At 61.9% G+C, this 53,387-nt stretch carries 50 protein-coding genes (1 of these 50 cut by a window edge); 27 read left to right on the top strand and 23 right to left on the bottom strand.

Going from position 1 to position 53,387, the window contains the following annotated elements; genetic code table 11:
* Positions 1–167 precede the first annotated feature (167 nt).
* On the bottom strand, positions 168–1,523 hold the full coding sequence (gene pmbA / locus B7O88_RS00535; RefSeq protein ID WP_088273234.1) for a metalloprotease PmbA: 1,356 nt from the start codon (positions 1,521–1,523) through the stop codon (positions 168–170).
* Between the two features lie 136 nt (positions 1,524–1,659).
* Between pmbA and yjgA the strand changes: the two genes are divergently transcribed.
* The 3 genes from yjgA (at position 1,660) to egtB (ending at position 4,488) form a co-directional block, all read left to right on the top strand.
* Positions 1,660–2,190 (top strand): ribosome biogenesis factor YjgA, encoded by a 531-nt coding sequence (gene yjgA, locus B7O88_RS00530; protein ID WP_088273233.1) that lies wholly within the window; start codon positions 1,660–1,662, stop codon positions 2,188–2,190.
* Between the two features lie 109 nt (positions 2,191–2,299).
* Positions 2,300–3,280 carry an L-histidine N(alpha)-methyltransferase gene (gene egtD, locus B7O88_RS00525; protein WP_088273232.1) on the top strand — a complete coding sequence of 327 codons (981 nt, stop codon included), beginning with the start codon at positions 2,300–2,302 and terminating at the stop codon, positions 3,278–3,280.
* Positions 3,277–4,488, top strand: a complete 1,212-nt coding sequence (egtB, locus tag B7O88_RS00520; protein WP_088273231.1) for an ergothioneine biosynthesis protein EgtB — start codon at positions 3,277–3,279, stop codon at positions 4,486–4,488. Before egtD ends, egtB begins: the two co-directional genes overlap by 4 nt.
* Before the next feature lie 69 nt (positions 4,489–4,557).
* Here the strand turns inward: egtB and B7O88_RS00515 are convergent, their stop codons facing one another.
* The 8 genes from B7O88_RS00515 to bioB form a co-directional block, all read right to left on the bottom strand.
* Entirely contained in the window at positions 4,558–6,363 is a 1,806-nt protein-coding gene (locus B7O88_RS00515; protein WP_088273230.1) for a phenylacyl-CoA dehydrogenase, read from the bottom strand.
* A 196-nt stretch (positions 6,364–6,559) separates the two neighbouring features.
* On the bottom strand, positions 6,560–7,303 hold the full coding sequence (locus B7O88_RS00510; protein ID WP_088273229.1) for a putative metalloprotease CJM1_0395 family protein: 744 nt from the start codon (positions 7,301–7,303) through the stop codon (positions 6,560–6,562).
* A 33-nt stretch (positions 7,304–7,336) separates the two neighbouring features.
* Positions 7,337–7,645, bottom strand: a complete 309-nt coding sequence (locus B7O88_RS00505; protein ID WP_088273228.1) for a pyrroloquinoline quinone biosynthesis protein PqqE — start codon at positions 7,643–7,645, stop codon at positions 7,337–7,339.
* Between the two features lie 74 nt (positions 7,646–7,719).
* Positions 7,720–8,400, bottom strand: a complete 681-nt coding sequence (gene bioD / locus B7O88_RS00500; protein ID WP_088273227.1) for a dethiobiotin synthase — start codon at positions 8,398–8,400, stop codon at positions 7,720–7,722.
* 10 nt (positions 8,401–8,410) lie between these two features.
* Positions 8,411–9,205 carry a malonyl-ACP O-methyltransferase BioC gene (gene bioC / locus B7O88_RS00495; RefSeq protein ID WP_088273226.1) on the bottom strand — a complete coding sequence of 265 codons (795 nt, stop codon included), beginning with the start codon at positions 9,203–9,205 and terminating at the stop codon, positions 8,411–8,413.
* The gene (locus B7O88_RS00490) at positions 9,202–9,915 is read right to left on the bottom strand and encodes an alpha/beta fold hydrolase (protein ID WP_088273225.1); all 714 of its coding nucleotides are present in this window, start codon (positions 9,913–9,915) and stop codon (positions 9,202–9,204) included. The genes bioC and B7O88_RS00490 overlap by 4 nt, the downstream gene beginning before the upstream one ends.
* Positions 9,908–11,074: an 8-amino-7-oxononanoate synthase gene (gene bioF, locus B7O88_RS00485; protein WP_088273224.1), complete on the bottom strand. Its 1,167-nt coding sequence runs from the start codon at positions 11,072–11,074 to the stop codon at positions 9,908–9,910. Before bioF ends, B7O88_RS00490 begins: the two co-directional genes overlap by 8 nt.
* Before the next feature lie 87 nt (positions 11,075–11,161).
* On the bottom strand, positions 11,162–12,205 hold the full coding sequence (bioB, locus tag B7O88_RS00480) for a biotin synthase BioB (RefSeq protein WP_088273223.1): 1,044 nt from the start codon (positions 12,203–12,205) through the stop codon (positions 11,162–11,164).
* Positions 12,206–12,410: 205 nt separating this feature from the next.
* Here bioB and B7O88_RS00475 point away from each other — a divergent pair, with 205 nt between their 5' ends.
* The 9 genes from B7O88_RS00475 (at position 12,411) to yaaA (ending at position 25,423) form a co-directional block, all read left to right on the top strand.
* Positions 12,411–13,013, top strand: a complete 603-nt coding sequence (locus B7O88_RS00475; protein WP_228246679.1) for a ComF family protein — start codon at positions 12,411–12,413, stop codon at positions 13,011–13,013.
* A gap of 84 nt (positions 13,014–13,097) precedes the next feature.
* On the top strand, positions 13,098–14,075 hold the full coding sequence (locus tag B7O88_RS00470) for a serine/threonine protein kinase (protein WP_088273221.1): 978 nt from the start codon (positions 13,098–13,100) through the stop codon (positions 14,073–14,075).
* Positions 14,076–14,162: 87 nt separating this feature from the next.
* Entirely contained in the window at positions 14,163–15,965 is a 1,803-nt protein-coding gene (locus B7O88_RS00465; RefSeq protein WP_088273220.1) for an acyl-CoA dehydrogenase, read from the top strand.
* A 164-nt stretch (positions 15,966–16,129) separates the two neighbouring features.
* Positions 16,130–19,543 carry a mechanosensitive channel MscK gene (gene mscK, locus B7O88_RS00460; RefSeq protein WP_088273219.1) on the top strand — a complete coding sequence of 1,138 codons (3,414 nt, stop codon included), beginning with the start codon at positions 16,130–16,132 and terminating at the stop codon, positions 19,541–19,543.
* Between the two features lie 82 nt (positions 19,544–19,625).
* Positions 19,626–20,192, top strand: a complete 567-nt coding sequence (efpL, locus tag B7O88_RS00455; RefSeq protein ID WP_088273218.1) for an elongation factor P-like protein EfpL — start codon at positions 19,626–19,628, stop codon at positions 20,190–20,192.
* Between the two features lie 111 nt (positions 20,193–20,303).
* Complete coding sequence (locus B7O88_RS00450) at positions 20,304–20,960, top strand: alpha/beta hydrolase (protein ID WP_088273217.1); 657 nt, start codon at positions 20,304–20,306, stop codon at positions 20,958–20,960.
* Positions 20,961–21,079: 119 nt separating this feature from the next.
* Positions 21,080–22,612, top strand: a complete 1,533-nt coding sequence (rhlB, locus tag B7O88_RS00445) for an ATP-dependent RNA helicase RhlB (protein ID WP_088273216.1) — start codon at positions 21,080–21,082, stop codon at positions 22,610–22,612.
* A gap of 383 nt (positions 22,613–22,995) precedes the next feature.
* Complete coding sequence (locus tag B7O88_RS00440) at positions 22,996–24,378, top strand: PhoH family protein (protein WP_088273215.1); 1,383 nt, start codon at positions 22,996–22,998, stop codon at positions 24,376–24,378.
* 268 nt (positions 24,379–24,646) lie between these two features.
* A complete protein-coding gene (yaaA, locus tag B7O88_RS00435) occupies positions 24,647–25,423 on the top strand; it encodes a peroxide stress protein YaaA (RefSeq protein ID WP_088273214.1) in 777 nt (258 codons plus the stop codon).
* A gap of 16 nt (positions 25,424–25,439) precedes the next feature.
* On the opposite strand, the gene B7O88_RS00430 is transcribed toward yaaA, so the two are convergent.
* Together B7O88_RS00430 and B7O88_RS00425 are read right to left on the bottom strand one after the other, a co-directional pair.
* Positions 25,440–26,342 (bottom strand): alpha/beta fold hydrolase, encoded by a 903-nt coding sequence (locus B7O88_RS00430; protein ID WP_088273213.1) that lies wholly within the window; start codon positions 26,340–26,342, stop codon positions 25,440–25,442.
* 3 nt (positions 26,343–26,345) lie between these two features.
* Positions 26,346–27,119 carry a class II aldolase/adducin family protein gene (locus B7O88_RS00425; protein ID WP_088273212.1) on the bottom strand — a complete coding sequence of 258 codons (774 nt, stop codon included), beginning with the start codon at positions 27,117–27,119 and terminating at the stop codon, positions 26,346–26,348.
* A 165-nt stretch (positions 27,120–27,284) separates the two neighbouring features.
* On the opposite strand from B7O88_RS00425, the gene B7O88_RS00420 reads away from it, so the two are divergent.
* On the top strand, positions 27,285–28,001 hold the full coding sequence (locus B7O88_RS00420) for a Crp/Fnr family transcriptional regulator (RefSeq protein WP_088273211.1): 717 nt from the start codon (positions 27,285–27,287) through the stop codon (positions 27,999–28,001).
* A 3-nt stretch (positions 28,002–28,004) separates the two neighbouring features.
* Here B7O88_RS00420 and B7O88_RS00415 read toward each other — a convergent pair whose 3' ends face one another.
* Positions 28,005–28,457 carry a flavodoxin domain-containing protein gene (locus B7O88_RS00415; protein WP_088273210.1) on the bottom strand — a complete coding sequence of 151 codons (453 nt, stop codon included), beginning with the start codon at positions 28,455–28,457 and terminating at the stop codon, positions 28,005–28,007.
* Positions 28,458–28,599: 142 nt separating this feature from the next.
* Between B7O88_RS00415 and B7O88_RS00410 the strand changes: the two genes are divergently transcribed.
* On the top strand, positions 28,600–29,031 hold the full coding sequence (locus tag B7O88_RS00410) for a PAS domain-containing protein (protein WP_088273209.1): 432 nt from the start codon (positions 28,600–28,602) through the stop codon (positions 29,029–29,031).
* Positions 29,032–29,036: 5 nt separating this feature from the next.
* Here B7O88_RS00410 and B7O88_RS00405 read toward each other — a convergent pair whose 3' ends face one another.
* Positions 29,037–29,954, bottom strand: a complete 918-nt coding sequence (locus B7O88_RS00405; protein ID WP_160003117.1) for a MerR family transcriptional regulator — start codon at positions 29,952–29,954, stop codon at positions 29,037–29,039.
* A 198-nt stretch (positions 29,955–30,152) separates the two neighbouring features.
* Between B7O88_RS00405 and folM the strand changes: the two genes are divergently transcribed.
* The 6 genes from folM to B7O88_RS00375 all read left to right on the top strand — a co-directional run bounded on the left by folM (position 30,153) and on the right by B7O88_RS00375 (position 33,066).
* The gene (folM, locus tag B7O88_RS00400) at positions 30,153–30,866 is read left to right on the top strand and encodes a dihydromonapterin reductase (protein WP_088273207.1); all 714 of its coding nucleotides are present in this window, start codon (positions 30,153–30,155) and stop codon (positions 30,864–30,866) included.
* Positions 30,867–30,883: 17 nt separating this feature from the next.
* On the top strand, positions 30,884–31,447 hold the full coding sequence (gene folE / locus B7O88_RS00395) for a GTP cyclohydrolase I FolE (RefSeq protein ID WP_088273206.1): 564 nt from the start codon (positions 30,884–30,886) through the stop codon (positions 31,445–31,447).
* A 2-nt stretch (positions 31,448–31,449) separates the two neighbouring features.
* Positions 31,450–31,824, top strand: coding sequence for a dihydroneopterin triphosphate 2'-epimerase (folX, locus tag B7O88_RS00390; protein WP_088273205.1), 375 nt, complete (start codon positions 31,450–31,452; stop codon positions 31,822–31,824).
* A gap of 103 nt (positions 31,825–31,927) precedes the next feature.
* Complete coding sequence (locus B7O88_RS00385; RefSeq protein ID WP_088273204.1) at positions 31,928–32,230, top strand: DUF1244 domain-containing protein; 303 nt, start codon at positions 31,928–31,930, stop codon at positions 32,228–32,230.
* Complete coding sequence (locus B7O88_RS00380) at positions 32,227–32,568, top strand: HopJ type III effector protein (RefSeq protein WP_088273203.1); 342 nt, start codon at positions 32,227–32,229, stop codon at positions 32,566–32,568. The genes B7O88_RS00385 and B7O88_RS00380 overlap by 4 nt, the downstream gene beginning before the upstream one ends.
* Positions 32,569–32,571: 3 nt before the next feature.
* Positions 32,572–33,066 carry an RDD family protein gene (locus B7O88_RS00375; protein WP_088273202.1) on the top strand — a complete coding sequence of 165 codons (495 nt, stop codon included), beginning with the start codon at positions 32,572–32,574 and terminating at the stop codon, positions 33,064–33,066.
* A 97-nt stretch (positions 33,067–33,163) separates the two neighbouring features.
* Here B7O88_RS00375 and lptG read toward each other — a convergent pair whose 3' ends face one another.
* Positions 33,164–34,225, bottom strand: coding sequence for an LPS export ABC transporter permease LptG (gene lptG / locus B7O88_RS00370; RefSeq protein WP_088273201.1), 1,062 nt, complete (start codon positions 34,223–34,225; stop codon positions 33,164–33,166).
* Positions 34,212–35,315 (bottom strand): LPS export ABC transporter permease LptF, encoded by a 1,104-nt coding sequence (gene lptF, locus B7O88_RS00365; protein ID WP_088273200.1) that lies wholly within the window; start codon positions 35,313–35,315, stop codon positions 34,212–34,214. Before lptF ends, lptG begins: the two co-directional genes overlap by 14 nt.
* Before the next feature lie 151 nt (positions 35,316–35,466).
* Here lptF and B7O88_RS00360 point away from each other — a divergent pair, with 151 nt between their 5' ends.
* The 5 genes from B7O88_RS00360 to yejK all read left to right on the top strand — a co-directional run bounded on the left by B7O88_RS00360 (position 35,467) and on the right by yejK (position 42,158).
* Positions 35,467–36,960: a leucyl aminopeptidase gene (locus B7O88_RS00360; protein WP_088273199.1), complete on the top strand. Its 1,494-nt coding sequence runs from the start codon at positions 35,467–35,469 to the stop codon at positions 36,958–36,960.
* 96 nt (positions 36,961–37,056) lie between these two features.
* The gene (locus B7O88_RS00355; protein ID WP_088273198.1) at positions 37,057–37,488 is read left to right on the top strand and encodes a DNA polymerase III subunit chi; all 432 of its coding nucleotides are present in this window, start codon (positions 37,057–37,059) and stop codon (positions 37,486–37,488) included.
* 3 nt (positions 37,489–37,491) lie between these two features.
* On the top strand, positions 37,492–37,983 hold the full coding sequence (locus B7O88_RS00350; protein ID WP_088273197.1) for a hypothetical protein: 492 nt from the start codon (positions 37,492–37,494) through the stop codon (positions 37,981–37,983).
* 188 nt (positions 37,984–38,171) lie between these two features.
* Positions 38,172–41,090, top strand: a complete 2,919-nt coding sequence (locus B7O88_RS00345) for a valine--tRNA ligase (RefSeq protein WP_088273196.1) — start codon at positions 38,172–38,174, stop codon at positions 41,088–41,090.
* A 60-nt stretch (positions 41,091–41,150) separates the two neighbouring features.
* On the top strand, positions 41,151–42,158 hold the full coding sequence (gene yejK / locus B7O88_RS00340; RefSeq protein ID WP_088273195.1) for a nucleoid-associated protein YejK: 1,008 nt from the start codon (positions 41,151–41,153) through the stop codon (positions 42,156–42,158).
* A 17-nt stretch (positions 42,159–42,175) separates the two neighbouring features.
* Here yejK and B7O88_RS00335 read toward each other — a convergent pair whose 3' ends face one another.
* Positions 42,176–42,937, bottom strand: coding sequence for an ABC transporter permease (locus B7O88_RS00335; protein WP_088273194.1), 762 nt, complete (start codon positions 42,935–42,937; stop codon positions 42,176–42,178).
* Positions 42,934–43,893: an ABC transporter ATP-binding protein gene (locus B7O88_RS00330; RefSeq protein WP_200818388.1), complete on the bottom strand. Its 960-nt coding sequence runs from the start codon at positions 43,891–43,893 to the stop codon at positions 42,934–42,936. The genes B7O88_RS00335 and B7O88_RS00330 overlap by 4 nt, the downstream gene beginning before the upstream one ends.
* Positions 43,894–44,094: 201 nt before the next feature.
* Here B7O88_RS00330 and B7O88_RS00325 point away from each other — a divergent pair, with 201 nt between their 5' ends.
* On the top strand, positions 44,095–44,835 hold the full coding sequence (locus B7O88_RS00325) for a hypothetical protein (RefSeq protein ID WP_088273192.1): 741 nt from the start codon (positions 44,095–44,097) through the stop codon (positions 44,833–44,835).
* A gap of 67 nt (positions 44,836–44,902) precedes the next feature.
* Here B7O88_RS00325 and B7O88_RS00320 read toward each other — a convergent pair whose 3' ends face one another.
* Together B7O88_RS00320 and B7O88_RS00315 are read right to left on the bottom strand one after the other, a co-directional pair.
* Positions 44,903–45,838 carry a glutathione S-transferase family protein gene (locus tag B7O88_RS00320; protein WP_088273191.1) on the bottom strand — a complete coding sequence of 312 codons (936 nt, stop codon included), beginning with the start codon at positions 45,836–45,838 and terminating at the stop codon, positions 44,903–44,905.
* Between the two features lie 54 nt (positions 45,839–45,892).
* Positions 45,893–46,204 (bottom strand): GIY-YIG nuclease family protein, encoded by a 312-nt coding sequence (locus B7O88_RS00315; protein WP_088273190.1) that lies wholly within the window; start codon positions 46,202–46,204, stop codon positions 45,893–45,895.
* 31 nt (positions 46,205–46,235) lie between these two features.
* On the opposite strand from B7O88_RS00315, the gene B7O88_RS00310 reads away from it, so the two are divergent.
* Positions 46,236–46,718: an asparaginase domain-containing protein gene (locus tag B7O88_RS00310; protein WP_088273189.1), complete on the top strand. Its 483-nt coding sequence runs from the start codon at positions 46,236–46,238 to the stop codon at positions 46,716–46,718.
* Positions 46,719–46,913: 195 nt separating this feature from the next.
* On the opposite strand, the gene tldD is transcribed toward B7O88_RS00310, so the two are convergent.
* The 4 genes in view from tldD to rng are tightly spaced (at most 15 nt apart) and all read right to left on the bottom strand, a layout consistent with a single transcriptional unit that may run on beyond the window.
* Positions 46,914–48,356, bottom strand: coding sequence for a metalloprotease TldD (gene tldD, locus B7O88_RS00305; RefSeq protein WP_088273188.1), 1,443 nt, complete (start codon positions 48,354–48,356; stop codon positions 46,914–46,916).
* A complete protein-coding gene (locus B7O88_RS00300; protein WP_088273187.1) occupies positions 48,349–49,206 on the bottom strand; it encodes a carbon-nitrogen hydrolase family protein in 858 nt (285 codons plus the stop codon). Before B7O88_RS00300 ends, tldD begins: the two co-directional genes overlap by 8 nt.
* Complete coding sequence (locus B7O88_RS00295; RefSeq protein ID WP_088273186.1) at positions 49,206–53,099, bottom strand: YhdP family protein; 3,894 nt, start codon at positions 53,097–53,099, stop codon at positions 49,206–49,208. The genes B7O88_RS00300 and B7O88_RS00295 overlap by 1 nt, the downstream gene beginning before the upstream one ends.
* A 15-nt stretch (positions 53,100–53,114) precedes the next feature.
* On the bottom strand, positions 53,115–53,387 hold the end of the coding sequence (gene rng / locus B7O88_RS00290; protein WP_088273185.1) for a ribonuclease G. The gene runs 1,185 nt beyond the window's last position; only the last 273 of its 1,458 coding nucleotides appear in the window; its start codon lies beyond the right edge, outside the window; it ends in the stop codon at positions 53,115–53,117.

The following is a 53,387-nucleotide window of genomic DNA, read 5'->3' as shown; positions in this document are numbered from 1 at the left end:
CCGCAAGAGGGTGAATCCGGCGGCAGGGTAGTCAAGTGTTTTCTGCAAGCTTTCCGACCATTCGGCGCTTCAATCTAAACCCACGCAAGTCAAAACCGCGCGGGTTTTACTTGCCGCTTGAAGCTTACGGCTTGCAGCTGACGGCTTGCAGCTGACGGTAGGGGGCGCTACGCGCCCCCTACCGTCATCCCATCCACCAGCCAGCTGCCGGTCAGGTAGTTGCCACGACGCTCAACGTCGCTGCCGACGCAACGCAGGTTGGCATACATATCCTTCAGGTTGCCGGCGATGGTGATCTCGCTGACCGGGTACTGAATTTCGCCGTTCTCGACCCAGAAGCCGCCGGCACCGCGGGAATAGTCGCCGGTGACACCGTTCACGCCCTGCCCCATCAGTTCGGTCACCAGCAGGCCGGTGCCCATTTCCTTGAGCATTGCATCGAGATCGCCCGCGTTACTGGTGACCTGCAGGTTGTGCACACCGCCCGCGTTGGCGGTACTGGGCAGCCCGAGCTTGCGGCCAGAGTAGGTGCTGAGCAACCAGCTGACCAGTTGGCCGTCCTCGATGAAAGCCTGTTCGCGCGTTTGCAGACCATCGCCATCAAACGCGGCACTACCCATGCCCTGCTTAAGGTAAGGCGCTTCACGCATGGTCATCCAGGCAGGGAAAATCGGTTGTCCCAGCGCATCGAGCAAAAATGTGGATTGACGATAGACAGCTCCGCCGGAAATGGCACCGAACAGATGGCCAACCAGACCCGCCGCCTGATCGGCAGCAAACAGCACCGGCACCTTGGCGGTCTTGACCGTGCGGGGGTTGAGGCGCGCCAGCGTCCGCTCACCGGCTTTGCGCCCTACCGCCTGCTCGCTTGGCAATCGCCCCGGTACGCGATCGACGGCGTACCAGTAATCACGCTGCATGCCCTGCTCGGAAGAGGCGATCATGACCGCAGCACTGCTGTGACGACTGCTCAGAGCGCTGCCAATGAACCCATGGCTGTTGCCATACACCCGGCAGCCTTGCTGACTGCTGATCTGCGCACTGTCGGTTGTCAGCCGCGAATCAACCGCAAGTGCCGAGCGCTCCAGCTCCAGAGCCCGATCAATCGCCTGCTCTGCGGACAGCTCCCAGGGGTGAAACAGATCGAGATCCGGCAATTGGGTAGCCATCAACTCGGCATCGGCCAGACCGGAACAGGGGTCCTCGGATGCATGACGCGCAATCGCCAGTGCCGTCTCAACCGCCCGCCGGATGGCGTCGTCGGACGTATCGGAGGTACTGACCGAGCCCTTGCGCTGACCGGCGTACAGGGTAATGCCGAAGCCCTGGTCACGATTGAATTCGACCGTTTCGACTTCACCGCTGCGCACGCTCACCGACAGACCGGTACTCTGGCTGACCGCGACCTCGCTGGCGGTTGCCCCCTGACGTCGCGCCTCGTCGACAATAAAAGCCACCCGCTGCTCCAGCGTCTGCTGCAGGCTTGCGGGATTCTCGGCTACGCTGATGGTATTCGCGCTCATGTCACCTCCGGTTCAAGCAGCCATTGTAGCGAGGTTGCGCAACCGGAAACCACCACGGATTGGCCGCGGCCAGCGGGAAACGGGTATCATTGCCCCCCGGCAAAAGCTGACGCGACCATCTCCAGACAGGATCACCATGACCGAGTTTCACGACGACGAATCCCTCGAGCCCGTTGATGAGGGCAAGAGCAAGACCCAGATCAAACGCGAGATGGACGCCCTGCAGGAAATGGGCAAGCGCCTGCTGGCACTAAAACCCGACCAGTTGGCCAAGCTGGAGCTGACCGACAAGCTGCGCCTGGCGCTCGCCGAGGCCAGTCGGCACACCGCACGCGGCGCGCTGAAACGCCATATGAGCTATGTTGGCAAGCTGATGCGCGATCAGGATATTGAGCAAATTCAGACCTATCTGGATCTGTTTGACAGCAGCAGCGCAGCCCACAACCAGCACTTCCACCAGATCGAACGCTGGCGCGACCGGCTGTTGACCGGCCGTTCGGACGAGCTGGAGCTGTTTATGCTGGCCTACCCCGCCGCAGATCGTCAGCACCTGCGCCAACTGGCTCGCCAGGCGGCCAAGGAAGCCGAGCAGAACAAGCCGCCGACGGCAGCGCGCAAGCTGTTCAAGGCTATCCGTGTGCTGGCTGACGACGCCAAGGGGCTCTGATAAAGGCGCGGTACTGGATCACAGCCCGGGACCTGACTGGCCGGTCATTTTGGCGCTGAGCGCAACCCACTGCTAGGTTTTAACTTTGACCTGCAGAGGATGACGCCACGTGAGCTTTGCTCTTGACCTGCCCAGACTCGAGTCAACCCTGCGCCTTCCGGTTCAGGATGAGCGCCAACAACTTCTGCAGGGACTGCTGCAGCCAACCGCACGCATCGACTCAAAGTACTTCTACGATGAACGCGGCTGCGAGCTGTTCACCGACATCTGCCGCCTCGATGAGTATTACCCCACGCGCACCGAGGCGCTGATTTTCTCGGAAAACCGTGAGACGATCGCCGGCCACCTGCCAGACGACCCGCAATGGATCGATCTCGGCTGCGGCGACTGCAGCAAGACGCAGCAATGGCTGAACGCCGTCGACCCGGCGCGCGTGGTCGGTGTCGACATCGCCGGAGAGTTTCTGCACAGCTCGATAGCCGACGTTGCCCGGCAGCACCCTCAGCTCGAATGCGTTGGTGTGGTCAGCGACTTCACCCAGCACCTCGAGTTGCACGATTTGCTTGCTGAGCGCCCGGACAATCCTCCCGTGTTTTTCTACCCCGGCTCATCCATCGGCAATTTCGAGCCCCGCGCCGCCATGCGCTTTCTCAGCCGCATACGCGCCCATTGCAATAGCCACGGTCGCCTGCTGATTGGCGCCGACCTGATCAAGCCCCGCGCCGTTCTGGAGGCGGCCTACGATGATGCCAGCGGCGTTACTGCCGCGTTCAACCTGAATATCCTGAATGTCGTCAACCGGGAACTGGATGCCGACTTTCAGCCTGAACTGTTTGAACACCACGCCTGCTTTGACGACCAGCATCGCCGCATCGAAATGCGACTGGTCGCCCGGGAGCCGCACAGCGTGCGTCTTGCACGCCATACCCGCCGCAACTTTGAAGCCGGCGAGCACATCGTGACGGAGTATTCCCACAAATACAGTGTGGATGAGTTTCGCGCCCTGCTCACTGCCAGCGGTCTGCATTGCAGCCATTACTGGACCGACCCCAAAGGCTGGTTCGGCGTGTTTCTGGCGGAGCCGGCATGAACCGGCCAGCCAGCCTGACGACAATCAGCGAACTGGCGCTCGATTACGCCCGGATCCGGGCGCATTCTCTGGAGCTGATCCAGGGGCTGAGTCCTGAAGACTGTCAGCTGCAGTCCATGACCGATGCAAGCCCGCTGAAATGGCACCTGGCCCATACCACCTGGTTCTTTGAAACCTTCATTCTCGCCGCCTTGCCCGAACCGCCCCCGGTCATTGATCCAGCCTACAAGGTACTGTTCAACTCCTATTACGTGGGCATTGGCGAGCGTCATCTGCGCGCCGAACGCGGCCTGTTGTCGCGGCCGACTCTGGAAGAGGTGCTCCATTACCGCCAGCAGATTGATGAGCAGATGCAGCATCTGCTGAGCAGCCCCAGCCAGCGCACCAAACTTGCCGCACTGGTGACCCTGGGCCTGCAGCACGAACAGCAGCATCAGGAGCTGATGCTGACTGATCTGAAACACCATTTTTCCTGCAACCCGCTAATGCCTGCCTGGCGGACAAACGCGCCTGAGCAGCATTCCGCTATCGCCACTGAGCCTTACCCCTATCGGGAGTTCACCGGCGGCCTGTGCGATATCGGCGCATCCGACGCCAGCTTCAGCTATGACAACGAAGGCCCCTGCCACCGCGTCTGGCTGGAACCCTTCCTGCTGGGCGAGCGCAACGTCAGCAACGCCGACTTCATGGCCTTTATTACCGATGGCGGCTACCAGCGTCCGGAGCTATGGCTGTCCGATGGCTGGGACTGGGTCAACCAGCGACAGGCACGAGCCCCCTTGTACTGGCTGCAGACACCAGATGAACCGTGGCAAGCCTTCACCCTGGCCGGCCGGCGAGCACTCAACCTTGAGGCGCCGGTCTGCCATATCAACCTGTATGAAGCCGATGCCTACGCACGCTGGGCGGGCGCACGGCTGCCGACAGAGGCTGAATGGGAGCACGCGGCGCGTACCGCACCGGATCTTGCGGGCTTGTTTGGCCAGGTCTGGCAATGGACCAACAGTGCCTACCTGCCCTACCCCGGGTACCAGCCGGCGGCAGGTGCCGTTGGTGAGTACAACGGCAAATTCATGATCAACCAGATGGTCCTGCGCGGCAGTTCCTGTGCCACCCCGGCGGGCCACAGCAGACCCTCCTACCGCAACTTCTTCCCGCCCGCGGCGCAGTGGCAATTCAGCGGACTGCGCCTGGCGCGCAATCCCTGATCATCGGACATTAAAAAAGCCGCCCCGTTACCGGGGCGGCCTTGATACTGGCAACAACGTCAGGCTAGATCAGTAGCCCAGTGCGAAGTTGTCGGCATCCATTTCCATCAGGTTATCCGCACCGGACAGGATCGCCTCAACGTGAGTGCGAACGCGCGGCAGGATGCGCTGATAGTAGAAACGGGCGGTCTGCAGCTTGGCCTTGTAGAAGCCCTCTTCTGCGGTACCGGCGGCCAGTTTCTCGGCAGCAACACGTGCCATGTCGGCCCAGAAGTAGGCCAGGCAGGCGTAGCCGCTGTACATCAGATAGTCCACGGACGCGGCACCGACCATTTCGCGGTCTTTCATCGCGGCCATGCCGATCTTCATGGTCAGCTCGCCCCACTCCTTGTTCAGCGCAGCCAGCGGCGCGACGAACTCGGAGATGGCTTCGTTGCCCTCATTGTTCTGGCAGAACTTGTGCACGATCTTGGTGAAGCCTTTCAGCGCTTCGCCCTGGGTCATCAGAACTTTGCGACCCAGCAGGTCGAGGGCCTGAATGCCAGTGGTGCCTTCGTACAGCATGGAGATACGGGCGTCGCGCACGTTCTGCTCCATGCCCCACTCGGCGATAAAGCCGTGGCCACCGTAGATCTGCACACCGTGGTTGGCCGCTTCAAAACCGACTTCAGTCATGAACGCCTTGGCAATCGGCGTCAGGAACGCCAGCATGGCATCAGCCTGCTTCTTCTGCTCGGCATCCTGGCTGTTCTTCAGGATATCGACCTGCTTGGCAGTGAAGTAAACCATTGCGCGGTTACCTTCGGTAAACGCCTTCATGGTCAGCAGCATGCGACGCACGTCCGGGTGAACGATAATCGGATCAGCCGGCTTTTCCGGTGCCTTGTTGCCAGTCAGCGAACGCATCTGCAGACGCTCACGGGCATACTGGATACCGCCCTGGAAGGCGATTTCGCTGTGTGCCAGACCCTGCAGTGCAGTACCCAGACGCGCGGTGTTCATAAAGGTGAACATGGCGTTCAGGCCCTTGTTCGGCTCGCCGATCAGGTAACCGGTAGCACCGTCGAAGTTCATCACACAGGTAGCGTTACCGTGGATGCCCATCTTGTGCTCGAGCGAGCCACAGCTGACGGTGTTGCGCTCACCCTTCTCGCCATCGGCGTTCACCAGGAACTTCGGCACGATGAACAGGGAGATACCCTTGGTACCGGCCGGTGCGTCGGGCAGGCGGGCCAGCACGATGTGGATGATGTTCTCCGACATGTCGTGCTCGCCGGAGGAGATAAAGATCTTGGTGCCGGACACCTTGTAGGTGCCGTCAGCCTGCGGCTCGGCCTTGGTACGCAGCATGCCCAGGTCGGTACCGCAATGCGGCTCGGTCAGGCACATGGTGCCGGTCCACTCGCCGGAAACCAGCTTGGGCAGATAGGTGTGTTTCTGCTCGTCGGTCCCGTGTGTTTCCAGGGTGTTCATGCAGCCGTGCGACAGGCCGGGGTACATGCCCCAGGACCAGTTGGCCTGGCCCACCATTTCACTGATGGTCAGACCCAGCGACTCGGGCAGACCCTGACCGCCATGCTCAGCGCTGTGCGCCAGACTCGGCCAGCCACCCTCAACGTACTGCTGGTAGGCTTCCTTGAAGCCGGTGGGCGTGGTCACACCCTCGGGGCTCCAGGTACAGCCTTCGATGTCACCAACACGGTTCAGCGGCGCAATTACCTGCTCACAGAATTTGGCGCCCTCTTCCAGAATGGCGTTGACCATATCCGGCGTAGCATCTTCGCAGCCGGGCAGGCTCTGATAGTGCTCTTCATAACCCAGGAGTTCATCGCGGACGAAACGAATGTCACGCAGGGGAGCCTTGTAATCGGGCATGGTACTGGACCTCAAGTATTGATCAGTATGCACGGGCAGCCGAGGCTGCAGTTTTGAGCTGCCTGGCAGCTCGAATTCAAACAGACGTTTGAAACATACGTTTACGCCAAACCAATGTCAACCCCCGCATGAATGCACCGGTATCAGTCTGCGTGAGTATGAACAGAAAAAGGGTGGCCTGACTGGCAGGGCCGAATCAGGCGAGGGCGAGCAGACCGGCATTGGCCGGATCGGCAGCAACACCCCGATAGACAGACAGCCCCGCGCCTGCGCGGTCGTCTTCCACCGTTGCGTCACCGCTGGCCTGCTTACTCGCCGAGTCGGCCGACTCCTCTGCTCCGGCACTGTTACCGGCCAACGGATCGGATGCTGCCATCTCGGCGCGAGCCTGCGCTATCAGCTGTGCAGCCTGGGCCGCCACAGCACGATCCTGGGATGAAGGCTCGGCCGGCGCCAGCGCGGCTCTGCGCACCTGTTCCATCTTGTCGATGGTGGCCTGCGGGTCGCCCGGTACCGGAGCGGTATCAATGGACACCTCCCCACCGACCGCATACAGGCGGCCGTCCGGACCCCGTTCATAGCTCAGCGACATGGAGCCGGCGTACTGACCGCCAACCGCCATGTGCGCCTGCTCATGGGCGCGCACCTCGCGATCACGGGCGGCCAGCTCTCTGATTTCGTTCTGTTCGGCTTGCAGCAGCTGCGCCTCGGCCTTGGCGAGCTGGGACCGTTTGCTGCGCTCGGCCTCGGCCAGTTCGGTATCGCCGGATGCGTCAGGGGAAGCGGTACCCCCTGCCGCCTCGCTGGTTGGATCTACCGGTGCAAAACGGGTGTTGGGGTCGTCAGCAGGGACCTTGTCGCTGACCGCGATGGAACGCGCGGTCAGCGTGGTGAACGCGGAGGGAATATAGGTGCTTTGACTGCTGCCGACAGGGGTCATGGGGGCGCACCACGCTGTTGAGCCTGGTCAGGCTCAGGCAGTGACATCCAGCAAGGTGCCGAGCACTTCGTCGGCGGTGTCAATCACCGACGCCCCAGCCTCAGCCTGCTGGCGGCCCTGCTGCAGTTCCACCAGACTGTCGACGAGATTGACCGGACGTGCGGTTTCTACCGGCGTAGATGCCGCAGCCTGGCCCGTAGCCGGCTGCGCGGGCTGCGCAGTCGCAGCCACCGGATCAACCGGAAGGGCCGCACGGGCAATATCGGACGCCGCACCGCTGATGCGGTTCTGGCCCTGACGCACACTGGTCAGGCCAGCGGAAATCAAGTCAAGGGTAGCCATGGCATGGTCTCTGGGTAAATTGACACCTACATTCAAGCATAGACGCCCCCCCGCGCCCAGCACCGCTGGTCGTATCAGACCAGCGGAGACACATCCAGATACACAGACACAGCGGTCGCGTCGGCCGAATCCAGGCGCGGCACGACGCCCAGGCATGGTGCCTTGATCAACTGCTTGAGCGTCGCCAGATTTTCCTCGGGACGGCTCATTTGCGGATCCACATAGTTGGCCACCCAGCCAGCCAGCTCCAGTCCGTCAGCGGCAATGGCACGACAGCTCAGCAGCGCATGGTTGATGCAGCCCAGCCGCATACCGACCACCAGCACCACCGGCAGTTTGTGAGCAATGGCGACATCCGACAGCAGTTCGGTCTCATTAAGAGGAACACACCAGCCGCCGGCGCCTTCCACCAGGGTCAGCTCGGCACCTCGTTCGAATACCATGCCACAAGCCTGCGCCAACCCCTGGGCGGTCAGCGTCACCTGCTCCTCCTGCGCGGCAATATGTGGTGCAATAGCCGCTTCCAACGTCACAGGATTGATCAGCTCGTAGGCCAGCGGCGGGTTGCATTGGGCCTGCAGCGCGAGCGCGTCTTCGTTACGCAGCCCGTCAGGCGTGCGCTCGCAGCCTGCAGCCACCGGTTTGACGCCGGCGGTGGTCAGGCCTCGCTGACGCGCTGCGCACAGCAGACCGGCGGCGACCGTGGTCTTGCCAATTTCAGTATCGGTACCGGTAACGAAGTAACGTTTGCTCATGGGGGTTCCCTCAGGCCTGCTGGCCTTTATGCAGAATGATCTGGGCGACCTGATAGGTCGCTGGCAAACCCGCCGGCTGGCGGAAAGTTTCATAGGCTGCGGTCAGTGCCCGCAATCTGGCTCTCCCGGTCAGGCCTCCGGGACGGCCGGCATTCAGATTGTGGGCGCCGAGCGCCTTGAGTTCATGGGTAAGCCCGCTGAGCTGCGGGTAGTGCAGGACATGGGTTTCGACCTCGCAGCGCCAACGGGCAAAGCCCGCATCAGCCAGTATCTGCTGCAACTGCGCCAGCGGCATGAAGCGATTGACGTGCACGTAGCCATCGACTGCTTGCCAGGCGTCGCGCAGCTCCTGCAGCGTGCCTTCAACCAACGTGTTGAAAGCGATAAGACCACCCGGCTCCAGCACCCGCAGGGCCTCCTTCAGCGCCTGCGAGAGATCCGGGCACCATTGCAACGCAAGGCTGGAAAACAGCAACTGCCGAGAGTCTGCACGTAACGGCAACGCCTCCGCATCGGCAGCAATCCAGCTCGAGGATACCGGCCCCTGGGCGCGGGCATAGCGGAGCATGCCCTCGGCGATGTCCAGCCCCAGCACCGGCTGCCCGAAGCGGGCGTTCAGTGCACGGGTAAAGTATCCGGTTCCGCAGCCCAGATCGGCCAGACGCTCGACCTCCAGGCTCTCGGGCAAGCGCGCCAGCAGATTGCTGCCGACGCTACGCTGCAGCTCGGCGACCTGATCGTAGGTTGCCGCCGCCCGGCTGAACGAGGCGGCAACGGCCTGCTTGTCGATCACCTCGGCAGTCATTGCGCTTCCAGCCACTCGGCGATTTCACCCGCCAGCCAGAGAGGCGCTTCCAGCGGCAGGGCATGACTGCCCTGCGGCAGCATCCTCACCCGGGCATTGCCATTGAGCGCCAGCAGGTCCGATTCCACGGCCGCAGGCACCAGCGCGTCGTTACCACCGAGGCAGTGCAGTACCGGTTGCGCACAACGCTGCAGAGGGATGCGGTTATCAATAACGCCGAGCAGCGCCAGCTGGTTGAGACGTTGCAGCGGATCGGCATCGCTCCACTGCAACTGCTTGCTCAGTTCCCGGGCGTTCTCGCCACCTTGCGTTACCAGCAGGGAAAAGCGCTTGAGAATGCGCTCGGGTTGCTCGCGGGCATCAGCCAGGAAGGCCTTGAAGGTATCGACCGGCATCGCATGAGGCCAGCCATTGCGCGCCGCAAAGCAGGCATTGCTGGCGATGGTGATGACGCCAAAGAAGCGCTCCGGGAAGCGGCGCTGCAGCTGCACTGCCAGCATGCCGCCCAGCGACCAGCCGGCCAGCCAGCCAGCCGGCAAGGCCTCGGCCAGCGCCGTCAGGTCCGGCTCGAGGGTCGACATCTGCAGCCGCGGCGGCAACTCCGCCAGCTGCACAGTCAGGTCGGGCAGCCGCTCGTGCAACGCCTGCTGCAACGGCAGCAGGTTGCTGGCGGCCAGCGCCCAGCCGGGCAGTAACGTAAGGTTATTCATCGTTCAGTTCCTTGTGTGCCTGCCCGAGCGCATCGAGCAAGCGGTCAACCTGTTGTTCGGTATGCGCGGCGCTGAGGGTAACACGCAGTCTGGCGGTGCCCTGCGGTACGGTCGGCGGGCGAATGGCAGTCACAAGCAGGCCGCGCGCGCGCAGCGCAGCCGACAGCGCCAGCGCCCGCTCGCTGGTGCCCACCACTATCGGCTGAATCGGCGTCGGGCTATCCATCAGCTCAAGCCCGAGCGAGGTGACTCCAGCCCGAAAACGGCTGATCAGCGCCGCCAGTTGGTCACGGCGCCAGTGCTCTTCGCGCACCAGTTGCAGGCTGGTCAATGTGGCATGGGCAACGGCGGGTGGCTGGCTGGTGGTATAGATGTAGGGACGGGCAAACTGGATCAGGGTTTCGACCAGTTCTTCGCTGCCGGCAATAAAGGCGCCGGCAGTGCCAAACGCCTTGCCGAGGGTGCCGACCAGCACCGGCACCTGGTCGATCGACAAGCCGAAATATTCAACAATGCCGCCACCCTGGGCGCCGAGACAGCCAAAACCGTGGGCATCATCCACCATCATCCAGGCATTGGCGTCCGCTGCGACAGCGCACAGCGCGGGCAAGTCGGCCAGGTCACCGTCCATGCTGAACACGCCATCGGTCACCACCAGCGTATTGCCCTGAGCCTTGCTCAGCCGCCCGCGCAGGCTGCCGGCATCGTTATGCAGATACCGCGAGAAGCGCGCACCACTGAGCAGCCCGGCATCCAGCAAAGAGGCGTGATTGAGCCGATCTTCCAGCACGGTATCGCCCTGCCCCACCAGCGCCGTAACCGTACCCATATTGGCCATATAGCCGCTGGACAACAGCAAGGCCCGTGGCCGGCCGGTAAACTCGGCCAACGCCTCTTCCAGCGCATGATGGGCGCCGGAGTGACCGGTCACCAGGTGCGACGCACCTCCACCGGTACCCCACTGCCGCACACCCTCGACGAACGCCTCGTTTATTCGCGGATCATTGGCAAGACCCAGGTAGTCGTTGCTGCAGAAACTGAGCAACTGCTCACCATCGACCTGCACCTCCACCCCTTGTGGCGTTTGCAGCAGGGGACGCTGACGGTACAGATGCGCAGCGCGGCGCTCGGTGAGGCGTGCAGAAAGATCGAAAGACATAAAAAAGCTCCAAGCGGCAAGCAGCAAGCTTCAAGCCACATCAGCGCTCGCTTGAGGCTTGCAGCTTATGGCTTGAGGCTGCCGTCGTCAGACGGCCGAATAAAACAGCTTGCTGTCCCGCTGTTCGATCAGCGCCTGCTCAATCGCCGCCTGATGCACCTCGTCCGCGTGCTCCTGGCGCTCCTCCGGCTTGATGCCGAGACGGGCGAACAGCTGCATGTCCTTGTCGGCCTGCGGGTTACCGGTGGTCAGGAGCTTCTCTCCATAAAAGATGGAATTGGCGCCGGCCAAGAAGGCCAGCGATTGCATCTGCTCATTCATCTGCTCGCGGCCGGCAGACAAACGCACGTGAGATTTGGGCATCATGATGCGGGCAACGGCCAGCATGCGGATGAAGTCAAAGGGGTCAACATCCTTCTCGTCCGCCAGCGGGGTACCCTGCACCTTGACCAGCATATTGATCGGCACGCTCTCCGGGTGCTCCGGCAGGTTGGCCAGCTGGATCAGCAGACCCGCGCGATCCTGAAGCGACTCGCCCATCCCGAGAATGCCGCCCGAGCAGATTTTCATGCCGGAATCGCGCACGTGCGACAGGGTTTCCAGCCGGTCGGCGTAGGTCCGGGTGGTGATGATGTTGCCGTAGAACTCGGGTGAGGTATCGAGGTTGTGGTTGTAGTAGTCCAGCCCGGCTTCGGCCAGCGCCTGGGTTTGCTCCTTGCTCAGCTTGCCCAGGGTCATGCAGGTTTCCATGCCCAGCGCCTTGACGCCCTCGACCATCTTCAGCACATAGGGCATGTCCTTGGCAGACGGATGTTTCCAGGCCGCGCCCATGCAGAAGCGGGTGGAACCAATAGCCTTGGCATCAGCCGCTGCCTTGAGCACCTTCTCGACCTCCATCAGCTTTTCCTTGTCCAGACCGGTGTTGTAATGACCGGACTGCGGACAGTACTTGCAGTCTTCCGGACACGCGCCGGTCTTGATCGACAGCAGCGTGGAGACCTGCACCCGATTAGGGTCGAAATGCTGGCGATGCACGGTCTGTGCGTGAAACAGCAGATCGTTGAACGGCTGATTGAACAGCTCCAGCACTTCTGCCAGAGTCCAGTCGTGGCGGGTCACGGATGCAGTCATGGGGTCTTGTCCCTTCGAATTGGCAAGGGAACCGGGCGGGTTCCTAGTCTGCCGAGCATCATAACGACGGCACGGAGACTGTCAACCTTTTAAAAAGAAACAGGTTTACATCTGGATAAAAAACAATCTATCTACGCAATGCATACTCTGCCTTGGCAGCAACCCGCATCCGGACACGCAACTGTGCGGTGGCTGCGAGGCTGACTTGCCCTGGCAACAGGCCTGCTGCCAACGCTGTGCCCTGCCCTTGCCGCACCCGGCGCAGCAATGCGGGCGCTGCCTGAATGCCCCCCCGCCATTCAGTCACGCGCTGGCACCACTGATCTACCGCTTCCCGGTTGACAGCCTGATTCCCGCGTTCAAGTACCATGGCCAGACCAGCATTGGCCGCCTGCTCGGGCAGCTACTTGCCGAAGCGGCGGCGGATTGGCTGCAGCAAGACATTGCCCCCTGCCCCGACCTGCTGCTGCCAGTGCCCATGCACCGCAAGCGGCAGGCTCAGCGTGGCTACAATCAGGCCTGCGAGCTGGCGCGCGATATTGCCAGACGCACCCAACTCCGTTGTCGACCCGAGCTGCTGGAACGCACCCGGTCAACCCTGCCGCAGCAGGGCCTGGACGCCAAAGCACGGCGCCAGAATCTGCGCGGTGCGTTCAGCTGCCCAAGGCCTGAGCACCTGCAAGGCAAGCACCTGGCACTGATCGACGACGTCATGACCACCGGCGTGACGCTGAGTGAGGCCAGCCAAACACTGCTCAAGGCCGGCGCCGCATCGGTTCAGGTCTGGTGCGTCGCCCGCACGCCCTGAAACCCGTCTGTAACGAGCGATTCCACGGTCAACACCTGTTACCCTGTGCGGTCACAATCACGTGCTTGCTCCGAGTCGACCACCATGTCCAGCCATCCCTTTTCTACCCTCACCCCTGACACCGTGCTGGACGCGGTCGAATCGCTTGGCTATCTCTCTGATGCGCGCATCCTGACCCTGAACAGTTACGAAAACAGGGTATTTCAGGTCGGCATAGAAGGCGCCGCACCGCTGATCGCCAAGTTCTATCGACCGGACCGCTGGAGCGATGAGGCGATTCTCGAGGAGCATACCTTCAGTCTTGAACTGGCTGAACGCGAGATCCCGGTGATTGCCCCAGAGCAGATCGACGGCCGCACGCTGTTCGAGCATGCCGGGTTTCGCTTCAGCCTGTTCCGCCGGTTTGGTGGCCACGCCCCCGAGTTCGACGATCCCGACCATCTGCTGATGCTCGGTCGCCTGATCGGCCGCCTGCATGCGGTCGGTTCGATGCGCCCCTTCGAGCACCGGCCGACCCTCGACTGGCAAAGCTTCGGCGGGGACAGTCTGGATTACCTGCGCAGCGCCAATGTGGTGCCTGCCAGCCTGCAACCCGCCTACTTCTCGGTCGCCGAAGATCTGCTGCAGGTGGTAAAACAGCAACTCCAGGCGCATCCGGCCAAGCAGATTCGCCTGCATGGCGATCTGCACGTCGGCAACCTGCTGTGGCGCGACGACAGCCTGTATATGGTCGATCTGGATGACTGCCGCATGGGTCCGGCGATGCAGGATCTGTGGATGGTGCTATCGGGTGAGCGCGATCAGCGTCAGGCGCAACTATCCGAGCTGATTGACGGCTACAACGAATTCCACGATTTCAATCCGTCCGAACTGGCCCTGATTGAGCCACTGCGCAGCCTGCGGCTGGTGCACTACAGTGCCTGGCTGGCACGCCGCTGGGAGGACCCGGCCTTTCCCATGCACTTCCCCTGGTTCGCCCAGGAACGTTACTGGGCCGACCAGATCCTGACCCTGCGCGAGCAGCGCGCCGCGTTGGACGAGCCTGCGCTTCGTCTGTTCTGATTTGCGGATATAAAAGCCATCAATGGCCATTCCCTGGCCGGAAGTGACTCAATACACTGCCCCGCGATTCCTATAGAGGTGAGAACCATGTCCGAACTGCTGATTGACCAACGCAACCTGGCGTTTGAACTCTATGAAGTGCTGGACGCCGAAGCGCTGACCAAGCGCCCGCGCTTTGCCGATCACAACCGCGAGACCTTCGACGCGGCCATCGGTACTGCCCGCACCATCGCGGAAAAGCTGTTCGCACCACACAACCGCAAGAGCGACGAGAACGAGCCCAAATACGTCAACGGCGCCGCAGAGCTGATCCCGGAAGTCAAACCGGCGGTCGACGCCTTCCTCGAAGCGGGCTTTCTGAACGCGACCCGCACCTTTGAACAGGGCGGCATGCAGATGCCGAACCTGCTGTCGCAGGCCTGCTTTGCCCATTTCCAGTCGGCCAACGCAGGAACCTCGTCCTACGCCATGCTGACCATGGGCGCCGCCAACCTGATCGAGAGTTTCGGCACCGAGGAGCAGAAACAGCGCTACCTGCAGCCGATGATCGAAGGTCGTTTCTTCGGCACCATGGCGCTGACCGAGCCACACGCCGGCTCCTCGCTGTCCGACATCCGCACCAAGGCCGAGCCTGCCGCTGACGGCAGCTATCGACTCAAGGGCAACAAGATCTTTATCTCCGGTGGCGATCACCCGCTGTCCGAGAACATCGTCCACATGGTGCTGGCCAAGCTGCCCGACGCGCCGCCCGGCGTCAAAGGCATCTCGCTGTTCATCGTACCCAAGTTCCTGGTCAACGAAGACGGTACCCTCGGCGAGCGCAACGACGTGACCCTAGCTGGCCTGTTCCACAAGATGGGCTGGCGCGGCACGACCTCAACCGCACTGAACTTCGGCGACAAGGATAATTGCGTCGGCTATCTGGTCGGCAAGCCACATCACGGCCTGTCCTACATGTTCCAGATGATGAACGAGGCGCGCATCGGCGTTGGCATGGGCGCGGTGATGCTCGGCTACGCTGGCTACCTGTACTCGCTTAACTACGCTCGCGAACGCCCGCAAGGCCGCCTGCCCGACGGCAAGAACCCGAATGCACCGCAGGTCTCGATCATCGAACACGCCGACGTCAAGCGCATGCTGCTGGCCCAGAAAGCCTATGTTGAAGGCGCCTTTGACCTGGGTCTGTACGCTGCCCGCGTATTCGACGATACCGAAACCCTGGAAACCGAGGAACAGCGCAAGAACGCGCTGGAACTGCTGGACCTGCTGACGCCGATCGTCAAGGCCTGGCCCTCCGACTACTGCCTCAAGGCCAACGAACTGGCGATCCAGATTCTTGGTGGTCACGGCTATACCCGTGAGTACCCGGTCGAGCAGTACTATCGCGACAATCGCCTGAACCCGATCCACGAGGGCACCAACGGTATCCAGTCGCTCGACCTGCTGGCCCGCAAGGTGACCATGAACGGGGGCGCCGCGCTCAAGCAGCTGTCCGGTCTGATTCAGAGCTGCTGCAAGCGCGCTGCCGAATACAGCGAACTGAACGATCTGCGCGAGCCGCTGGAAAAACTGCACGCCCACATCGGCAGCGTCACCATGGCACTGCTCGGTGACATGGGTCAGGGCAAGGTCAACGAGGCGCTGGCCAACTCGGCACTGTACCTCAAGGCGTTCGGTCACATGGTGATCGGCTGGCGCTGGCTGGAACAGGCAGTCAAGGCTCAACAGGGACTGGCCACCGGTAACGCGGCCGACACCGCGTTCTATCAGGGCAAGCTGCAGGCCGCCCGCTACTTCCTGCGCTGGGAAGTGCCGTCCTGCCACCACGACCTGAACGTGCTGGAAAACCGCGATCTGACCTGCTATGACATGCAGGACGCCTGGTTCTGATCGACCAGTGACCTCCCTGCCGCTTGCGGCATCCCAGCAGGCCACCTTCGGGTGGCCTGCTGCGTTTTAACCCTTTGGGGAACACGCAACTACCCAGGTGGTCAGCTTCCCAATCGGCAGCAGGAGGGCTAACCTTGCGCACAGACTCATTCAGGAACACCACCATGCCGCTACGCGCGATAGTGCTGCTGGGCTGCCTGCTGCTCAGCCCGCTGGGATGGGCTCAGGACACTCAGCTGACCGCCGATCTGGATCAACGGATTGAAAGCCTCACAGCAGAGATCGAAAGCACCAACAACAGCAATCTGCCGGAAGCAGAAAAGCGTGAGCTGGCCGATCTGCAGCAGAGCACCCAGGGGTTTCTGAGGCAGACGCGCCAGACCCTGGAGGAACAAAAGGCCCTGCAGGAGCAGATCGCCGACGCCCCGCGCCAGACCCAGAGTGTCCGTGCCGAGCACAATCGTCTGGCCAGGAACGACGACAGCCTGCAACGTGCGGTACTGGAGCGTCAGGCGCTGGATCAGTTGGAAACCCTGCTCAGCGACAAGGTCAATCAGATGTTCACCTGGCAGAACGAGCTGACCGGCGTCAATGGCCAGCTGATTGCCGCCCAGACCCGGCCGGAACGTACCCAGGCCAGCGTATCCGACAACCAGCGCCGCAGCCAGCAACTGAATGAGCAGCTGCGCACCCAGCAACGTCTGGCACCGACCACGCTCACGCGCGCGCGCATCGCCTTGTTGCAGGCAGAACTGGAGTACCTGAATGCAGACAGTGAGCTGCTGCGTCAGCGACTGGCTGGCAACAACGTGCTGCAGGATCTGGCCACCCAGCAAAAAAACCTGCTGACCCTGCAGATACGCAAAATTGAAGACGACATCTCGCTGCTGCAGACCGTCATCAATGACAAGCGCCAGTCGGTGTCGGAAAAGGCCGTCAGCGATGCCACCCTGCCGGAGGAGGCCAGCCAGAACAAGGTGCTGCAGGGCCAGAGCAGCATCAACCGGCAGTTGAGCGAGGAGTTGCTGAACGCAACCAGGCAGCTCGGCGTGCTGACCCGTCAGAACATTGAAACCAAGCAGCAGACCGAGCACCTGAGTCAGATCGACAAGGCCCTGGAGCAACAGATCGAAGTGCTTGAAGGCAGCCTGCTGCTGTCGCGCATTCTGCACAAGCAGAAGAACGAGCTGCCCCGGGTAGACATTGATACCGATCTGCCAGACCAGATCGCCGACCTGCGTCTGCGCCAGTTCGAGCTCAACCAGCAGGCACAAAGCCTGGCCAGCCCGGACACCTACCTCAACGACCTGCTGCTGAAGATCCCCGCTCGTCAACGCGACACACTGCGCCCGGAGCTGGAAAAGATGGTCAACGCCCGGATCACGCTGGTCGAGCAGCTAAACGGTAATATCAATAGCCTGATCAATCTGGCTATCACCCTGCAGATCAACCAGCGGCAGCTGCAGCAGCTCAGCAGCGACCTCAAACGCACCATCGACGACCAGCTGTTCTGGGTGGCCAGCAGCCGCCCCATTGAACGCAGTTGGCTGACCAGCCTGCCAGGCGAAGTAGCTCACCAGATCGACAGCATGAACCTGCCCCGCCAGTGGGAAAATCTGCTGGACGCTGCCAAACGCCATCTGTTCTGGTGCCTGGGCACCCTGCTTTTACTGGCCCTGTACATCTGGCGCAAGCCACGACTGCGCAGCAGCCTCGACACCCTGCACGACGAGGTCGGGCATTTTCGCCGAGACAGCCAGTGGCATACGCCCCGAGCGCTGCTGCTGACAGCGCTGCTGGTCAGTCCGATGCCAGCACTGCTGGCCGGCGCAGGTCTGCTGCTGCGCCTGGACAGCGAGCAAAGTGCGCCGGTGCTCGGCATCGGCATGCTCAAGCTGGCGCTGGCCTGGTTCGTCCTGCACATGCTGTACCGGGTGTTCGACCCCCATGGCATTGCCACCCGTCACTTCCACTGGGACGACGATCTGGTCCATCGTCTGCGCAAACTGGTGCGCAACGTCGCCTGGATTCTGATACCGCTGGTGCTGATGCTTGGCCTGCATGGCTCCATGCCCGACTACACCGGCACCGATCCGATAGGGCGCACAGGCATGCTGATCGGCATGATCGCGCTGTCATTGCTGCTCGGCCGCTTCATGCTCCGCAGCCAGCCCCTCTACAGCTCTCGGGTGGTCCATTTTGTCGCCGCCAGCCTGCTGATCCTCGCACCGCTGGCGCTGGCAGGCATGACCGCCATGGGTTACCACTACACGGCGGTCAAGCTGGCCGAGCGTTTCATCGACAGCCTGTATCTGATCGTGCTCTGGATGCTGGTCGAGGGTACCGTGGTGCGCAACCTTAACGTTGCCGGGCGCAGACTGGCCTATCAGCGCGCCATCAGCAAACGGCAGGCAGCCCAGGCACGCGAAGGGCAAAGCGACACCGAGACCGCGGTCGACATCCCGGAAATGAATCTGCAGCAGATCAATCAGCAGTCGTTACGACTCGCCAAACTGACCCTGTTGCTGACGTTTGCCCTCGCGCTGTACTTCACCTGGGCTGACCTGATCAGCGCCACCTCGTATCTGGAGTCCGTGACCCTGTGGCACTACGAGGGCACCGGCCTGAATGCCGGCGAAGCGGTGCCGATCAGCGTTGGTGATATCCTCGGCGCACTGGTCACCATCATTCTGACCATTACCCTGGCGCGCAACCTGCCCGGCCTGCTGGAAATCCTTGTGCTCTCGCGACTGGAGCTGCGCCAGGGCAGCAGTTATGCCATTACCACCCTGCTCAGCTATATCATCGTCGGTTTCGGTCTGGTGTCCTCGTTATCAACGCTCGGGGTCAGCTGGGACAAGCTGCAATGGCTGGTTGCCGCCCTCGGTGTGGGCCTGGGCTTTGGTCTGCAGGAAATCTTCGCCAACTTCATCTCCGGCCTGATCATCCTGTTCGAGCGCCCGGTGCGCATTGGTGACGTAGTCACCATCGGCCCGCTGTCAGGCACCATCAACCGAATCCGCATTCGCGCAACCACCATTACCGATTTCGACCGCAAGGAAATCATTGTTCCAAACAAGAACTTCGTCACCGAGCAGATTATCAACTGGTCGCTGCAGGACACTATTACCCGAGTGATCATCAAGGTCGGTGTGGCCTACGGTTCAGACGTCCAACTGGTACGCGAGCTGCTGATGCAGATCGCCCAATCCAACAGCCGCGTTCTGAAGGACCCGGAGCCTTTGGTGTTCTTCCTCAATTTCGGGGAAAGCACGCTGGACCACGAACTGCGAGTGCATGTGAAGGAGCTGGCCGATCGCAATATGGCGATTGACGAGATCAACCGCGAAATCGACCGTCGTTTCAAGGAGCACGGTATCGAAATCGCCTTCCGCCAGCTCGACGTCAATCTGCGCAGCAGCGCGGGCCTTGAGAAGCTGGTGCACAGCTATCGTATCGAAGGCGATTCGGCCTCCGGTTCCAGGCCGTCGCCGGCAGCCGGCACCAGCAAAGACCCGATCACACCGGCCGATCAGAGCGGGACAGGCAATACCCCCGACGCACCGACAGACCGCTGATCACGGCCCCCGCAGCCGCTTGCCGAGGTGCAGCGGCTGCGGGCAGAATAGCGCCTCGTTTTCATCCCCTGAGTGCGCCGCCATGCCCAAAGCTGCCGAACTGAAAAAAGGCCATATCGTCCAGATCAACAACCAGCCGTACATCGTCAGCCAGATCGAGGTGAAAAGCCCCTCCTCGCGCAGCGGCACGACGCTCTACAAGGTGCGCTTCAACCACGTCCAGACCAAGCAGAAGCTCGATCAGAGTTTTACCGGCGACGACGTCCTGACCTTTATCGACTTCCAGAAGCGCCCGGTTCAGTTCCTCTACCTGGACGCGGACGGCTACACCTTCATGGATAACGAAGACTTCGCCCAGTTCACCCTGACCGCCGACCAGTTGGAAGATCAGCTGCCTTACCTGCATGACGGCATCGAAGGCCTGTATGGCCTGCTGGTTGAGGGCAACCTGGTGGGTATCGAACTACCCGCGGTAGTGGAGATGGCCATCGAGGAAACGCCGCCGGCCATCAAGGGCTCGTCCGCCAGCGCACGCACCAAGACTGCGCGCTTTGCCACCGGCCTGGAAATCCAGATCCCCGAGTATCTGGAAACCGGCGAGGTGCTGCGTATCAACACCGAATCCGGCAAGTTCATGTCCCGCGCCTGAGCAGCCTGCCAGCCTGCAGTCTGCCAGCCGGTGGGCTGCACTCACACTTGGTATTGGCTTCGCACAGCAGTATAAAGGGCGTCCGAATTCCCTTTATCGCAAGGAGCCCGCATGTCACCGCACATCATCGAACCCGCCACGCCCGCCACCCGCAGCGTCATCTGGCTGCACGGTCTGGGCGCCGACTGCTACGATTTCGTGCCGGTAGTCGAGGCCCTGCAACTGCCCGCCGATCATGCCATCCGCTTCATTTTTCCACAGGCACCGACCCGGCCGGTCACCATCAACGGCGGGTTCCCGATGCCCTGCTGGTACGACATCCTCGGCATGTCGCCAGCCCGGGCAATCAACCAGAGTCATCTGGATGAGGCCGTTGCCCTGGTACGTCAGCTGATCGACGAACAATGCGCCCAGGGCATTGCGCTGGAAAACATCATTCTCGCCGGGTTCTCCCAGGGCGGCGCGGTTGTGCTCTGCACCGCTGTCAGCAGCGAGCTGCCGCTTGGCGGTGTGATGGCGCTATCCACCTACGGGCCGGGACTGGACCTGCTGCTCGAGCAACACCCGGCCCGCCAACCGCTGGAGCTGTTCTGCGCACACGGCCGTTTTGATGACGTGCTGCCATTGGCGATGGGCCGCGAAGCCCATGACCTGATGCAGGCCGCCGGCCACCAGACCCGCTGGTACGAATACCCGATGGCGCACGAGGTCTGCATGGACGAAATCGCCGACATCCGTCGCTGGTTGGTCGAACGCCTCGGACTTTGAGCCGCTTAGGGATCATCCAAGCCTCCGCACCTGTTCAAAAAACAACCGCAAGGCTTCGCGAACGCGCGGCCTTGCTTTACACTGCCTGACGTTCAATTTCCACGCAGTCGAGAAAACCTTTGCTCAAAGCACTGAAAAAGCTGATTAGCAAGCCAGAAGAGCCGGCGCCGAAAGCGGCCGACACCACGCACCGTCAGGCAGCAGCGCCCACTCCCGCGCCCCAGCAGAACGATACCGCAAACCGCGAACGCAAGCCGCGCAACCGTGATCGCAAGCGGCCGGCCAAACCACCTGCGGCCCCGGTCAAGCCCTGGAGCATCAATGACTTTCAGGTTCCACCGGCCGAAGGTAAAACCCGCTTCCACGACTTCCCGCTGCCTGACAGCCTGATGCACGCCATTCAGGACCAAGGGTTCAGCTACTGCACCCCGATTCAGGCCGCCGTACTGGGCAGCACCCTGCGCGGCCACGACGCGATCGGCCGGGCCCAGACCGGCACCGGCAAAACCGCTGCCTTCCTGGTCTCCACCATCACCCAATTACTGGAAACACCGCCGCCGGACGAGCGCTTTATGGGCGAGCCACGGGCGCTGATCATCGCACCGACCCGCGAACTGGTCATGCAGATTGCCAGCGACGCCGAGGGCCTGACCAAGCACTGCCCGCTGAACGTGATGACCTTCGTCGGTGGTATGGACTTCGACAAGCAGCTCAAGCAGCTGGAACAGCGCTATTGCGACATCCTGGTCGCCACGCCAGGCCGGCTGCTCGACTTCTGCAATCGCGGCGAGGTGCACCTTGATCTGATCGAAGTGCTGATCCTCGACGAAGCCGATCGGATGCTCGACATGGGCTTCATCCCGCAGGTACGCCAGATCATTCGCCAGACCCCGCGCAAGGGCGACCGCCAGACCCTGCTGTTCTCCGCCACCTTCAGCGACGACGTGATGAACCTCGCCCGCCAGTGGACACATGAACCGGCGGTCGTCGAGATCGAGCCCGAACGCCCCGCCTCCGAGAACGTGACCCAGAAAGTCTACGCGGTCGCCGGTCGCGACAAGTACAAGGTGCTTTACAACCTGATCACCCAGCTGGAACTGGACCGGGTCATGGTGTTCGCCAACCGCAAGGATGAGGTGCGCCGGGTGCAGGAGCGCCTGATGCGCGACGGCATCAACGCCGCCCAGCTGTCCGGCGATGTGCCGCAGCAAAAGCGAGTGCGCACCCTGGAGAACTTCAAGACCGGCAAGTTGCGGGTGCTGGTCGCCACCGATGTCGCCGGTCGCGGCATTCACATCGATGGCATCAGCCACGTGGTGAACTACACCCTGCCGGAAGACCCGGAAGACTACGTCCACCGCATCGGCCGTACCGGCCGCGCTGGCGCCAAGGGCACTTCCATCAGTCTGGCAGGTGAAGACGACGCCTTCCAGGTGCCGCCGATCGAAGAGCTGCTGGGTAACAAGCTGGAGTGTGTGCCGCCGGAAGAGCACCTGCTCAAGCCAGTGCCCAAGCGCGAGCAGAGTGCTGAAGAAAAAGCCGCTACTGACGCCAATGAAGCCGAACAGGCTGAAGCCGCTGCGGCAGCCCGCCGTCGCTCGGCTGGCAGCAACAGCCGCCGCGGTGGCGGTCGTCCACAGGGTCGCCACTGACCCAGCCGCAGGGACACAGCATGCTGTGTCCGCGTGCCCCCTTTGCGGACGCGGCATGTCGCGTCCCTACGTAATACCCGCAGCCATAAAACCTGACCATTCGGGCAAAAAAAACGGCCACTTTTCAGTGGCCGGGCCAATGACTATATCCCGCCTTTTTGCCCCCTGCCCAGCCCCTTTGGTCAGTTTCAAACTTTTTTTAACGCTTCGGTTATTCGCGCTTGTGAAGGTCATTCTGTTTACGCTATACCTCGATCAACCGGTCCACGCCGTCGTGGTAATCCCTTGATACCCGAGTGCTGTGCGAGCCGGCCCAGTGGACTGCCAGGCGCAGCCAATGCTGCCTGATACAGTCGCGTCACCGGCACTGCGAGGTACAGCATATGGAAGCGTGCGGACCGACCGAGCACACCTTCTACGTTCTTGATACCAACGTACTCATTCACGATCCCAACGCACTGCTCAACTTCGAAGAACACCACGTCATCATCCCGATGACCGTTCTGGAAGAACTCGACAAACTCAAATCCGGCAAATCCAGCACCGCAGCAGACTGTCGCCAGGCCATCAGGTTGATCGACAAAACCCTGGGAGACGCACCACCCGATCAGGTAGAACAGGGCGTCGCCATCGAGCGTGGCAAGCTCGGCCCTAACGGCACCCTTGCCATCCTCATGGACAAGGCCCCGATTCCCGCCCACTGCCTGCCCAACGACCTTAACGACAACAAGATCATCAACCAGCTCTGTCAGCTGCAAAGTCAGCATCCCGATGACCGCATCGTGCTGGTGTCGAAGGACATCAACATGCGTCTGAAGGCACGCGCCTGCGGCATTGACGCGGAGGACTACCACACCGACCAGTTGCTCGATGACATCGCCCTGCTGGCCCGCGGTTACCATGAAATCGAAGGCTCGTTCTGGGAGCGGGTGGCCAAGGTTGAAACCCGGCAGCTGACCGGGCAGACCGTGCATCAGGTTCAACTGACCGACAACCTGCCGGCGCTGCACATCAACGACTTCATCATCGACGATCAGGGCTTTATCGGCTGGGTCAAGGGCATCGACGGCAGCAATCTGACCATCCGCGACCTGCACCAGGAACCCATGCTGCATCAGGAATGCTGGGGGCTGCGCCCGCGGGATATCTTCCAGGCGCTGGCCATGTATGCACTGATGGACCCGGACATCCACCTGGTCAACCTGACCGGTGCCGCCGGCTCCGGCAAGACCATTCTCGCGCTGGCCGCGGCCATCGAGCAGACCATGGTCACCAAGACCTACCGCCGCATCATCGCCACCCGCAGCACCCAGGGTCTGGACGAAGATATCGGTTTTCTGCCCGGCACCGAAAAAGAGAAGATGGAACCCTGGCTCGGCGCCATCACCGACAACCTTGAAGCCCTGCACATGGATGACGAGAGCACCCACGGCAGCGTGGAATACATCCTCGACCGCGTGCCACTGCAGTTCAAATCCCTGAACTACATCCGCGGCCGCAGTTTCCAGCAAAGCTTCATCCTGATCGACGAAAGCCAGAACCTGACCCCGCACCAGATCAAGACCATCATCACCCGCGCCGGCAACGGCTCAAAGGTGATCTGCCTTGGCAACCTGGCGCAGATCGATACCCCTTACCTCAACGCCACCAGCTCAGGCCTCACTTATCTGACCGAGTGCTTCAAAGACTTTCCCCACGGTGTACACATCCACCTGCAGGGCGTACCGCGCTCCGCACTGGCCGAGTACGCAGAAACGCACCTCTGACCGGCCTTTGGCCGGTAGCTGCAAGCCATAAGCTTCAAGCGGCAAGAAAAACCCGCGTGGTGTCAGATCACGCGGGTTTTTCATAAATCGAGAAACCTCAACGTATCCAATGGCTCACCCCGGTTTCGCTTGTAGCTTGTAGCTTGTAGCTTGCAGCTGCGAAGCCGCAAAGCGGCGAAGCCCAATAGCCCATCTCTATCCAACCCATTACCCATCGCGGCGCAGGTTTGCGGCATAATCCACGGCTAAAGCTGACAGGAGTACGCCCATGCTGATGGTGATTTCCCCCGCCAAGACCCTTGATTACGACACGCCCCCGGTGATCGAACAGAACACCCAGCCGCGCTTTGTCGAGCACAGCGTCGAGCTGATCGACGTGCTGCGTGAAAAGTCGCCGCAGGAGATCGCCAAACTGATGTCCCTGTCGGACAAGCTGGCCAGTCTCAACGTTGCCCGCTACGGCAGCTGGGAGCGCGAGAGCACGCCAAACAACGCCAAGCAGGCGTTGCTGGCGTTCAAGGGCGATGTCTACACAGGACTCAACGCGGAAGATTTCTCGGCCGATGACTTTGCCTTCGCCCAGCAGCACCTGCGTATGCTGTCCGGCCTCTATGGCCTGCTGCGCCCGCTCGACCTGATGCAGCCCTACCGCCTGGAAATGGGCACCAAGCTGGCCAACGCGCGGGGCAAGGATCTGTACGCCTTCTGGGGCGAGCGCATCAGCCAGTGGCTGAACGAGGATCTGGCCGCACAGGGCGATCAGGTACTGCTCAACCTGGCCTCGCAGGAGTACTTCGGCGCGGTCAAGCCCAAAGCCCTGAACGCGCGCATCATTGATACGGTGTTCAAGGACCAGAAGAACGGCCAGTACAAGATCATCAGTTTCTACGCCAAGAAGGCCCGTGGGCTGATGGCCCGCTATGTCATCAAAGAGCGGCTGCAGGATCCTGAAGGCCTGAAGGATTTCAATCTGGACGGCTACCGTTTCGACCCAGCTTGCAGCAGCGAAAACCAGCTGGTGTTCCTGCGCGACGAGCAGGCCTGAATATAACGACCCCGGCTCAGGCCGGGGTCGTTGCTCGTGCAGTCACACTCACACGCTGATCGCGAAACGCCAGATAGTGCTGCAAAACCTGCTCCGGCGCCTCGACCTGCGGGTAGTGGCCGATATGCGGCAGCAACACGGTGTCCGGGTTCGGAATCAGCTGCCGATAGCGTCCCACCATGTGCGCGCCCGATACCGGATCAACCGCACCGTCAATCACCCGCAATGGCACCCGGGTCCGCTGCATGGCAGCAAGCCAGCGGTCGCGATTGACCCGCCGCTCGGCGATATAGCGAATCAGCAGATGCATGACGCGAGGGCCGCGATTGAACTCGATCATGCGCCAGAAGGCATCCAGCTCGCGATCATCCGGCTGGGTTTGCGGCCCAAACACCTTGCCGAAGGTGCGTGCCATCCGCTCCCGGCTGTAGAGACGCCCGATCAAGGAACCGATCGGACTCATCAACAGCTTCTGCAACAACACAGGGTGATGGGTCTCGGGAAATAACCCACCGTTGAGAAAACACAGCGAACGTAAAAAACCCGCCCCCTGCTCGTGCCGCGCCAGCAACTCCTGGGCGACACTGTCACCATAATCGTGCGCCAGCACGTGGTACTCGGCGATGTCGAGTGACGCCATCAGCGCCTGCTGCAGGTCGGCCTGGTCCAGCAAACTGTAGGGGTAATGTTGCGGCTTGTCGGAAAAGGCAAAGCCAATCATGTCCAGCGCGATCACCCGATAGCGTTCGGCAAGCGCCTGCCAGAGGTAATGCCAGTCCCAGGAGCCGGAGGGGAATCCATGGATCAGCAGGAGCGGCTCACCCGCCCCTGCTTCCCACCAGCGAATCTGGTGCCCGCGATAACGGAATACCTTCCCCTGAGCGACCCAGTCGTCCAGGGCAATGCCGGTAACAGACACGGCTCAGGCATCGTAGCCCGGATTGACACGATCCAGCTTGCGCAGCAGCGCCGGCCATGCGATGCCTGCACCCGCGCCATTGGTCACTTTCTTCATGGAGGCGACAGCACCGTCCAGAATCGACTGCGGAATCGGAATCAGCTCGGCATTCTGCGCCTGGGCGCGCACCTGGATTTCGCAGCAGCGCTGCAGGGTATACATGGTCAGGAAGGCATCAGCGACCGACTTGCCGCAGGTCAGCAGACCATGATTGCGCAGCACCAGATTGTTGGCGCGACCCAGATGTGCCTGCAGGCGCGGCTTTTCTTCGTCATTAAGGGCCACCCCTTCATAGTCGTGATAGGCCAGGCTGCTGAGCACAAAGATCGACTGCTGAGAGATCGGCAGAATACCGTCCTTCTGAGCAGATACGGCAATACCGGCTGCGGTATGCGTATGCATCACGCAGTTGGCATCGTGGCGGACCTCGTGAATGGCGCTGTGGATGGTGAAGCCGGCCGGGTTGACGTTGTAGGGCGAGTCTTCAATCTTGTTGCCCTGCAGGTCGATCTTGACCAGATTCGACGCGGTAACCTCTTCAAACATCAGGCCATAGGGGTTGATCAGGAAATGTTCAGTGCCCGGAATCTTGGCAGAGATATGGGTGAAGACCAGATCATCCCAGCCGAACATGGCAATCAGGCGGTAAGCCGCAGCCAACTCGACACGTACCTGCCACTCCTCGGCGCTGACCTTGTTCTTCAGGCTGATATCGGACAGAGCATGCACTGCATTCATGGGGAGTAATCCTCTATTGTTGGAATAATGTAATCGGGCCCGCACAGGCGGCTGACGCTACAGGACATCCCCAGCGCTCGTGCGGCATACTGTGGGACGTTCAGTATCAGTGGAGTCTAGACGGTGACGGCAAAGCGGACTGTCAAACACATTACAGTGTCCGAGATGGGCAACAACCCGCAGCTGGCCAAGCTGTTGCAGCAGAATCGCTGGTTTGGAGAATTGCCCCAGGACGTCTTGGACGAACTGTTGGCGCTGGCTCGCATACGCACCCTCCAGGATGGCGAGTTTGTCTACGCCAAGGACGACCAGCCCGATGGGCTTTACGGCGTGATCAGTGGCAGCACCCGAATCAGCAATATCGGTCAGGACGGCCGTGAGGCAATTCTGGCGATTCTGAGCCCCGGTAGCTGGTTCGGAGAAATCTCGCTGTTCGATGGCCTGCCGCGCTCACATGATACCGTCGCCATCGGCCCGACCGAGCTGCTGATGATTCCCCGCCCGGCCTTTCATCAAATGCTGGAGCGGCGGCCTGAACTGTATCCGATGTTCATGCGCATTCTCTGCCGGCGCATTCGCATTTCCTTTGCGATGCTCGAGGATAGCGCCCTGCTGCCCCTGTCCTCACGGCTGGCCAAGCGCCTGCTGATGCACGCGCACAACTATGGACAGACCGACGACGAAGGGCGGCGCCCCTGTGTGCAGCTGTCACAGGAGTCGCTCGGCCAGATGCTCAACAGCTCACGCCAGAGCATCAACAAGCTGCTCAAGCGACTGGAAAGCCTTGGCTGGCTGAAGATTCAGTACGGTCAGATCATTCTGCTGGACGAAGACGCACTGACGCAGCTGGCCAGCGGCGCTCCGCTGCCCAGTGAGGACTGACGCTCAGCCACGCAGCAACGCAGCAAACTCCTGCAGCCAGGGCTCGGCGTCGGTTTCCGGGGTCACGGTTTCGCTGGCATCCAGCTGCAGCATCGCCAGCGCCTCGCTGGCCTGCAGCTCCAGCAGCAGCTCGCGGAACTGCTCACCTGCCATACAGAAGGTATCGCCGTAAGCCGAATCACCGAGCGCGATCACGCCAAACGGCTTGCCGTTCAGCAGCGGGAAGCGGTCACGCATTTCGTGAAACAGCGGCACCAGGGCGTCAGGCAATTCACCCATTCCCGTGGTTGAGGTGCATACCAGCAGTGCATCCGGGGCCAGCGCCAGCAGGGCGTCCAATGTCAGCGGCTGCAGACGACTGACTTGCACACCGGCATTGCCCAGCAGAGTCTGCGCTTCGTCCGCTACCAGATTCGCGGTCCCGAATACCGAACCGCTGATGATCACCAGATGCATGATTCCCAATCCCCCAACCATTATTTCGATGCCGCATTATGCCCGAGACAGACAAACAGAGTAGTGGCGGCCCTATGCTGCCGCTGGACAGCCCCGGACCTTGCTATAGAATGGGCCAACACGCAACCCGGACGGATACCGCATGATCAACGCGAAGCTACTGCAGCTCGTCGTCAACGCCTCCAACGACGGCATCGTCGTTGCCGAGAAGGAAGGAGACGACAACATCCTTATCTACGTGAATCCGGCCTTTGAGGCGCTTACCGGCTATAGTGCCGACGAGATCCTCTACCAGGACTGCCGGTTTCTGCAGGGTGATGATCGCGATCAGGAGGCTCTGCACCAGATGCGCGACGCCATCAGCGCGGGACGCCCCTGCCGGGTGACATTGCGCAACTACCGTAAGGACGGAAGCCTGTTCTGGAATGAACTGTCCGTGACGCCCGTGCTCAATGACGCCGATCAGCTGACCTACTTCATCGGCATCCAGAAGGACGTAACGGCAAGGGTAGAAGCGGAGCGCCGGGTCAAGGAACTGGAACAGGAACTTGACGCCCTGCGCGCGGCAACCTGAGCCGGTCAGCTGTCAAAGTGTCCCGACAGCAGCAGCTGCAGACGGCTACCCAACTCCCGATCCATCCCTCCCAGACTGTGCATACCGGCTGCGGCGAACGCTTCGGCCTGCAGCGCGCAACACCCACCAGCCAGCGCCATCTCGCACTCCAGATGCTGATTCAGCAATAACAGCTGACGCTGCAGCAGTGCAGAGTCCAGTGGTGCCTCGCTGAACAGCACCAGGATCCTGCAACCCGCACGCGCTGTTGCCTGCAACAGACTGGCGGTGTCCGGCAGCGTCGGGAGAAAGCCCACGTTTACCTGTGCCTCGACAAGCAGAGCGGCCATCGCCAGGGCCTCCATTTCGACCTCGGCACCCTGCAGGTTGACCAGCAACACAAGCGACCGCCCCGGCTCCCGATGGGCGCACCTCTGCAACAGCCGCCCACGCAACAACCCGTCCAGCAGCACTGCCTCGGCACTGCCCCGGCGCTGTCGCTGCTGCAGCGGCAACAGCACACCGTTGAGCGCTGACGCCATCGGCATGGCGGCCAGCAACTGCTCATAGCGACGTTCGAGCAGGGTCAGATCGAAAGCCTGCAGCGTCTCCTCAAGGCGTTCCTGCCACTGCTCCAGCGCTGTCGATACCGCCGGCGTCACCTCCGGGCCTGGCGCATCAGCTTCCCCGCGGTCAATGATCGAGCCAACCTTGCTGACCGCAACGCCCTTGGCTATCCAATTGGTGATAGAGCGGACACGCTCAATGTCTCTTTGCGAGTAAAGCCGATGGCCGCTGTCAGTACGGTGCGGCACCAGCAGCCCGTAGCGGCGCTCCCAGGCCCGCAGCGTGATAGGATTGACACCCGTCAGCCGCGCAACTTCACGGATCGGGTAAAGGGTTTCGAGGGCCATTGGCTGTTCGCCGTCAGCTGCTTCATTCATCGCGTCATGTCCATGGGAGGTCGCCATCGCGATCCGAGGGTCTGGTAGGACAACTTGTACCAGTATTGTACACGAACAGCCACCAGGTACCGAATTGTTACATCAAGTTGTACGACCAACGCACAAGAGCGTGCTAAGATCCTCACCTCGAATCGAACCAGATGCGCCTTACTCGCTGCGCACCGAGGATCCTAACCCATGCAGAGCCGTTTGCCGAACACACCGCAGGCGCCCGATACCATCCTGATCACCGGTGGCGCCCGGCGAATTGGTCTGCATTGTGCCGAACGCTTTGTCGCCGACGGCTACCGGATCATCATTACCTGTCGCCAGCCGCGCTCGGCTTTGCCCGAAGCCCTTGAGGTGATGCTGGCAGACTTTTCGACGGCCGACGGCATACAGCGCTTCATCGACGAGCTGCAGGATCGCGCCCCGCGCCTGCGCGCCATCATCCACAACGCGTCGTTGTGGCTGGACGACAGCGAGGGTGCCAGCGCCCTGCAGCAGATGTTCATGGTGCATATGCAGGCGCCCTACCTGATCAATCAGCAATGCCGCAATCTGTTTGTTCCCGGCGCAGCCGCTGACATCATCCATCTTGGCGATGATGTTACCCGCAAGGGCAGCGCACGCCATATCGGGTATTGCGCCACCAAGACCGGCCTGGAAGGGCTGACCCGCTCCTTTGCTGCCAGCCTGGCCCCTGCAGTCAAGGTCAACGCCATTGCCCCGGCGCTGATCATGTTCAACCCCGAGGACGATGCCGACTACCGCGCGCGCGCACTGAGCAAATCGGCATTGGGCATCGAGCCCGGTCCGGATGTCGTCTACCAGTCCATCCGCTTTCTGATGGATAACCCCTATATCACCGGAAGCTGCCTGCCACTGAACGGCGGCCGGCATCTCAAGTAAGCCGAAGAGACCACGACATGAGCCTGGAAAAACTGACGAAAAACTACCTCGACGTCCTCACCAACCTTGGAGAGCAGCCGGAGCGTGATGGCCTCAAGGGCACACCGGAGCGCGCCGCCAAGGCCATGCAGTTTCTCTGCCACGGCTATAACCAGTCGCTGGACGAGATCGTCAACGGCGCGCTGTTCGACTCCGACAACGACGAAATGGTGATCGTCAAGGACATCGAGCTGTACTCGCTGTGCGAGCACCATATGCTGCCGTTCATCGGCAAGGCCCATGTTGCCTACATCCCGACCGGCAAGGTAATCGGTCTGTCCAAGGTCGCGCGCATCGTCGACATGTTCGCCCGTCGCCTGCAGATTCAGGAAAACCTGACCCGCCAGATCGCCGAGGCTGTTCAACAAGTCACCAATGCCAAGGGCGTCGCAGTAGTGATCGAGGCCAAGCACATGTGCATGATGATGCGCGGCGTCGAGAAGCAGAACTCGTCGATGCACAGCTCGGTGATGCTGGGTGCCTTCCGGGAGTCGGTCAATACCCGCCAGGAATTCCTGCAACTGATCAGCCGGAGCAACTGACCATGAGCCAGCTCGCGCCGGGCATGGCCCGCATCCGCATCAAGGATCTGCGCCTGCGCACCTATATCGGCATCAAGGAAGAGGAAATCCTCAATCAGCAGGATATCCTCATCAACGCCACCATCCTCTATCCGGCCGCCAATGCGGTCAGCGTCAATCAGATCGAGCAGGCGCTGAATTATCGCACCATCACCAAGGCGATGATTCGGCATGTCGAAGACAATCGCTTTGCGCTGCTTGAACGCCTGACTCAGGAACTGCTCGACATCGTCATGCAGCACGAGCAGGTGCGCTACGCCGAGGTTGAAGTAGACAAGCCGCATGCACTGCGTTTTGCCGAGTCGGTTTCCATCACCCTCAGCGCCGCGCGCGACTGAGGCTGATTGACAATAGCCGGCTGGCAATTATCCTTGCGCTCAGAGTCGGCGTGCCAATAAGGTGCGCCATCTTCCGCCATCGCTGCATGAAGGAAACCCGACCATGACCAAGCAGGAGCGTCTCGAACTGGAAGCCGCTGCCTTCCGCAACCTCGTCAGCCATCTGCGCAACCGCAAGGACGTGCAGAATATCGACCTGATGACCCTCGCCGGTTTCTGCCGCAACTGCCTGTCCAAATGGTACAAGGCGGCCGCCGACGACATGGATATCGAACTGAGCATGGATGAGGCACGCGAAGCTGTCTATGGCATGCCCTATGCCGAGTGGAAGGCCAAGTATCAGACCGAAGCCACCCCGGAACAGAAAGCCGCCTTTGACAAGGCGCAAAAACAGGACAAAGCATGACCCCCGAGCAGTTTATCGCCCGTCTGGGCAGGGCTGAACACCAGTTCGCCGAGACTCTGGCCTTTATCGATGCCCACTACGAGCATCAACCGACCGCGTTCGATAACGGCCCGGTCCACAACAGCGCAGAGCAGAATCAGGGTTCCTGCAAAGTCCTGGCGATGGCGCTTGACCGCGGGTTGAGTGATGAGCAGGCACTGCAGTGCTTTGCCGAACATTACCGTTCGGTACTGCAGACATCCGACGGCAGTGATCACGCCAACATCCGTGCCCTGCAGCGTGGCGGCCTCGCGACCGTACGCTTCGACGGTACGCCACTGACACGCCGGCAGAGCTGAGCCATGGCCGTCAAACAACTGCAGCCGGTCGGTGATTTCCCGCCGACCGGCATTTTCCGCCGACTGTTCGCCGCAGGCTACGACCTGTTACTGCTGCTGGCAGCTTTGATGGTCGCCACACTGGTCTATCTCAGTGTCCACATCTGGATCAGCGGCGAAGCAGCCGCCCACGCCGAAGCAGAACAGGGCGCCTACGTCGGCGATCCTGTTCTTACCTTGATCGTGATTGTCATCACCATCGGCTTTTACAGCTGGTTCTGGACCAAGAAGGGCCAGTCGCTCGGCATGCAGGCCTGGCGTATTCGCCTGCAGCAGCCCGACGGCAAGTCCATCACCGGGCGTCAGGCCCTGATTCGTCTCGCCGTAGCCCAGCTGTCATGGGTCTGCGGCGGGCTCGGATTCTTCTGGCAATTGTGGGACGGCGAGTCGCGCAGCTGGCATGACATCGCCTCAGGCACCCGACTGGTCACCCTGCCCAAGGGCACCTTCAAGGACTGATTCGTCAGCCCTTGCAGCAGCCAAACCAAGCCGATCCAGCCGCCATATCGGACGCGCGCTGGTTGGCGCGGTAACCCGGCAATTCGGCAAGCCGGTATCAACCGGCCCGCCGCAGCAGATAACTCCCGAGCACCACCAGCAGGCCAATCGGCAGCAACACGGCAATCAACGGCGAGAAGCCAAACACCAGACTGGACGGCCCCAGCAGGTCCTGACCAATCTGAAAGACGAAACCGACCAGCACTCCGGTGAACAGACGCTGCCCCATGGTCACCGATCGCAGCGGACCGAATACGAAGGACACCGCAACAAACACCAGCGCTGCCGTCGCCAGCGGCTGGAACAGCTTTTTCCAGAACGCCAGCCAGTACGGCTGATTGTCCAGCCCCTGGTCTGCCAGATACTTCTGATATTGCCAGATCCCGGTCAACGGCAACGCATCCGCATCCAGCACTACAACGCGCAGCAATTCGGGGGACAGATGGATATTCCAGCGCTCCTCAAGATTGGCGGTCACCGTGCTTTCACCGGACTCGGCAAAACGGGTGGCACGCACATCCTCCATCAGCCAGTCATGTTCCTGCACGGTTGCACGACTGGCGAAACTGGCCTCGAGCAGATGACGCTGATCATCAAAGCGGTAACGGGTCACGCCATACAGCACCCCGTTGGGCTGCACCGCATTGATATGCAGAAAATCGTTGCCCTCGCGGTGCCAGAGCCCCTTGGACCGCAGCGCCTCGTTACTGCCGACGGCGATTGCCTTGCGGCTGGCTGCCATGTTTTCGCTGTAGGGCGCCACGTACTCGCCGACCAGCACACCCAGCAGCATCAGCACCAGCAAGGGTTTCATCACCGCAAGGGTAATGCGGGCGATAGAGACCCCGGCCGCACGCATGACAGTCAACTCGGAGTTGCTCGCCAGCGTCCCCAGCCCGACCAGACAGCCAACCAGCGCTGCCAGCGGCAGCAGATCGTGCAGCCTGCGTGGCAACGACAGCAGCGTGAAGTTCAACGCCTGCGCTGCACCGTAGCCGCCCTTGAGCTCGTCCAGCTCGTTGATATAGGCAAACAGCAGATCCAGTCCGAGAATCACGGCCAGTACTACCAGAATGCTGAGCAGTACAGCGCTGCCAATATGCCGATCAAGCCGCCGCATGCGCACCTCCCTGGGCACGATTAGGCGCCGTTAACGTACGCCAGTTGAACCCAAGCCCTATCAGCAGGAACAAACCATGTACCCACCACAGGCCAAGCGCCGGTGGCAACTTACCGGACTCGATCCAGCCGCGGGCACTGATCAGCAGTGCCAGATAGGCCATATACAGCAGAATGGCCGGAAGCAGTTTAAGGAACCGTCCCTGCCGCGGATTGACCCGCGCCAACGGCACGGCAAAGAAGGCGACGATCGGCACCAGCAACGGAATCGCGATGCGCCACTGCAGCTCGGCACGCTCATTCAGACCTTCTTCGCGCAGTAGCTGGGGCGTGCTCATTGCCTCACGATCACTGACCTCGGTCTGCACCTCCGGCTTGGGCAGCAACACACCGTAGGTGTCATAGGAAATACTGCGGAAATTGGCCGCACCGGGCTGACCTTCGTAACGGAAACCGTTTTTCAGCACCAGATAGCGACTGCCATCCGGATTAAGATCCTGGGTACCGGACTCGGCCACCAGCACCCCCAGCACCGCGTCTTCGCCTTGACCGCGGCGCTCGGTGATGAACACGTCCTGCAATTCGGTGCGGTCATCCGACAAGCCGCCGGCGTAGGTTACCCGCTGACCGCTGCCCAGCGCCTGAAACCGGCCGGCAGAGAGTGTGTCGAATTCGGTCAGAGCATCCTGCTGATTGAGCAGCTGCTGGGTCTTGAGCACACCCGCCGGCGCACCCCAGAAGCTCAACAGCGCTACCAGCAAGGCCACCAGCAGTGCCGGCCCCTGGGTGTAGGCCAGCAGTTTGCGGTCACTCATTCCGGTGGCCGACAGCACAGTCATCTCGCTGTCGAGATACAAACGCCCGTAGGCCAGCAGAATGCCGAGAAACAGCCCCAGCGGCAGAATCAGCACCAGAAAGCCCGGCATACGGTAGGCCATGATGGAAAACAGCACCGCCGCGTCAAGCTGACCGGCAGCCGCCTGCGCCAGATACTTGATGAAGCGCCCGCTGACAATGATCAGCAGCAGCACGCCGCTGACCGCCGTCAGGGTCAGCAGCACCTCGCGACTCAGATAACGAAAAACAATCACGGATAAGGTCCTTGGCTCCGGGGTCTTTAAGGGGCTGCACGAATAGGCCAGAATGCAGGACTGACATGTCTGCCAGCAGCAGCCCGACAGACACCCACGGGAATTTGCCCGTATTATCAGCCAATCATCTCGATTTGTCTTGGGGAGCACCATGGAGTTCAACGTAAAGCACGGCGCACTGGAAACCATCAAATGCGGCTGTCTGGTTGTCGCGGTCAACGAAGGCAAGACCCTGAGTGGGCCGGCGGCGGATCTGGACAAGGCCTGCGGCGGGCAATTGAGCACCGCGCTGAAAAACGGCGACCTCAGTGGCAAGAGCGGCAGCAGCCTGATGCTGTTTGCCCTCCCCGGCATCGCTGCCCAGCGCGTGCTGCTGCTCGGCAGCGGCAAGGATGAAGCGCTGAGCGACCGAGCCTGGCGCAAGCTGGTGCAGCAGGCTCTGACGGCAGTCAAGGCTGGTCCGGCGAGCGACGCCGTGTTTGCGCTCAACACCAGCGGCGTGAAGAACCGCACCGCCGCCGAGCAAACCCGCCTGCTGGTCGAGGCCTGCTACGACAATCTGTACGGCTTTGACCAGTTCAAGAGCAAAAAGGCCGACAAACCAAAACTGAAAAAGCTCAGCCTGTGGACCGCCGACAAGGCCGACGCCGACGCACTCAAACAGGCGATTGCCGAAGGCGCCGCCATCAGCGAAGGCATGGCCCTGACCCGCGACCTGGGCAATCTGCCGGGCAACGTCTGCACCCCCACTTACCTGGCCAACCAGGCCAAGGCGCTCGCCAAGGACCACAAGACACTCGAAGTCGAAGTGCTCGACGAGAAAGCCATGAAGGCCCTCGGCATGGGCGCCCTGCTGGCGGTAAGCGCCGGCAGCGCCGAGCCGGCCAAACTGATCCGCATCAGCTACAACGGCGGCAAGGCCAAGGACAAACCGCATGTTCTGGTTGGCAAGGGCATCACCTTTGACACCGGCGGCATCAGCATCAAACCAGCCGCGACCATGGACGAGATGAAGTACGACATGTGCGGCGCCGCAACCGTGCTCGGCGTGGTCAAGGCGGTCGCCAGCCTGCAGCTGCCGATCAATCTGGTTGGTTTGATCGCCTCGGCCGAGAACATGCCGAGCGGCACCGCGACGCGCCCCGGCGACATCGTCACCAGCATGTCCGGCCAGACCATTGAAATTCTCAACACCGATGCCGAAGGCCGCCTGGTGCTGTGCGACGCGCTGACCTACGCCGAACGCTTCAAGCCCGCCAGCGTGATCGACATCGCCACCCTTACCGGCGCCTGCATTGTCGCCCTGGGCAGCAACGCCTCCGGCCTGATGGGCAACAACGACGAGCTGATCGCGCAGTTGCTGGATGCCGGCACCCGTGCCGGTGACCGTGCCTGGCAACTGCCGCTGTTCGAGGAATATCAGGAGCAGCTCGACAGCCCATTTGCCGACATGGCCAACATCGGCGGCCCCAAGGCCGGCACCATCACCGCAGGTTGCTTCCTGTCGCGCTACACCAAGGCCTACCCGTGGGCACACCTGGATATCGCCGGCACCGCCTGGATCAGCGGCGGCAAGGACAAGGGCGCCACCGGCCGACCGGTTCCGCTGTTGATGCAATACCTGCTTTCTCAGGCGCTCGCCTGAGAAAGCGGCCACAAGCTGCAAGCGACAAGCCTCAAACCGAGCCGGTGTTGCGGTTTTAGCTTGCAGCTTGCGGCTTGAAGCTTGAAGCTACCCCCCATGACCCGCATCGATTTCTATCTGCTTTCCAGCGACCAGCCGGACACCCGGCTGGCGTACGCCTGCCGCCTGGCCCACAAGGCCTGGCACAAGGGCCACAAGGTATACCTGCACTGTCCGGACGAAGCGACCACGCGCACGGTCGACGACTTGCTGTGGTCGTTCCGACGCGACGCTTTTGTGCCCCATGTCGTGCTCGGCGAAGGTCCGGAAGAGCCGGTCGCCTGTGGCTGGGCAGACCAGCCAGGCAGCTATAACGACCTGCTGATCAACCTCTCGGACCAGCCGCCGCCGTTCTTCAGCCGTTTCCAGCGTCTGGCAGAAATTGTCATCGAACACGACCCGGTGCGCCTGCCCGCGCGCGACCGCTTCCGTTTGTACCGTGAACGGGGCTATCCTCTGAACTCCCACCCCATTCGGACAGCAGGATGAACCATGAAGCAGCGCGATCCCTCGGAGCCGTCACGGCTGCTGGAAGATCTGGAATCGATCCGCACGCTGCTGGATGAACATCCCGAGGCAGCAGCGGACGCCGCAGCGGTCGATGGCCAGATGGATATTCCGTTGCTGCGGGATGTCATCCTCAATCCAAACGAGCCACCACTGAGTGCGGTCGACCCTGCAGAGCCGCCGATACCCCAGGCGCCGATCAGCAAGTCGCATAATCCGTTTCTGCCCTACGCCTCCCTGGCGCGACTGGCTGAAGAGCGCATGCAGCTGGACCAGTTGCTGACCCAGCAGACCCAAAGCCAGCCGTTGCCCGCCACCAGCAGTGCCCGCGAGATGCGCCTGGAGGCGAGATTGCAGTCAGAGGCCCAGCTGTTGTTGCAAGGGGTGATCGACGACCTGATTCCAACCATCGAAGCAGAGCTGCGCAAGCGCATGCAGAGCCGGCTGCAGCAGATCGTTCGCGAGCAGCTCAAGTAGCCCGCCAGCGTTATTGCACAGGGCGAGCACCAAAACCGCCGGCAATACAATTATTCGGTCCAGTCTCGCCCGACGGGCTGGGCCTTGATCGCCTCCGCCCGCTATAATGGCGGCTTTTCCTGCGCGCTCGACGCCTGCCGCGTCCCCAGCGCCTGCCACTCCTGAACAGCCGGATAGCCACGACACCCATGGACAAGACCTACCAGCCCCACGCCATCGAAACTTCCTGGTACCAGACCTGGGAGCAGAACAACTATTTCGCTCCCCAGGGCTCGGGCGAGTCCTACACCATTGCCCTGCCGCCGCCGAACGTGACCGGCAGCCTGCACATGGGCCACGGCTTCAACAATGCGATCATGGACGCGCTGATTCGCTTCCGCCGCATGCAGGGCCGCAACACCCTGTGGCAGCCAGGTACCGACCACGCCGGTATCGCAACCCAGATGGTTGTTGAGCGCCAGCTCGCTGCACAGGGCGTCAGCCGCCACGATCTGGGCCGCGAGAAATTCCTCGAAAAGGTCTGGGAATGGAAGGAAGAGTCCGGCGGCAACATTACTCGCCAGATTCGCCGCCTTGGCAGTTCGGTAGACTGGAGCCGCGAACGCTTCACCATGGACGACGGCCTGTCCGAGGCGGTCAAGGAAGCCTTCGTGCGCCTGCATGAGGACGGTCTGATCTACCGCGGCAAGCGCCTGGTCAACTGGGACCCGAAGCTGCACACCGCGATCTCCGATCTCGAAGTGGAAAACCACGACGAGCAGGGCTCGCTGTGGAACCTGCGCTACCCGCTGGCTGATGGCGCCACTACCGCCGATGGCAAGACCTATCTGATCGTCGCCACCACCCGCCCGGAAACCATGCTGGGTGACAGCGCGGTTGCGGTTAACCCGGAAGACGAACGCTATCAGGCGCTGATCGGCAAGTTTGTCGAGCTGCCGCTGGTAGGTCGCCGCATCCCGATCATCGCCGACGACTACTGCGACCCGGAATTCGGCACCGGCTGCGTGAAGATGACCCCGGCCCACGACTTCAACGACTATGAAGTCGGCAAGCGCCACAGCCTGCCGCTGATCAACGTGCTGGACAAGAACGCCGCCGTGCTGGCCCGCGCCCAGGTGTTCAACGTCGACGGCAGCGTCAACAACGACATCGACGCTACCCTGCCGGAAGCCTACGCCGGCCTGGATCGCTTCGACGCGCGCAAGAAGATCGTCGAAGACTTCGACGCCCTCGGCCTGCTCGAAAAGATCGAACCGCACGCCCTCAAGGTGCCCAAAGGCGACCGCTCGGGCGTGGTCATCGAGCCGTGGCTGACCGACCAGTGGTACGTCTCCACCAAGCCGCTGGCCGAGCCGGCGATTGCTGCGGTTGAAGACGGCCGCATCCAGTTCGTGCCCAAGCAGTACGAGAACATGTACTTCAGCTGGATGCGCGACATTCAGGACTGGTGCATTTCCCGTCAGCTGTGGTGGGGCCACCGCATCCCGGCCTGGTACGACGAAGCCGGCAACGTCTACGTCGGCCGTGATGAAGAAGAAGCCTACCGCAAGGCGCTGGAAAGCAACGACCGTGAAGCGGAAGCAGAGCTGCCAACCCTGGACGAACTCAAGAATGCCGCCATCGCCTGTGGCCTGGGCGTGCTGCGCCAGGATGAAGACGTGCTCGACACCTGGTTCAGCTCCGGCCTGTGGACCTTCTCCACCCTTGGCTGGCCGGAACAGACCGAAGCACTGAAGACCTTCCACCCGACCGACGTACTGGTGACCGGTTTCGACATCATCTTCTTCTGGGTTGCGCGCATGATCATGCTGACCATGCACCTGATGAAGCATGACGACGGTACGGCGCAGATCCCGTTCAAGACCGTATACGTGCACGGTCTGGTGCGCGACGGTCAGGGCCAGAAGATGTCCAAGTCCAAGGGCAACGTGCTCGACCCGCTGGACATCATCGACGGCATCGACCTCGAATCACTGGTCAAGAAACGCACCAGCGGCATGATGCAGCCCAAGCTGGCCGCCAAGATCGAGAAGCAGACCCGCGCCGAATTCCCGGACGGTATCGCCGCCTACGGCACCGACGCGCTGCGCTTCACCAACTGCTCGCTGGCCTCCACCGGCCGCGACATCAAGTTCGACATGGGCCGCGTCGAAGGCTACCGCAACTTCTGCAACAAGATCTGGAACGCCGCGCGTTACGTGATGATGCAGTGCGAAGACAAGGACACCGGCGTTAACGGTGAGGCCGTAGAGCTGACCCTGGCCGACCGCTGGATCATCTCCCAGCTGCAGCGCACCGAAGCAGAAGTCACCCGTCAGCTGGACCAGTTCCGCTTCGACCTGGCTTCCAACGCGCTCTACGAGTTCATCTGGAACCAGTACTGCGACTGGTATCTGGAGCTGTCCAAGCCGGTGCTGTGGGATGAGAACGCGCCGGCCGAGCGCCAGCGCGGCACCCGTCGCACCCTGGTGCGCGTGCTGGAAGCCGCCCTGCGGCTGGCCCATCCGTTCATGCCTTTCATCACCGAAGAAATCTGGCAGCGTATCGCGCCGATGGCTGGCAAGAGCGGCCCGACCATCATGCTGCAGCCCTGGCCGGAAGCGGACAACAGCCGCATCGATGCCGGCGCCGAAGGCGATGCCGAGTGGCTGAAATCGCTGATTCTGGGTGTGCGCAACATCCGCGGCGAGATGAACGTAGCACCCGGCAAGGAGCTGGAAGTCATGCTGCGCAAGGCCAGCGACGAAGACATTCGCCGCCTGACGGAAAACGAAGCCTTCCTGAAGAAGCTGGCCAAGCTGTCCAGCGTGCAGGTACTGGCCGAAAACGAAGAGGCGCCGCTGGCTGCCACCGCGCTGGTCGGCGAACTGGAAGTGCTGGTGCCAATGGCCGGTCTGATCGACAAGACCGCCGAGCTGGCGCGTCTGGACAAGGAAATCGGCCGTCTCGACGGCGAGGTCAAACGGATTGGCGGCAAGCTGTCCAACGCCGGCTTCGTCGACAAGGCGCCCGCTGCGGTGATCGACAAGGAACGCGCCAAGCTGGCCGACGCCGAGCAGGCACTGGCTCAGCTGAGCGAACAGCGCGCCCGTATCGCCAGCCTGTAACCCCCTGACAGTGCCGCTCTCCGAGCGGCACTGCTTCCCTGAGTGATTGCGGATCGTCCCATGCCCATCGACAACAGCATCGTTCATCAGATTCACAAGAAGCCCGACGGCCAACCGGCCAGCCTGACCCTGCGTGACGCCGAGCTGGCCAGCTCCGAAGCACTGGAGCAACTGCTGGCCGGCCTGATCGAGGCCTACAACAGCAAGCCGAACAAGGCCTGGGGCTACTTCCACGAGGAAAGTGGCGCCTACCCGTTCAGCGGCTGGCTGCAGCAACTGGTGGATCAGGAGCAGGACTTCGTACGCTTTTCCAGTCAGGCGACCGAGCACCTCAAGACCCTGATGGAAGGCTCAAACCTGGCGCTCGGCGGGCACGTGCTGTTCATCCGCTACCGTCAGGGCATGACCGCATTTCTGGTCATCGCACTGCTGCATCACACCGAAGGCGTGACCGTAACCGACGAGCTGGATGTGGCTGCTGCCCGTCACCTGGACCTGTCCAGTCTGAATATGGCGGCACGCATCAACCTGACCGAATGGAAGCAGAACGCCAGCGCGAAGAACTACATCTCGTTCATTCGCGGGCGCAGCGGCAAGCGGGTGTCGGACTACTTCCGCGACTTCATCGGCTGCGTGGAAGGCTCCAACCCGGAAGAAGACACCAACACCCTGCTGCAGGCCTTCAGCGACTACGTCGGCGAAGCCTCCCTTGAGCCGGAACTGGTCAAGGACAAGGCCAAGGCGATGAGCAGCTACGTCAACAGCCAGAGCCGCGCCGGTGAGCAGGTCGCACTGGAAGAACTGTCGGGTGTGATCGACGAAGAGCATCCCCGCGCCTTCTACGACTACATCCGCAACAAGGACTACGGTCTGAACCCGGAGATGCCCGCCGACAAGCGCGCAATCAACAATTTCATGCGCTATTACGGCAAGGCCGATGGTCTGTCGATCAGTTTCGAATCACACCTGCTCGGCGAGCGGGTGGAGTACGACGAGAGCGAAGACGCCCTGGTTATCCGCCACCCGCCCAAGGGGCTGGTACAGCAACTGCGCAACAAGCGGCGCTGAGCGCCGCTTGCCTCACCTCAGGGCTTGATCCGATACCCGGTGCGGAAGATCCACCAGACCGCAGTGGTGCACAGGGTCAGAAACACCAGCGTCATTCCCACACTTACGCCAATGTGCACATCGGCGGCGCCGTAGAAGCTCCAGCGGAACCCGCTGATCAGATAGACCACCGGGTTGAACAGCGTCACCGTCTGCCAGAATGGTGGCAGCATGGTGATCGAGTAAAAGCTGCCACCCAGAAACGCCAACGGCGTGACGATCATCAACGGGATAATCTGCAGTTTTTCGAAACCATCCGCCCAGACACCGATGATGAACCCGAACAGGCTGAAGGTCACCGCCGTCAGGATCAAAAAGCCGAGCATCCAGACCGGGTGCTGGATTTCGTAATCAACGAACAACCGAGCCGTAAGCAGCACGAGCAATCCGAGCAGTACCGACTTGGTGGCAGCCGCGCCGACATAACCGACGACTATTTCAACCGGCGACACCGGCGCCGACAGCACTTCGTAGATGGTGCCGGTAAAACGCGGCATGTAGATGCCAAACGAGGCGTTGGAGATACTCTCGTTCAGCAGCATGAGCATGATCAGGCCCGGAATGATAAAGGCACCGTAGCTGACCCCGTCCACCTCGGTCATGCGGGTACCGATTGCAGCACCGAACACGATGAAATACAGCGAGGTCGAGATCACCGGCGAGGCGATGCTCTGAAGCCGGGTGCGCATCATGCGTGCCATTTCCGACAGGTAGATAGCCTTCACTCCATACAGGTTCATACCACCTCTCCCGCTGTTGCTTCGTCCGCCTGCTTCCGACTGTGCACCAGCCCAACAAAGATGTCCTCCAGCGAGCTCTGGCTGGAATGCAGATCACGCACCTCGATTCCCAACTGGTCTATGCGCTTGAGCAACTCGGCAATGCCGCTCTGCTCGGCCTTGGCGTCGAAGGTATACACCAGCGCGTGACCCTGCTCACCCAGCGTCAGCGGATATCCAGCGAGCGCTTCGGGCACGGCCTCCAACGGCTGCTGCAATTGCAGGGTGAGCTGCCGGGTGCCCAGCTGCTGCATCAGGGTGTCCTTGTCCTCGGTGAGGATCAGCTCACCCTGGCGAATCACACCGATACGGTCGGCCATTTCCTCGGCTTCTTCGATGTAGTGGGTGGTCAGGATGATGGTTACCCCACGCTCCTGCAGCCGGCGAACCATGTTCCACATGTCGCGGCGCAGCTCGACGTCCACGCCCGCGGTAGGTTCATCTAGGAACAGCACTTCGGGCTCGTGCGCCAGCGCCTTGGCAATCAGCACCCGGCGCTTCATGCCACCGGACAGCGCCATGATGCGCTCATTGCGCTTGTCCCACAGCGACAGGTCGCGCAGGATCTGCTCCAGCAGCGCGTCGTTGCGCGGCTTGCCGAACAGGCCACGACTCAGGCGCACGGTCGCCCAGACGCTGTCGAACATGTTGTTGGTCAGCTCCTGCGGCACCAGACCGATCCGACTGCGCGCCTTGCGGTACTCGCGCACGTTGTCGTATCCGTCGACCAGCACCCGGCCGCTGCTGGCGTTGACCAGCCCGCAGATGATGCTGATCATGGTGGTCTTACCGGCGCCATTGGGGCCCAGCAGGGCGAAGATCTCGCCGCGGCGAATGCTCAGGCTGACGCCCTTGAGCGCCCGGAACCCGGTCTCGTAGGTTTTGGTCAGGTTGTCTACAACGATGATGCTGTCCACACTCCCCCCAACAATCATGACTCGAATGGATCGCTGTGCAGCCTTCGCAGCCCAGCCAGCGGTCAGTCAGCATACGCCCATCCGGCGGTCCACGCAGCCGCCCGCCGTTGACCTGCCGCCGATCCTGAACTAAACCTTTTCCACAAAGATGCTAATCCGTCGCCCCATCATCAAAAGAATAATAAATGGGAGGCACAGGCCATGCTGAACCTGTTGCTGGCTGTTTTGCTGTTACCGGTAGTTGCGATCAACGTGATCGGCCCCTGGCTGGTTCTGCGCACCCAGCGGATTCCGGCCAGAGTACGCTTCAATAACACCGATCACGCGCGCTTCCTCGCCGATCGCGGGGAGGTCTTCCGGCGGCTTGATGAGCAGCTCCAGGCACTGCAGTTCGCCCATATCGGCTCCTCGGTTTTGCCTTCCAGCCACACCACAAGCCACTTTTCGCTGTACGTTCATCCACGCGATCAGGCCGCCGCAATGCTGGTAACCATGACCACTGGCAAGCGCCGGGTGACCTACGCCGAATTCACCCAGCTGTATGCAGACGGCAGCCTGCTGGATGTCCACAACGCCCCCAGCCTCTCCTCCTATCCCGCCATGCCATGCCGCATCGGCGTGCGCATGACCGGCGTGAACAACCTGAAGCGCCTGTTCAGCACCCTGCAACACCTGCGCGCACGCCTGCCGAATTCGGCAGCGGCCATCGCCTACCCGGAAGATCAGGGCTTTGCTCCGATCGAACGATTCCTGGCGCGCGAGTCCGACGAACTGGTCGCTCAGGGGTACTGCACTCCAGACATAGACAGCCAGGGAAGACGCGGACTGACGTTGAAAGGCGCACTGCTGCTCACCTGGAAAAACGCCTGGCCCGGCAGGCTGGTTTTCAACCTGCTTGAGCAACGCCACACCCGGCTCTTGCTGACGGACTCAGCCCCGTAACCGGCGGACCACAGCGCCGACGCAGCAACAGGAACCGGCGGCGGGGGAAGCCCGCCGCCGGCAGAGCTCAGGCCGCGCGAATGCGGAAACCGAAGCGTGGAAAGTGAACGTGCACCAGCCCCGCGCGTTCGTCCTCGCGGGCAATGATGATCTCTTCCGCCCCCTCGAACAGCAGGGTACCTGCTACTTCGTCGGTGCCGTAATCAACTGCACTGACGGTCACCGCCTGACCAGTCTCAAAGCCACCCGGGCTGGCAATGGCATCAGCTGGCAGCGCAGCGGGTGCGCTGTCGCGGGCAATGGCAATGGCCTGTTCGCCACTCATCTGGGTATGGGAGCCGTGACCGAAATCAGCAACCCGCTGCATCCAGGCACGTACCGCCGGATACGGCTCCAGCGCTGCGGCCACCGCACGGTTGCTGGCGACAAACCAGAGCGCATGGTAGTGGGCGAAATCAGCCACGCTGGGGTGCTCACCCAGCAGGAAGTCGCCATCGCGCTCCAACTGCAGCTCCAGACGCGACAGCAGTGCCGGCCACTGGCTCAGCGCCACATCGGTCTCGAGGCGGCTGGCGCTGCCACCGCTAAACAGCTTCTGACGGTCGGCAACAAAGCCCTTGACCACCTGCTCGGGCATACCGGCGAATCGCTCGGCCAGCCCCTGTGGCTGGAAGTTGATGGCAACCGCATGCTGAAACAATACCTGATCAGCCAATTGGGCGAGGCCGGCAGCGGCCGCTTCCTGGCCCTCGGGAAACAGCGCAGGAGCGGCCTTTTCCTGCTCCAGTCGACGTGCGATCAACGCCGTATCGCAGTAAATGTCGGCGCCGATCTGCAGCACCGGAGTACGCCGATAGCCACCGGTCAATGCGGTCAGATCAGGCTTTGGCATGACTGGCGGAATCATGACCGAATGCCACGACAGGCCTTTGAAACCGAGCATCAGGCGCGCCTTTTCGGCAAAGGGAGATTGCGGGTAATGGTGCAGAATCAGATCAGTCATGACAGCTCTCCGGCAAATTGAGCAGCCACTTTAGACCGTTGAAAGCAGCGCTGACTAGTCTCTCGGCGTGCCTGATGAGATCTCATCCAGCTGACTGATGAGCTGCTCCTTGGCCTTGCGTGTCAGCGCCTTTATGGCGATTTCCTGACGCAACGCATCGCCGTGGTCGACGCACTCGCGGCTCCACACCAATGCAGCAGCCGGGCTGCGATTGAAAAAGCGTGCCCCCTTGCCGCGCTGGTGCTGCTCAAAGCGGCGCTGCGGATCGACACTGATGCCGGTATACAAATGGCCATTCTCGGCACGCACCATATACACCCACCAGGTGCGCGTCGGCGCGGTACACTGTTCAATATCAGCAGACATGTGCAGACAGACTCATCAGCAAGGAAACAGGATGTTCATTCAGATTTTCTCTACCGGTGGCACCATCGACAAGGTCTACTTCGACGCCCTGAGCGACTTTCAGATCGGCGACCCTATGGCGGAGGATATTCTGCAGCAGGCACGGGTGGGTTTCGAGTACGCAATTGAATCCCTCACCCGCAAGGACAGCCTTGAGCTGACCGACGCCGATCGAGACCTGATTCACGCCAAGGTCGCCGCCTGCCCCTACGAGCACATCCTCATCACCCACGGCACCGACACCATGACCGTAACCGGAGCGGCGCTGGCCGATATCGACAACAAGGTCATCGTCCTGACCGGCGCAATGCAGCCGGCCCGTTTTCGCGATACCGACGCCAGCTTCAACCTCGGTCTCGCCATCGGCGCCCTGAACTGCCTGCCCCACGGAGTCTACGTCGCCATGAGCGGCAAGGTGTTTCCGGTCGATCAGGTGCGCAAGAACCGGCTGGCCGGGCGGTTTGAGGGGCACTGATAGCTGCAAGCTGCAAGCTGCAAGCTGCAAGCGTAATCAGGGTGATGCAGACGACTGGGCCATCAAGTATTTCTATACGCTATCTGCTTCGGTGCGGCGCCCCAAGTAAAAGCCGCGCCATTCCGAACCACGCGGGTTTTACTTGCAGCTTTAGGCTTGCAGCTTGAAGCTTTTGCTGTGGCTGCGGGCCCGGCGTCAGCCGGTCCCGCCGACTGTAATCTGATCAATCTTCAGCGTCGGCTGGCCGACGCCGACCGGGACCGACTGTCCATCCTTGCCGCACACACCGACGCCGGTATCGAGCTTGAGGTCGTGGCCGACCATCGACACCCGGCTCATCGCCTCCGGACCATTGCCAATCAGCGTTGCGCCCTTCACAGGCGCGGTGATCTTGCCGTCCTCGATCAAATAGGCCTCACTGGTGGAGAACACAAACTTGCCGCTGGTGATATCCACCTGACCACCGCCCAGGTTGGCGCAGTAGATACCCTTCTTGACCGACGCAATGATTTCTTCCGGATCACTCTCGCCTGCCAGCATATAGGTGTTGGTCATGCGCGGCATGGGCAAATGTGCGTAGGATTCGCGGCGACCGTTGCCCGTCGCGGCCACCCCCATCAGGCGGGCATTGAGCTTGTCCTGCATGTAGCCCTTGAGCACGCCGTTCTCGATCAACGTGGTGCAGTTGGTCGGTACTCCTTCATCATCCACAGTCAGAGAGCCGCGACGACCAGGCAGGGTGCCGTCATCAACAATGGTGCAGAGACTTGACGCAACTTTTTCGCCGACACGACCGCTGTAGGCTGAGCTGCCCTTGCGGTTGAAATCGCCTTCCAGTCCGTGGCCGACCGCCTCGTGCAGCAGCACACCGGACCAGCCGGGCCCCATTACCACCGGCATGCTGCCAGCAGGAGCAGCGATCGCTTCAAGATTGATCGAGGCCTGGCGGACCGCTTCGCGGGCGTACCCCAGAGCGCGTTCCTCGGCTTCGAAATAGAGATAGTCGGTACGCCCGCCACCACCGCTGCTGCCGCGCTCGCGACGACCATTCTGCTCCATGATCACGCTGACATTCATGCGCACCAGCGGCCGAATATCACCTGCCCAGGTACCGTCGCTCGCCGCAACCAGAACGGTGTCATGCACACCGCTGAGGCTGACGCTGACCTGGGTAATACGTGGGTCCAGACTGCGGGTGAAGGCGTCGATTCGCTGCAGAAACCCGACCTTGTCAGCCTGAGGCATGACGTCCAGCGGATTAACTGACGGATACAGCGGCGCGCAGTCCGGGCGCTGCCAGGCTTGCACACTGCCGGCCTGCCCCGCCCGGGCGATCGATCGCGCAGCACCGGCAGCCTGAGTCAAAGCCGGCAGGCGGATATCGTTGCTGTAGGCAAAGCCGGTTTTCTCACCGGAAAGGGCACGCACGCCGACGCCCTGATCAACATGGAAGCTGCCGTCCTTGACGATGCCATCTTCCAGCACCCAGGACTCGCTCAGCTGATGCTGGAAGTACAGATCAGCGGCATCCACACCCGGGGCCTGCAACAGGGTGCCGAGGACGCCAGCGACGGCATCGGCAGTCAGGTCGGCAGGCTGCAGCAGCGCCTGCTCGGTACGGGAAATAAGGTCACTCATGTTCGGACTCCTTGGCCACGGGCAGCGGCTGGGCTGCAAGGGCAAAACGACGGTGGCTGAGGATAGGCATGCGCGCACGCACTGATGCAAGCTGCGTTTGATCCAGTGCGCCGACAACGACACCTTCACCGCCTGGCAGGCTGGCTTGCACCACGCCCCAGGGATCAATCAGACAGCTGTGACCGAAGGTCTGACGGCCACTGGGATGCTCTCCGGTCTGGTTGGCGGCCAGCACCCAACATTGAGTCTCGATCGCCCTGGCACGCAGCAGCACTTCCCAATGGGCAGCGCCCGTTACCGCGGTAAACGCGGCCGGCACCACGATCAGTTCGGCACCATCGGCACGCAAAGCCTGATAGAGCTCGGGAAAGCGCACATCGTAGCAGATACTCAGGCCAACCCGCCCGACCGGACTATCGACGCAGAGCACCTGATCGCCGAAGCCATAGTCATTCGATTCACGGTAACTGCCATGACTGTCTGCGACATCCACATCAAACAGGTGCAACTTGTCGTAGCGGGCCACCTCGCGACCCTGCTCATCGACCACCAGCTGACAGGCCAGCGGCTTGCCGCCGGCACAGCTCGGCAACGGCAGGCTGCCGCCTATTACCCAGAGTCCGTGCGCTCTGGCCTGCGCCGCAAGAAACCGGCGGATCGGTCGTTCACTGCCCCATTCAGCATCGGCAATGGCTTGCAGCGAACGATTACCGAAGGCGGCGAAGCACTCGGGCAACAGCACCAGCTCGGCGCCCTGCTCGGCTGCCTGAGCAATCAGTTCGCCGGCACGCTGCAGGTTGTCAGCTACCACCGGGCCACTGGTCATCTGAATGGCCGCTACTCTGGACATCAGTCCTCCTCCAGTGCTGCCTTGTTGTCAAAGGCACGATCAAACTCGACTGTCGGTTGCTGCCAGTCGCCACTGATCTTGTACTTGACCGAGGCAAAACGGGCGACCTTGTCACCGAGAATCTTGTCCGCCAGAAATAGCACACCGCCAATCTGCGGAGCGCCGGCGATCAGGGCAGCCAACGGCAGGTTGTTGGTCACCGGCAGGGTCACCAGCATGCCCATATCAACCTCGTTGGTGCGCAGATTCAGACTGCCGTCACTCTGAATCTTGACGCCGGGCCCCTCGAGCACAACCGGCTGCTCGCTGTGCAGCACGCCGTTGTCGACATACAGCCCCCCATCCAGAGTGTCATAGGCCGTTCCCTTGCTGAACAGGTCGGAGAAGTCGAGCCGCAGGCGCCGGGTCAGGGCGTTGAAGTTGAGCAGACCGAATACCCGCAATGCCTCTGCGCTGGTCTCACCGCTCTGGAGCATGCCATCACGGGCTTCGATACCCAGAGTACCCGAGGCCCGGCGCAGTTTGAATGCAGCAGGAGAGCCTGGCCAATTCAACGCGGCGTTGGTCACAAAGCGCTCGCTGGTAATGGTCGGCGCGTATCCCCAGGCCTGCAGTACCTGGCCGATATCTGCAGCCTCCAGGCTACCTTCGAAAACACTGTGCGCCGGCTGCTCGCGCCAATCCATATTGCCCGTGAGTCGCAGCCCGCGCAAATTCAGCTCCAGCTCCGGCAAGGTGGCGCCGGTTGCATCGGGACGCAGCCGGAAGCGCGCCAGCCCAATCGGCTTACCGCCCCAGGACAGCTGGTCAATTCGCACATCCAGCGGCGGCAGCGTCGAGGGTCGGAAGTCGGCCAGCGGATCGGGCTTTTCTTCTTGCACCGCCTGGTCGCTCGGCAGCACAACCGGCAGTTGGCTGATATCCTCATCGACGGCGTTGAGACGCAGCCGCTGCAGGGCAATGTCGATCGGCTGGGTCGAGTCGTCAGGCACCAGGATACGACCCTCGACATCGGCCTGGTCGACCGTCACCCGCCAGTGCGCAGCCTCACGGGCGATGATCGCATGGGTATCTTCAAGGGTCAGACCAAAGCCGGTGAAGGTATCAGTGCGTACCTCCAGCTGACGTACCAGCTTAGCCAACGCGCCACCGGCTGCGGCTGAAGCGCCCCCCCTGTCCTGGCTGCCACCCAGACGCCCGGCCCACTCGCGCCAGCTACCCCAGTCCAGTGCAGGCAGCTGCGCCTGAATGCTCAACGCCCGCCCGGTTGGCGGCTGGGGCGACCCACTGGCGTAACGCAGGTCACCGGACAGCTCGCCCCGGCGGTAGCGTAACAGCCCCTTGAGGCTGTCGCCCATCGCCAGTTGCCACTGCTGCTCGCCACCGGCAAGCGTCATCTGCAGCCTGAGTGCTCGCGCCGGGGCAGCCCGTTTGGCAAAGGGCGCCGGCACCGTCAACTCAACGCCCCTGAGGTCGCTGGTGATCGTCAGGTCCTGCTGCCCGCTGCGGATATCCATGACGGCCTGCCAGTCCACCCGGCCCTTGGCAACACCCGATGGGATGGTTGGCAGCAGGCTCCATTGACGCAGAGTCTCAACCTGATGGCGCCCGCTCAGCTCAAGACGCTGGCCACGCGGCCCCAAAGGCGACATGCTGCCGCTGACAGCGCCCCCCAGAAAGCGGCCACTCAAATTGTCGGCGCGAATGCCCTGCTCACGGGAAAAATGCAGCTGCCCACTGGCATCCTCGATGGGCGCCTGCAGCACCGGAATATCCAGCCGACTGGCCTGCACATCCGCGCTCAGCTCAATCGCCAGCCCCTGCGCAGCGGGCTCGCTGCGCTGCAGCGGGATGGCCAGATTCAGCTCACCAGCTATCTCGCCGTCAGCACGCCAGCCGGCCAGCGGATTACCGGTCAGCTCCGCCAGTGGGCCGTCCTGCATCAATTTCAGCCCATCGCTCAACGGCCCTCTGAAGCCCGCGTCAACCATCAGCACAGGCGGACCGCTGCGATGCAGCAGCTGCGCCTGTGCTCGGGCATCGGTCGAAATCGAATCCAGCAACCGGGCGTGGCGGCTGCGCACGCTGAGCAGCCCGTCGTACAGCAACATGTCGCCATCCAGCTCGGTCAACGCCGGCCAGCCAGGCTGAAAGTGCAGTTGACCGTCACGCAGCTGGATATACAGGCCAAGCTGCCGCTCCTCGGGTGTCGCGCCCTTGAGCAGCGAGCCGGTGTATTCAAAGATGGCCAATGGTACCCGGCCCCGGGCCTCACTTGCGGCCAGCCATTTGGCCAGCGCCGGGCTGAAGGCCGGAGCACGCAGCGGCAGATAGGGTTGGTGGTGTTCTGCACTTGAGTTGCGCAAGGCCACCCGCAGATCCATGGTCGGTGTCTGGCCCTTTGGCGGCAGGTGCAGATCAAGCGTTGCGCTGGCCTGCCCCTGTGGTCCGCTGACTGCCATGCCCGGTGCATTCAGCTGCAGGCCCTGCTCACGCGACCAGCGCCAATTCAGCGCCCCCTGCGCCCGAGCATACTCCCAGGGCTGGGGGAACAGATTCGGCATCTGCATGCTCCAGCTCTGACTGTCGACGCGCAGCTCACCCGCTGCCGGGCTGCCGCTGATGGTGCCAGTGACGCCGCTGATCGCCGGCGCGTTGTGAAACGCCTGCACACCGACCTGCTCCAGCGCCGCGCTGAACTGCAGTGACTGCAAATCGGTAACCGCCCCCTGACCGCTGGCCGACAGTTGACGCAGTGTGCCTTGCGGCGCCAGCTCCGACACCAGTTCGGCAACCGGCTGGTCAGGCGCCAGCGTAGTCACCCAGAGTGCCGCGCGATCCAGCCTCAGCCGGTCCAGCGCCAGAGACCAGTTGCCAGAGCTGCGCTGATGCTGACCTTGCAGGTTGGTTGTCGGCCAGACCTCTTCGCCAAGGTGCATGCTCAGATCCTGCACTGCCAACTGCTGCAGATCGCCGTCATCGCGATATTGGAAACGGGCAAACAGGTCATTCAGAACCGGCTCATCAGTCGCCGTCTGCAGCCCGATTTCGGGCGCAACAAGCGTGCCCTGCAGCGACTGCAGGCGAGCCTCCTGCCAGTTGCCCCAGAAACGCCCGCCCAGCGTCAGCTCGCGCAGATGGGCGCGCTCAAGCCAGGCCGCTGGCAGCCACCGACTCCAGTCGCTGGCAGGCAGCTCGAGGAAGAAGCCGAATGACGCCGCGTCCAGATTGCCTCCGGGCACCAGGGCACTGATCTGCCAGCGCAGCCGCTCGCCATCAGGCAGACTCAGACGACCATCCAGTCGCTGCCAGCCCTGGCCATTGAGCAGCGTCATCTCGCCACGGTCAAACCGCCACTGGGGTTCACCAAAGGGGCTGACCTGCACGCTCGTATCGAGCAGGGTGATCCGGTGATGCTCGCGCAGGGCGGCCAGCGCCTGCTCCAGCCCGCCCACCTGACGGGTGCGCTCGCCCAGCCCCTGCAGGTGCCAGCGTCCCTGCTCGTCCTGGCTCAGCGCCAGAGCCAGACCACGAATCTGCAGGGCATCCATCACCGGCCTGCGCAGCCAGAGACTGCGCCAGACATCCAGCCGCGCCGTCACATCGTCCAGATCGAACAACACCGGGCTATCGGGGGCGGCATTTTCGTGCACCCGCAGCCCCCGCAACGTCAGCACCGGCTGGCTGCCCTGCATCTCGCCACTGAGCGAGCGCAGCTCAATGTGCCGGCCAGACAACGACTCGGCCTTGGCCACCAGCTCAGCCTGATAGTCGGCGACCACCGGCACCAGTTGGCGGCCAAGGCTGACATAGGCGGCCGCCGCCAGCAGCCAGGCGACCAGCAGCCAGATCAGGCCATTGAGACCACGGGTAAGCCAGCGTTGCCAGAGCACCGGATCAACGTCCCATTACATCAGCACCACGTCATACTGCTCCTGGGTGTACATGGTTTCCACCTGGAACTTGATCGGGCGCTCAATGAACAACTCAAGGTCAGCGACGTTCCCGGACTCCTCGTCAAGCAGCCGATCCACCACCGACTGTGAGGCCAGTACCATATAGGCTCCCGCCTGATAGGCACGCGCCTCACGCAGGATTTCCCGGAAGATTTCGTAGCACACGGTTTCCGGGGTCTTCTGAATGCCCCGGCCCTGGCAGCTGGGGCAGGGCTCGCACAGCAC

The organism is Halopseudomonas aestusnigri, assembly GCF_002197985.1.
Lineage (GTDB): Bacteria > Pseudomonadota > Gammaproteobacteria > Pseudomonadales > Pseudomonadaceae > Halopseudomonas > Halopseudomonas aestusnigri.
Note: the sequence above shows the minus strand (reverse complement) of the source record. Positions and strands in the feature narration are given on the sequence as shown.

Coding starts and splice junctions, on each gene's coding strand:
- B7O88_RS00320 (WP_088273191.1), bottom strand. CDS start 45,838: ATGACTGATCTGATTCTGCACCATTACCCGCAATCTCCCTTTGCCGAA.
- B7O88_RS00300 (WP_088273187.1), bottom strand. CDS start 49,206: ATGTCCAGAGTAGCGGCCATTCAGATGACCAGTGGCCCGGTGGTAGCT.
- B7O88_RS00465 (WP_088273220.1), top strand. CDS start 14,163: ATGTCCGAACTGCTGATTGACCAACGCAACCTGGCGTTTGAACTCTAT.
- B7O88_RS00425 (WP_088273212.1), bottom strand. CDS start 27,119: ATGAATGCAGTGCATGCTCTGTCCGATATCAGCCTGAAGAACAAGGTC.
- bioB (WP_088273223.1), bottom strand. CDS start 12,205: ATGACTGCATCCGTGACCCGCCACGACTGGACTCTGGCAGAAGTGCTG.
- B7O88_RS00420 (WP_088273211.1), top strand. CDS start 27,285: ATGGGCAACAACCCGCAGCTGGCCAAGCTGTTGCAGCAGAATCGCTGG.
- lptG (WP_088273201.1), bottom strand. CDS start 34,225: ATGCGGCGGCTTGATCGGCATATTGGCAGCGCTGTACTGCTCAGCATT.
- B7O88_RS00515 (WP_088273230.1), bottom strand. CDS start 6,363: ATGCCCGATTACAAGGCTCCCCTGCGTGACATTCGTTTCGTCCGCGAT.
- yaaA (WP_088273214.1), top strand. CDS start 24,647: ATGCTGATGGTGATTTCCCCCGCCAAGACCCTTGATTACGACACGCCC.
- bioC (WP_088273226.1), bottom strand. CDS start 9,205: ATGACTGCCGAGGTGATCGACAAGCAGGCCGTTGCCGCCTCGTTCAGC.
- B7O88_RS00440 (WP_088273215.1), top strand. CDS start 22,996: ATGGAAGCGTGCGGACCGACCGAGCACACCTTCTACGTTCTTGATACC.
- tldD (WP_088273188.1), bottom strand. CDS start 48,356: ATGAGTGACCTTATTTCCCGTACCGAGCAGGCGCTGCTGCAGCCTGCC.
- B7O88_RS00315 (WP_088273190.1), bottom strand. CDS start 46,204: ATGTCTGCTGATATTGAACAGTGTACCGCGCCGACGCGCACCTGGTGG.
- B7O88_RS00380 (WP_088273203.1), top strand. CDS start 32,227: ATGACCCCCGAGCAGTTTATCGCCCGTCTGGGCAGGGCTGAACACCAG.
- bioD (WP_088273227.1), bottom strand. CDS start 8,400: ATGAGCAAACGTTACTTCGTTACCGGTACCGATACTGAAATTGGCAAG.
- yjgA (WP_088273233.1), top strand. CDS start 1,660: ATGACCGAGTTTCACGACGACGAATCCCTCGAGCCCGTTGATGAGGGC.
- B7O88_RS00360 (WP_088273199.1), top strand. CDS start 35,467: ATGGAGTTCAACGTAAAGCACGGCGCACTGGAAACCATCAAATGCGGC.
- B7O88_RS00405 (WP_160003117.1), bottom strand. CDS start 29,954: ATGAATGAAGCAGCTGACGGCGAACAGCCAATGGCCCTCGAAACCCTT.
- folX (WP_088273205.1), top strand. CDS start 31,450: ATGAGCCAGCTCGCGCCGGGCATGGCCCGCATCCGCATCAAGGATCTG.
- bioF (WP_088273224.1), bottom strand. CDS start 11,074: ATGTCTTTCGATCTTTCTGCACGCCTCACCGAGCGCCGCGCTGCGCAT.
- mscK (WP_088273219.1), top strand. CDS start 16,130: ATGCCGCTACGCGCGATAGTGCTGCTGGGCTGCCTGCTGCTCAGCCCG.
- folM (WP_088273207.1), top strand. CDS start 30,153: ATGCAGAGCCGTTTGCCGAACACACCGCAGGCGCCCGATACCATCCTG.
- B7O88_RS00345 (WP_088273196.1), top strand. CDS start 38,172: ATGGACAAGACCTACCAGCCCCACGCCATCGAAACTTCCTGGTACCAG.
- egtB (WP_088273231.1), top strand. CDS start 3,277: ATGAACCGGCCAGCCAGCCTGACGACAATCAGCGAACTGGCGCTCGAT.
- yejK (WP_088273195.1), top strand. CDS start 41,151: ATGCCCATCGACAACAGCATCGTTCATCAGATTCACAAGAAGCCCGAC.
- B7O88_RS00310 (WP_088273189.1), top strand. CDS start 46,236: ATGTTCATTCAGATTTTCTCTACCGGTGGCACCATCGACAAGGTCTAC.
- B7O88_RS00450 (WP_088273217.1), top strand. CDS start 20,304: ATGTCACCGCACATCATCGAACCCGCCACGCCCGCCACCCGCAGCGTC.
- pmbA (WP_088273234.1), bottom strand. CDS start 1,523: ATGAGCGCGAATACCATCAGCGTAGCCGAGAATCCCGCAAGCCTGCAG.
- folE (WP_088273206.1), top strand. CDS start 30,884: ATGAGCCTGGAAAAACTGACGAAAAACTACCTCGACGTCCTCACCAAC.
- B7O88_RS00325 (WP_088273192.1), top strand. CDS start 44,095: ATGCTGAACCTGTTGCTGGCTGTTTTGCTGTTACCGGTAGTTGCGATC.
- B7O88_RS00490 (WP_088273225.1), bottom strand. CDS start 9,915: ATGAATAACCTTACGTTACTGCCCGGCTGGGCGCTGGCCGCCAGCAAC.
- B7O88_RS00385 (WP_088273204.1), top strand. CDS start 31,928: ATGACCAAGCAGGAGCGTCTCGAACTGGAAGCCGCTGCCTTCCGCAAC.
- B7O88_RS00375 (WP_088273202.1), top strand. CDS start 32,572: ATGGCCGTCAAACAACTGCAGCCGGTCGGTGATTTCCCGCCGACCGGC.
- B7O88_RS00335 (WP_088273194.1), bottom strand. CDS start 42,937: ATGAACCTGTATGGAGTGAAGGCTATCTACCTGTCGGAAATGGCACGC.
- B7O88_RS00470 (WP_088273221.1), top strand. CDS start 13,098: ATGTCCAGCCATCCCTTTTCTACCCTCACCCCTGACACCGTGCTGGAC.
- B7O88_RS00410 (WP_088273209.1), top strand. CDS start 28,600: ATGATCAACGCGAAGCTACTGCAGCTCGTCGTCAACGCCTCCAACGAC.
- B7O88_RS00505 (WP_088273228.1), bottom strand. CDS start 7,645: ATGGCTACCCTTGACTTGATTTCCGCTGGCCTGACCAGTGTGCGTCAG.
- B7O88_RS00350 (WP_088273197.1), top strand. CDS start 37,492: ATGAAGCAGCGCGATCCCTCGGAGCCGTCACGGCTGCTGGAAGATCTG.
- B7O88_RS00510 (WP_088273229.1), bottom strand. CDS start 7,303: ATGACCCCTGTCGGCAGCAGTCAAAGCACCTATATTCCCTCCGCGTTC.
- efpL (WP_088273218.1), top strand. CDS start 19,626: ATGCCCAAAGCTGCCGAACTGAAAAAAGGCCATATCGTCCAGATCAAC.
- B7O88_RS00355 (WP_088273198.1), top strand. CDS start 37,057: ATGACCCGCATCGATTTCTATCTGCTTTCCAGCGACCAGCCGGACACC.
- B7O88_RS00415 (WP_088273210.1), bottom strand. CDS start 28,457: ATGCATCTGGTGATCATCAGCGGTTCGGTATTCGGGACCGCGAATCTG.